Raw genomic sequence first — 56716 nt, 5'->3', positions numbered from 1 at the left:
CACCACCATCTACGGCCTGGACGACCGCTACCGCGGCATCAAGGGCGGCCGCCGCGTCGTCCTCGTCCACCCCGACGACGCCACCGCCGCCGGCCTCGCCGACGGCGAGTACACCGACCTCGTCAGCGAGTGGACCGACGGCAGCGAACGCCGCGCCGACGGCTTCCGCGTCGTGCACTACCCCACACCCCGCGGCTGCGCGGCCGCGTACTATCCCGAGACGAACGTGCTGGTCCCGCTCGACCACACGGCCGACACCAGCAACACCCCCGCGTCGAAGTCCGTGGTGGTCCGGCTCGAACCACACCGGTCCGACCGGCCCTGAACCGCCAACGCCGAGACCCGCCACCACCGAAGAACGGAGCCGACCCGCATGGGCGAGCGCACCACCACCCAGTTCCCCCCGGAGATCGTGGAGCAGTACGCCGGACTCGGCATCGACCTGCCCGCCCTGTTCTCCGCCGGGCACCTCGGCGAGCGGATGGGCATCCGGATCACCGAGGCAGCGGCCGACAAGGTGGTGGGCACCATGCCCGTCGAGGGCAACACGCAGCCGTACGGTCTGCTGCACGGCGGCGCGTCCGCGGTCCTCGCCGAGACGCTCGGGTCGGTCGGCGCGATGCTGCACGGCGGGCCGAGCAAGATCGCGGTCGGGGTCGACCTCAACGCCACCCACCACCGCAGCGTGCGCTCCGGCACCGTCACCGGCACCGCCACACCCGTGCACCGCGGGCGCTCCTCCGCGAGCTACGAGATCGTCATCACCGACGACGCCACCGGCAAGCGCGTCTGCACCGCCCGCCTCACCTGCATGCTCCGCCCCGCCACTCCCCCGGCCCCCGCCACCACCTGAACACCCCTGCGCGGCTCAGTGCTTGCCCCCGATGTGCCGATCCATCAACGCCACCCCCTCCCGCCGCGCCACGGAGACGTTGTACGGCCGGTCACCGCGCCGAGTCACCCGCCACTCCACGCCCACCTTGTCGAGGGTGTCGCAGTAGAGCCGCCTGATGTCGTCGGAGACGTTGGTGAACAGGTAACGGGGGTACTCGTAGCGCTTGCGCTCACCGGCAACCGTACGGACGGTCCAGTTCGTGATCCGGCACCCGTCGGAATGGATCAGCCCACGGAGGAACTCCCAGGGATACGCGTCCACGATCTCCTGCTGCCAAGGCTCGAGCGCGATCGTGCGCTCGTGCTTCTTGCCGGGGCCGTGCTGGGGGAAGAAGCACTCCAGGTGGTTCGAGCACACCCGCACGTCGGAGCAGCCGGTCCGGGGCACCCGGCTCGTCCTGTTGTGCGGGAAGACCGCCTGCATCGCGGCTTCGGCGGCGTCCATCAGGCCCGGCCAGCTCTCCGTGCAGGTGATCGAGAGCCGGCACACCCGGTAGCGCTCCTGCAGCACGATGTGACCGTCGCCCAGGTAGAGACCGAGAAGGTAGCTGTAGGCGGCGCGATCGAGCGGGGACCCGTCGCATCGCGCGCAGGGCCGCTGCCTGCCCGGGAGTTGCCCGCGCCGGTCGCGATCCATGTGCAGCCAGTAGCCGACGGTTCCCGCCGGCACACCGAGTCGGGAAGCGATCTCCGCGTTTCGTACTCCGGAGCGACCGAGGTCGACGGCTCGGCGGCGAATTTGTGGATCACGCATGGAACGAGCTTGGTGCACGCACCGCGATCCAGAGAGGAAACCGCACGCACATTCATCACGTGCAGTGATCTTGCTAAAGGTCTCTAAAGGTGCCGGGTGCGGGATTCGAACCCGCACGCCCTCTCGGACAGAGACTTTTGAGGCCTCCGTGTCTACCCTTCCACCAACCCGGCGAGACCGTTCGGCACATCGTACCGTGTGGATGCGAGCCGTCGCAGCTAGGTAGGCTCATGGGTGTACCACACGCCATGACCCGAGGAGCACCGTGAGCGCCCCCGACGAGCCCACCCCCGCGCAGGACGACGCCTCCACGCATGTGCCGCCCGTGACCACGCGTGTCGTCATCGCCGAGGACGAGGCGCTGATCCGGCTCGATCTCAAGGAAATGCTGGAAGAAGAGGGCTACTCCGTCGTCGGGGAGGCCGGCGACGGCGAGGTCGCCGTGAAACTCGCCGAGGAGCTGCACCCCGACCTGGTGATCCTCGACGTGAAGATGCCCGTGCTGGACGGCATCAGCGCGGCGGAGCGGATCGCCGGGGAGAAGCTGGCGCCGGTGCTGATGCTGACCGCCTTCTCGCAGCGCGAGTTGGTGGAGCGCGCCCGCGACGCGGGCGCGATGGCGTACCTGGTGAAGCCGTTCACGAAGAGCGACCTGGTGCCGGCGATCGAGATGGCGGTGAGCCGTTTCCAGGAGTTGCGCGCGCTGGAGGCGGAGATCGCCGACCTGTCGCTGCGGCTGGAGACGCGGAAGCTGGTGGACCGGGCGAAGAGCGTGCTGCAGACGAAGTACGGGCTCAGCGAGCCCGCCGCGTTCCGGTGGATCCAGAAGACCTCGATGGACCGGCGGATGTCGATGCAGGCGGTGGCGCAGGCGGTCATCGACGAGGTCACGGACAAGGAGTAGCCGCTGCCGGCGGATACGGCACGGGTAAGGCCCGCACTCTTTGGAGTGCGGGCCTTACCCGTGGGCACCCTTGCGCGCTCCCCAGGGGGCGCGGCGGGGTCAGTCCTCGCCGAGGTAGGTCTTGCGGACGCCTTCGTCGTGCAGCAGGTCCTGGCCGGTGCCGGAGAGCTTGATGGTGCCGATCTCCATGACGTGGGCGTGGTCGGCCAGCGAGAGGGCGGCCTGGGCGTTCTGCTCTACGAGCAGGATGGTGGTGCCCTGGGACCGCAGTTCGACGATGGTGGACATGATCTTCTGCATCATGATCGGCGAGAGGCCCATGGAGGGTTCGTCGAGCATGAGCAGTTTGGGCTGGGACATCAGGGCGCGGCCCATGGCGAGCATCTGCTGCTCGCCGCCGGACAGGGTGCCCGCGGCCTGCTTGCGGCGCTCGCCGAGGATCGGGAAGAGCTCGTAGGCGCGTTCGACGTCCCGGGTGATGCCGGCGCTGTCCCTGCGGAGGAAGGCACCGAGCAGCAGGTTCTGCTCGATGGTGAGCCGGGGGAAGATGTGCCGGCCTTCCGGGGAGTGGGCCAGGCCGAGGGAGACGATCTTGTGCGGGGGGATGCGGCTGAGCACCTTGCCGTCGAAGGTGACCCGGCCGCCGATCGGCTTGAGCAGGCCGCTGAGGGTGCGCAGGGTGGTGGTCTTGCCGGCGCCGTTGGTGCCGATGAGGGTGACGACCTGGCCGGCCTCGACCGAGAAGGAGATGCCCTTGACGGCTTCGATCTTGCCGTAGGCGACCCGGAGGTCTTCCACTTCGAGCAGTGCGGTCATCGGTCGTTCTCCTGCTCCTGCGTGCCGGGCCCGGCCTCGGGGTCGGGGTCGGCCGGTGTCGGTTCCGGGTGGCTTTCGGCGGCCGGTTCCGGGTCGCGCCCCTCCTCCGGTTCCGCGACGGTCTCCGCGGCCGGTTCCGCGGCCCCCTCCTCGGCAGGTTCCCCGGCCGGTTCTGCGGCAGCTTCCTCCGCGGATTCCTCCGCGGATTCCTCAGCAGCCTCCGGGGCCGGTTCCGCGGCGGGCCCGCTGCCGGCCGTGGCCGGCGCCGCCTCGGGCTCGAAGGGTTCGCCGAGGTAGGCCGCGACGACGCGCTCGTCGTTCTGGACGACCTCGGAGGTGCCCTCGACCAGCTTCTCGCCCTGGACGAGGACGGCCACGCGGTCGCAGAGGTTGAAGATGAACCGCATGTCGTGCTCGATGACGAGGACGGCGATGCCCTGGTCCCGGATGGCGAAGACCAGTTCCTCGGTGGCGCGGGTCTCCTGCGGGTTCATGCCGGCGGTGGGCTCGTCGAGCAGGAGCAGTCCGGGCTCGCTGGCCAGGGCGCGGGCGATCTCCAGCTTGCGCTGCTCGCCGTAGGGAAGGTTGCGGGCGAGGTGGTCGGCCTTCGCCGCGAGGCCGGTGAACTCCAGGAGTTCCATGGCGCGTTCGCGGGAGCGGGCTTCGGCCCGGTGGTAGCCCGGTCCGCGGATGAGGGCGGAGATCAGGCCCTCGCGGGTGCGGGTGTGCCGGCCGACGAGGACGTTCTCCAGGACGGTCATGTTGGCGAACAGCCGGATGTTCTGGAAGGTGCGGGCGACGCCGGCCTTGGTGACGAGGTGGGGCTTGGGCGGCAGGACGGTGCCCTTGTAGGTGACCGAGCCCTCGGTGGGGATGTACAGCCCGGTGAGGCAGTTGAAGAAGGTGGTCTTGCCGGCGCCGTTGGGGCCGATCAGGCCGACGATCTCGCCGCTGTTGACGGTGAGGCTGACGTCGCGGACGGCGGTGAGGCCGCCGAAGCGCATGATGACGCCGCTGGCCTCGAGCAGCGGGGTGCCGTCCGGGGTGCGGGCGGGTTCGGTGGTGGTGCTGGTCGTGGTGGTCATGGTGTCCTTCACGCCCCTGCCTTGCCGAGGGCGGCGGTGCCGTCGCCGAGCGCCTGTTGGGCGGGCAGCAGGGCTTCGTCCTGATGGAACTCGAGTTTGCGGCGGCGGTTGGGGATGATGCCCTCAGGCCGGAAGCGCATGATCAGGATGAGGGTGACGCCGAAGGCGAAGAGTTCGTAGCGCTGGAGGAAGCCCAGCTTCTCGGGGACGATGTAGAGCAGCGCGGCGCCCAGGACCGGTCCGCTGACGGTGCCCATGCCGCCGAGGACGACGGCGGCGAGCAGGAACGCGGAGTTGGGCGGTGCGGCCCCGGAGAACTGGTAGGGGTTGGGCACGACGCTGTAGGTGACGTGGGCGCTGACGGTGCCGGCCAGGCCGGCGAGCGAGGCGCCGAGCGCGAAGGCGATGAGCTTGACCCGGAAGCCGTTGATGCCCATGGCGGTGGCGGCGGTCTCGTCCTCGCGGATGGCGATCCAGGAGCGGCCGATGCGTGAGTCGGAGGCCCGGGTGAAGACGAGCACCACGATCACGGTGATGACCAGCATCAGCAGGTAGTAGTTGGCGAACCGGCCGAGGGTGATGGAGCCGAACTGGTGCGGGTCGCCGAGGTTGTAGCCGAAGACCGACAGGTCGGGGATCTGCGAGATGCCGTTCGGTCCGTTGGTGACCTTGGGGCCGGAGACGCCGTCGAGGTTGTTGACGGCGATCCGGAAGATCTCTCCGAAGCCGAGGGTGACGATGGCCAGGTAGTCGCCGCGCAGCCGCAGGGTGGGGGCGCCGATGAGGACGCCGAAGACCAGCGAGGCGGCCATGCCGGTGAGTGCCGCGGCCCAGAAGGGGAATTCGACGCCGGACCAGATGGAGTACTGGGAGCCGGAGACGAGGGCGGCGGCGTAGGCGCCGACGCCGAGGAAGGCGACGTAGCCGAGGTCGAGCAGGCCGGTGAGGCCGACGACGATGTTCAGGCCGAGCGCGACGGTGCCGAAGATGAGGATGTTGACGCCGAGGTTCGCCCAGTGCTCGTTGTTCTGCACGAACGGGTAGGCGACGGCGGCGACGACGCCCATCAGGGCGGCGAACGGGCGGTGGTCGGCGGTGATCTTGGAGAACTGCCGGGTGAGTCCGGCGGCGATGAAGGCCCAGAGCGTGAAGACGACCAGGATCAGGTAGCCGATGAAGAGTTCGGTGTAGCCGGTGGCCAGTCCGTAGGTGAGGACCTTCACGCCGGCGGCCGCGACCACGACGATGGTGAGGTACTGCACCCACGCGGGTGCCCTCGCGGGGTCGGGGACGGGCAGTTCACCGTGGTTGAGCCGGGCCTGGCGCAGCCAGCGGTAGGTGCCGCGGGCGGGGCCGTTCTCGCTGAGCCGGCCGAGTTCGTAGTACTCGGCGCCGGAGGGGTCCAGGGGCTGGCGGTCGATCGGCAGGCCGAGGGTTCCGACGAGCAGCACGAGGGAGGCGACGGCGGCGACGAAGCCGCCGGGGTTGAGGTTGGCCAGGCCGCCGAGTTCCTGCGCGATGGCGATGACGGCGTACCAGGTGGTGGCGAAGGTGCCGGCGGCCAGCAGCAGGACGGCGTTGGGCGAGCGGTTGGGCACCAGCCAGGTCAGGCCCTTGACGCCGAAGGCCCCGAGGGCGACCAGTCCGGTGAGGATGGCGCCGATGAGGGTGAGGACCTGCAGGCCGCCGGGGTAGCCGTTGACGGTGAGGTCGCCGGGGAACGCGGAGGTGTAGGTCCACGACATGAAGGTGGACACGATGGTGCCGGCGACGCCGACGAGGGTGGCGATGCGGGCGACGCCCGGCGGCAGCGTGACGAAGGAGTCGGAGCGTGCCGCGTCCGGGTGGGTGGTGCCGAGCGGGGTGGGCTGCAGCGGCTCGGTGAGGGGGATGTCGGTCATGCGGATCACGCCCTGTCCGCTACGCGTTCACCCAGCAGGCCCTGTGGTCGTACCAGGAGGACCACGATGAGCAGCACGAACGCCCATACGTTGGCCCAGCCTTGGCCGCCGAGCTGGTGCATGCCGGGGATGTTGGCGATGTAGGCGGTGGCGCACGCCTCGGCGATGCCGAGGACGAGTCCGCCGAGCATGGCGCCGTAGATGTTGCCGATGCCGCCGAGGACGGCGGCGGTGAAGGCTTTCAGGCCGGCCTGGAAGCCCATGTTGTACGTGATCTGACCGTATTTCAGGCCGAAGGCGACGCCGGCGACGGCGGCGAACAGGCCGCCGATGGCGAAGGCGATCACGATGATGCGGTTGGTGTCGATGCCCATCAGCTGCGCGGTGTCCGGGTCCTGCGCGGTGGCCTGCATGGCGCGGCCGGTGCGGCTGGTGCGGACGAAGGCGGCGAGGCCGACCATGCAGACGACGGCGGCGGCGACGAGGAAGATGTCGTTGCGCTGGATGGCGATGGAGCCGAGGTGGTACGGGTGCGTCCCGAGTTGCGGGAAGTCCTTGGCGTTGTCGGCGCCGGGGTACCACACGAAGATCGCCTGCTGGAGGGCGAGGGAGAGGCCGATGGCGGTGATCAGGGGTGCCAGCCTGGGTGCTCCGCGCAGCGGCCGGTAGGCGAAGCGTTCGGCGCCCACCGCGATGAGGACCGAGACGATGGCACCGCCGATGAGCATCAGGGGCAGCGCGGCCCAGATGTTCATGCCGTCGGGTAGGCAGTTCCATACCGTGAGGGCACCGAAGGCGCCGGTCATGAAGATCTCGCCGTGGGCGAAGTTGATGAGCTGGACGATGCCGTACACCATCGTGTAGCCGATGGCGATGAGCCCGTACATCGAGCCGAGGAACAGCCCGTTGGCCAGCTGTTGCGGCAGGGTGTGCACCGCATGGCCTCCATGTCGCTGGGAGCAGGTGGGTCGGGGACGTGTGGGCGCGTTTTCCGGGGCGCCCGGTGGGTGGGGCGGGCGGGTGTGGCGTGGGCAAAACGCGGGCCGCGCGGCCGGGGTGACCGGCCGCGCGGCCCTCGGATGGTGCGGGGTCCGGTCAGCCCGAGTAGACGCCGCTCTTCACAGCGGTCCAGGCGCCGTTCTTGACCTGGTACACGGTCAGCTGCTTGTTGGTGGTGTCGCCGTACTGGTCGAAGGAGACGTGGCCGGCGATGCCGTCGAAGTCGGTCTTCTGCACGGCGTCGACGAGCTTGGCGCGGGCGTCGTTCATGGCCGGCAGCTTGCCGCCGTTGGCGTCCATGACGGTCTTGACGGCGTTGATGATGGCCGTCGCCGCGTCGTAGGAGTAGCCGCCGTAGGTGCCGTAGTCACCGGGGTAGCCCTTGGCCTTGTACGCCTTGATGAAGTTCTGGGCGGCCGGGAGGGTGCTGACGGGGACGCCGACGGAGGTGGCGAGGTCGCCGGTGGCGGCCTTGCCGGCCGTCTTGATGTACGTGTCGGAGTACATGCCGTCGCCGCCCATGAGCGGGATGTTGACGCCGCCGGCCTTGAGCTGCTTGGTGATCAGCTCCGACTCGTCGTACTGGCCGCCGTAGTAGAGCATGTCGGCGTGCGACTGCTTGATCTTGGTGACCAGGGCCGAGTAGTCGGTGTCGCCGGTGTTGACGTGGTCGGTGCCGGCGATCTTGCCGCCGAGGGAGGCGAACTTGCCCTTGAAGATCGCGGCGAGGCCGGCGCCGTACGCCTGCTTGTCGTCGACGACGAAGACGTTCTTCTTCTTCAGGGTGTTGTACGCGTAGTCGGCCGCGAAGCCACCCTGGTTGGCGTCGGTGGTGGCGGTGCGGAAGTAGGTCTTGAAGGGGCGGACCTTCTTGCCCGACGCCCAGTCCTTGCCCTGGGTGAGGTCGGGGTTGGTGTTGGCGGGCGAGATCTCCACCATGTTGGCGGTGGCGAAGACCTGCTGCATCGACTCGGCGACGCCGGAGTTGAGCGGGCCGACGGTGGCGATGACGTTGCTGTCCTGCACCAGGGCGGTGGCGTTCTGCTGGCCGGTGGCGGGCAGCGCCTTGTCGTCCAGCGCCTTGACCTTGAAGGTCACGCCGGGGACGAGCTTCTTGCTGTTGGCGTCGTCCACGGCGATCTGGGTGCCGTACTGCAGGCCGAGACCGGTCGCGGAGTTCTGGCCGGTGAGCGGCGCGTCGACGCCGATGGTGAGGGTGATGTTGCTGCCGGTGCCGCTGCTGCCGTCGTCGCCGCTCTTCTTGCCGTCGTCGCTGCGCGAGCCGCAGGCGGTCAGAGTGAGGGCTCCTGTGGTCAATACGGTGGTGAGCAGCAACAAAGAGCGGTGTCGCACAAGCGGTCCTTTCCCTGGCCCGGCCGGTCCTGATGAACGGCCGAAGTCGCGCGCGAGATCCGAAGTCGCTATTTCGGCGGCGCGGTGACTGGCCGTGACTCTAGGCGCGTCATGGGGTGTCAGGCAGAGGTACGGCGAAGAGTGTGACAGTCTTGTTATGCCCGGCGAGCATTCTTGAGCTTCCTTTGAGGTTGACCGCGATGTTTGGGCGCTTTGCGTCAGGTCCGCATGGTGAGAACCCGCACTTCCGGTGAGCGTGGGGCGGGTGACACCCGGGCCACGCCGTCATTCCGGACAAGATCACCACAACGGGAAAACCCGGCACCGGCAGGGCCGGCCCAGCCGCCGATTGGATATTGCGCCCGTGTAACGCAGCGTTAATGGCGGTCGTTCGACGTTTCGGGTTTCGCCCCGCCCCGCGTGCCCGGTCGAAAGTCGGGGAAACCGAAGGGCCCCGCGGACAATCCGTCCACGGGGCCCTGGCCTGATTTCGACGCGTGGTTCCGGCCGCACCCGCCACGCGTCAGCACCAAAATGCGGGATAAGGCGTTACGCCTTCGGGGAATCGTCCTCCCCGATGTGGTGCACCCGGACCATGTTGGTCGTTCCGGGCATCCCGGGCGGCGAGCCGGCCGTGATCACCACGACGTCGCCCTTCTTGCAGCGGCCGATCCGCAGCAGCTCCTCGTCCACCTGCTGCACCATCTCGTCGGTGGTCTGCACCATCGGGCCGAGGAACGTCTCCACGCCCCAGGTCAGGCTGAGTTGGGAGCGGGTGGCCGGTTCGGGGGTGAAGGCCAGCACCGGGATCGGCGAGCGGTAGCGGGACAGCCGGCGCACCGTGTCCCCGGACTGGGTGAACGCCACCAGGTAGGAGGCGTCCAGGAAGTCGCCCATCTCGGCGGCGGCGCGGGCCACGGCGCCGCCCTGCGTGCGCGGCTTGTTGCTTTCGGTGAGCGGCGGCAGCCCAGCGGCCAGGATGTCCTCCTCGGCGGCGGCCACGATCCGGGACATCACCTTCACCGTCTCGATCGGGTACTTGCCGACGCTGGTCTCGCCGGAGAGCATCACCGCGTCGGTGCCGTCGATCACCGCGTTGGCCACGTCGCTGGCCTCGGCGCGGGTGGGGCGGGAGTTGTCGATCATCGATTCGAGCATCTGGGTGGCGACGATCACCGGTTTGGCGTTGCGCCGGGCGAGTTTGACCGCGCGCTTCTGGACGATCGGCACGTCCTCCAGCGGCATCTCGACGCCCAGGTCGCCGCGGGCGACCATGATCCCGTCGAAGCGGTCGACGATGTCCTCCAGGTTGTCGACCGCCTGCGGCTTCTCGATCTTGGCGATCACCGGGACCCGGCGGCCCTCCTCCGCCATGATCCGCAGCACGTCGTCCATGTCGCGGCCGCTGCGCACGAAGGACAGCGCGATGATGTCGGCGCCGGTGCGCAGCGCCCAGCGCAGGTCGCGGATGTCCTTGTCGGACAGGGCGGGCACGGAGACCGCGACACCGGGCAGGTTGAGGCCCTTGTTGTCGGAGACCATGCCGCCCTCGATGACCATGGTGTGCACCCGCGGGCCCTCGACGTCGGTGACCTCCAGGGTGACCCGGCCGTCGTCCACCAGGATCCGCTCGCCGTGCGCCACGTCGGCGGCCAGTCCCTTGTAGGTGGTGCCGCAGATGAGCTGGTCACCCTCGATGTCATCGACGGTGATGGTGAACTCGTCCCCGCGTTCAAGGAGTACGGGGCCTTCGGCGAAACGGCCGAGCCTGATCTTCGGACCCTGAAGGTCGGCGAGGATGCCGACACTGCGCCCGGTCTCGTCGGACGCCTTGCGGACCCGCCGGTAGCGGTCCTCGTGCTCGGCGTAACCGCCATGGCTCAGGTTCAGTCGGGCGATGTCCATCCCGGCCTCGACCAGTGCTTTGATCTGGTCGTAGGACTCGGTGGCGGGGCCCAGGGTGCAGACAATTTTGGCTCGACGCATGTATCGAGCGTATGACTTACTCGTTGGTAGGGAGCCCGGTGACGGCAACTGCCCAACGACGTTCGGATTAACGGTTGTTGACAAGTATCGAAGTGTGCAGGTACGCGCTCCGATGAGCGCGGCTGTCACCCTCGGTGGCCGCCGGCGCGACTTACCGTTCTCCAGCGGCCCTCCAAGGGGTCCCCACACGGGCGCCGATCAGGCCCGACGCGGATCCGACGCGGGCCCGAAGCCCGCCCGACGCGACTCCGGGGCGGGGCCGCCCGCGTGATCGTGTACGACCTTCGGACCGTTCGTCCCTCCGGGGGTGTTGCCGGAGCCTCTCGTGGTCCAGAATCTACGCGCGTTGCCCTTCTCATCCCTCAGGCCCACGCGCCACCGACCCACGGGAGACCCCAGATGCCGCTGAACCGCCGGGACTTCATCAACCGCTCCGCCGCCACCGGCGCGGGCGTCGCCCTCACCGGGGCGGCCGGGGCGGTGGCTGCGGCACCCGCCGAGGCGGCCGACCGGCAACCCGAGCACGGCCACGGCCACCGCCCCACGACGTACAGCCTGCGCGTCCTGGGCACCACCGACGTGCACGGCCACGCCCTGAACTGGGACTACTTCACCAACGCCGAGTACGACGACGCCACCCACAACGACGTCGGCATGGCCAAGCTCGCCACCCTGATCGAGGCCGCCCGCGCCGAGAAGGGCCACGACCGCACCCTGCTCGTCGACGCCGGCGACATCATCCAGGGCACCCAGCTGTCCTACTACTACGCCCGCGTCGAGCCGATCACCGGCGCCCGGAAGGGCCCCCAGCACCCGATGGCGCTGGCGATGAACCACATGCGGTACGACGCCGCGGCGCTCGGCAACCACGAGTTCAACTACGGCATCCCGCTGCTGCGCGCCTTCCAGGACCAGTGCGACTTTCCGCTGCTGGCCGCCAACGCCGTCGACGCCAAGACGCTGAAGCCCGCGTTCCCGCCCTACCTGGTCAAGGAGCTGCGGGTGCCCGGCGGTCCCGACATCAAGATCGGCATCCTGGGGCTGACCAACCCCGGCATCGCGATCTGGGACAAGGCCAACGTGCAGGGGCAGCTGGCCTTCCCCGGCCTGGTGGAGCAGGCGAGCGTCTACGTCCCGAAGCTGCGCTCGCTCGGCTGCGACGTGGTGTTCTGCACCGACCACTCCGGCCTGGACGGCAGCACCTCTTACGGCGACACCGTGCCCTACCCGGAGAACGCCTCCTCGCTGGTCGCCGCGCAGGTGCCCGGGATCGACGCGATCCTGGTCGGCCACACCCACGTGGAGCGCCCGCAGACGCTGGTGGTCAACGAGCAGACCGGCAGGACCGTCGTGCTGTCCGAGCCGCTGATGTGGGGCATGCGGCTGAGCGTGTTCGACATCGACCTGGAGCTGGAGCACGGCCGCTGGAAGGTCACCTCCGTCACCGCCGGGGTGCGCAACGCCAACACCGTCGACGAGGACCCGGTGGTCGCCAAGCTGGTGCGGGACGAGCACGAGAAGGTCGTCGCGTACGTCAACCAGGTCGTCGGGACCTGCGCGGAGGCGATGTCCGCGGCGGAGTCCACGTACAAGGACACCCCGATCATCGACTTCATCAACAAGGTGCAGTCCGACACCGTCACCACGGCACTGGCCGGCACCGCGTACGCCGACCTGCCGGTGCTCTCCGAGGCGTCGCCGTTCTCCCGGACCGCGTCCATCCCGGCCGGGCAGGTCTCGCTGCGCGACGTCGCCGGCCTGTACGTCTACGAGAACACCCTGGACGCGAAGATCCTCACCGGCGCCCAGGTCAAGGACTACCTGGAATGGTCGGCGGGGTACTTCGTGCAGACCGCGCCGGACGCCCCCGTCGACGTCACGAAGATCACCAACGCGAACAACACCCCCGACTACAGCTACGACGTGCTCAGCGGGGTGTCCTACGACATCGACATCGCGCAGCCGGCCGGCTCCCGGATCGCGAACCTCACGCACGCCGGGGCGCCGATCGACCCGGCCGCGCAGTTCGTGCTCGCGGTGAACAACTACCGCTCGGGCGGCGGCAGCAACTACCCGCACGTGGCCACCGCGCAGTCGGTGTGGTCCAACTCCGACGAGATCCGCAACACGATCATCGCCTGGGTGCAGGCGCACGGCACGATCGACCCGGCGTCCTTCGGCGGCGACGAGTGGCGGCTCACCCGCGCCGGAGCGCCGCTGTTCGGGTAGGCACGTCCCCGGCGGCGGCGCCGTCCAGGCCGAAGGTGGTGAAGGAGGTTCTGACCGGCAGCGGGTAGTGCTCCTCGCCGGTCAGCAGCCCGGTCAGGTCGTTGAGCACCACCGCCGAGCGCCAGGCCGCCAGGCCCAGGTCCGGCGCGCCCACGCCGTGGGTGTGGCGCTCGGCGTTCTGCACGTAGATGCGGCCGGACACGGACCGGTCCAGCCGCATCCGGTGCCGGGCGTCGATCCTCGGCCGTCCTGCCGCGTCCCGCTCGATGTACGGCGCGAGCGGGTCCAGCAGGAGGTCGAGGGACCGTTCCTGGTAGCCGGTGGCCAGCACCACGGCGCTGGTGATCAGCCGGGTGCGGGTGCCCTGGTCGGCGTGCTCCAGGTGCAGTTCGACGCTCTGGGTGCCGATCCGGCCGGCGGTGCGGATGGTCACGCCGGGGGTGAGCACCGCGTCGGGCCAGCCGCCTTCCAGGGTGCGGCGGTACAGCTCGTCGTGGATCGCGGCGATCGTCTCGGTGTCGATGCCCTTGTGCAGCTGCCACTGCCCGGTCACCACCCGGTCGCGGACCGGCTCGGCCAGGCCGTGGAAGTAGCGGGTGTAGTCGGGGGTGAAGTGCTCCAGGCCGAGCTTGCTGTACTCCATGGGCGCGAACGCCGGGGTGCGGGCCAGCCAGGTGATCCGCTCCCGGCCGGGCGGGCGGTTGCGCAGCAGGTCGAGGAAGACCTCGGCGCCGGACTGCCCGGAGCCGACCACCGTGATGTGGTCGGCGGCCAGCAGCCGGGCCCGCTCCCGCAGGTACTGCGAGGAGTGCACCACCGGCACGGTGGGCGACTCCGCCAGCGGCCGCAGCGGTTCGGGGACGTGCGGCTCGGTCCCGACGCCGAGCACCACGTGCCGGGCGTAGGTGCGCGCCAGCGCCTCGGCCTCGCCGTGCGCGTCGACATGGGTGTGGTCCACCTCGAACAGGGCGCGGGCCGGGTTCCAGCGCACGCTGTCGACCTGCTGGCCGAAGTGGGTGGTGGGCAGGGACTCCGCGACCCAGCGGCAGTAGGCGTCGTACTCGGCGCGGTGCACGTGGAAGCGCTCGGCGAAGTAGAAGGGGAACAGCCGCTCACGGCTTTTCAGCCAGTTCAGGAAGGTCCAGCGGTTGCCGGGGTCGGCGAGGGTGACCAGGTCGGCGAGGAAGGGCACTTGGAGGGTGGCGCCGTCGATGAGCAGGCCGGGGTGCCAGCGGAAGTCGGGGCGCTGGTCGTAGAAGGCCGCGCTCAGGCCCGGGATCCCGTCGGCGAGGGCCGCCAGCGAGAGGTTGAACGGGCCGATGCCGATGCCGAGCAGGTCGAACGGGTCGTCCGCGGGCGCGGCGGCGGACGGGTCGAGGGTGCCGGACGGACCGGGGGCGCCGGACGGGTCGGAGGGGTCGGGCGCGCTGGGGACGCCGGAGGGGTCGGGAGTACCGGGGACGCCGTCCGAAGTGGGGTTCATCGTGCCGTGGTGCCTTCCGTGGTGAGCTTCAGCAGCGTGTCGAGGTCGTCGGAGCGCAGGTGCGGGTTGAGCAGGGTCGCCTTCAGCCACAGCCGGCCGCCCGCGCGGGCCCGGCCGAGGACGGCGCGGCCCTCGTACAGCAGCCGGCGGCGCAGTTCGGCGGTCTCCTCGTCACTTGCCGCGGTCGGGCGGAACAGGACGGTGCTGATCGCCGGCGGCGCGTACAGGGTGAGCGCGGGGTGGCGCTCGACGCGGCCGGCCAGGTCGGCGGCGAGGTCGCAGACGGTGTCCACCAGGGCGGCGATGCCCTCGTGGCCGAGTGCGCGCAGGGTGACCGCGATCTTCAGGACGTCCGGGCGGCGGGTGGTGCGCAGCGAGCGTCCGAGCAGGTCGGGCAGGCCGGCCTCGGTGTCGTCGGCGGCGTTGAGGTAGTCGGCCTGGTGGGCGAGCGGGCGCAGGGCGGCGCCGTCGGGCACCGCGAGCAGGCCGGCGGCGACCGGCTGCCAGCCGAGTTTGTGCAGGTCGAGGGTGACCGAGACCGCGGACTGCACGCCGTCGAGTTTGGCGGCCTCGCGGCTGCTGAAGAGCAGCGGCCCGCCGTAGGCGGCGTCGACGTGGAGTTCGGCGCCGTGCCGGCCGGTGACCTGCGCGATGGCGGGCAGCGGGTCGATGGCGCCGCTGTCGGTGGTGCCGGCGGTGGCCACCACCATGGGGCGGCCGGGCAGTTGGTCGAGCGCGGTGTCCACGGCGCCGGGGTCGAGGATGCCGGCGGGGGTGTCCAGCACGATCGGCCGGGGCAGGCCGAGCAGCCAGGCGGCGCGCTGCACGCTGTGGTGGGCGTTCGCGCCGCACACGACCTGGACCCGGGGGCCGCCGGCGGCGCGCTCGCGTGCCAGCAGCAGCGCGAGCTGGTTGGACTCGGTGCCGCCGGTGGTCACCAGGGCGTCGGGGGCGGGCAGGTTGGGGTAGACCACGGCGGCGAGCGCGGCGGCCACCCGCGCTTCGAGGGCGCTGGCGGCGGGGGCCTGGTCCCAGGAGTCCATGGACGGGTTGAGCGCGGAGGCGGCCAGGTCCGCGGCGGCGGCGACGGCCAGCGGCGGGCAGTGCAGGTGCGCGGCGCACAGCGCCTCGGCGGGATCGGCGGCGCCGAGGGCCATCAGGTGCACCACGGTGGCCAGGGCCTCGTGCTCGCCGGTGCCGCTGCGCGGCAGCACGTCCGGCAGGGCCTGCTCGATCTGCCGGGCCACCTCGTCGGGGCCGCCGCGCGGCACCGGCCCGCCGCGGTCCCGCGCCCCCTCCCCCAGCGCGCCGCAGACGGTGTCCACCAGCGGCCGCAACACCTCGGCGGCTCCGCGTCCACCGGCAAGTCCGGGCATCGGCATGGGCGTTCCTCACTCAGCGGCGCGGCGGGGCGCGCGGCGGCGCCCGGCGGCGCGCACGACAAGGGCGCCCTGCTCAACGACGACTGGACCGAATGGGTACGTTCCGGCCGACGTCACGGCGGTGATCGCAAAGGAGGTGGGGGCGGTGGTCGTCGCGAGGGTGGCGGCGTCGGTCCCGACCGACGTGCCCGGGCCGTCCCCGGGTCGTGCCGGGGTACCGGAACGGACTCCCCGCACTTGTAGGGATCTCGTGCAGCAACGGGCCGGTGGTACGGGTTCCGAAGGATCGGCGCCGTCGCCCGGTTACGGTCGTCGGGCCCGCGCCCGAGGGGGTGCGGTCGTTCAGCGCCCGTGGGGGGAGCCGCACATGTGGGGTATCCGGAAGACCGTGGCCAGTGCCGGAGCGGTCGTGGTGTGCGCGGCGGCCCTCGCCGCCTGCAACGACGACACGACGGCGTCCCCGTCGCCGAGCTCGTCGGCGACTTCGGCGAGTGCGTCGGGATCGGCGGCGCCGTCCTCCGCACCCGCCGCGCCGTCCTCGCCGGCCACGTCCGCGCCGGGCGCGGTGCCGGGCTCCGCGCAGTTGAAGGCGCTGCTGCCCACCGCGTCGACGGCGCCGTCGGGTTGGAAGGTCGAGGCGGACGAGGAGAGCGACAGCGACGGCGCCGCCCAGGACCCCGGTGACCCGGAACTGCCCACCGACGACTGCAACGACGCCATGACCGGCGGCCAGCCGCAGGACCTCACCTCGGACTACAGCGCCGCCTTCGCGTCGATCCCGCTCACCGACCCGCAACTCGGCGAGTCCTACGTGGTGTTCAACAGCTACCAGCCCGGGGACGCCGTCAAGCAGATGGCCGACGTGCGCGCCGTCGCCCGCCGGTGCGCGAGCTACACGGGCAAGGCCGGCAGCGGCAAGGGCATCAAGATCACCGCATCCGTGACCACGGTGCCCGGACTCGGCGACGACGCCTTCGAGTTGAAGGTCACGCCCAAGGGCGACTACGTCGGCAACGACACCATCCTGGTCCGCTCCGGCGACACCGTCATGGCCCTCGACGAGGACCTGGCCACCGGCCAGCCCTTCCCGCTGGCGCCGATCGCGAAGCACCTCGCCGCGCCGCTGCTGAAGTCCTGAACGAGGCTCCGCACAAGGGCGTGCGACGCGCCGGCGCCGGGCCGCACGCCGCACGCGCGCGCCCCGGACGGCACGGCCCGCCCGCCGCTACCCGCCGAAGACCTGCCGCACCCGCAGCGCCCGGCCGAGGTCGTCCAGCCGGTCCCCGAGGGCGCGGCGCAACGCCGGGGTGGCGCCCGGGCCTTCGAGCGCCGCCCGGCCGAGGGCCAGCGCGTCCGCGGTGACCGCGGTGGACGGGAAGCCGATGCGGGCGACCGTCTCGGCCACGACCGGGCCGCGCCGGGCCGCGACCGCGATCGCGTCCGGGTAGTAGCGGGCGGGATAGCCGTCCAGCAGGACCCGTTGCTCGGGCTGCCAGAAGCCCTGCGCGGTCGCGGTGAGCAGGTAGGAGGACCGCGCGTCGTCGTGGAACATCGCCTGCCACGCGACGGACTTGGCGTCCGCGTCGGGCAGGGCCGCCCGGCAGCGCGCGGCACCCTCCCGGCCGGTGGCAGTGGGGTCGCGCTCCTCCTCCGCCGCGATGTCGGCCGCGCCGGCCGCGCCCAGGACGGTCAGCCGCAGCAGCAACTGCCAGCGCAGGTCCGCGTCGAGGACGCTGCCGCCCGGGATGACACCCCGCTCGTACCAGGTGCGCAGCTCGGCCGCGTCGGCGGCGGTGAGCGCGGCGTCGACCAGGGCGCGGGTGGCGGTGAGCCGGTTGACGTCGTGCTCCTGGGCGAGCAGCGCCCGGGCGGTGTCGGCCAGTCCGGCGAGCGCGTCGGGCCGCAGCGCCGGGTCGAGGTAGCCGTCGGCGACGGTGGTACGGGCGAAGGTGAGCACGCCGTGCACGATCGACGGTTCGGGCTCGGCGGCCAGGTGCCGTCGGACCAGCGCGAGGTAGTCGGCGGGGGCGACCCGGGCGTCACGGACGAGATCGCGTGCCGCGTTCCAGGCGACGGAGCGGGCCAGCGGGTCCGGGATGGAGCCGAGGGCGTCGCGCACCGCCTCCCAGGAGCGCTCGTCGAAGCGGACCTTCACGAAGCTGAGGTCGCCGTCGTTGAGCAGCACCAGGTCGGGCCGGGGGCCGCCGAACTCGCGGCGCTCGACCGCGGAGGTGGCGGTGATGTCCACGGTGGCGCGCTCGCGCAGCACCAGCCGGGCCGGGTCGGCGGTGTCCCGGTCGTACAGGCCGACGTCGACGCGGTGCGGGCGGCTGCCGTGGTGGCCGATCTCCAGCCGCCAGCCGCCGGGCGCGGGCGACGCGGACGGGGTGAGGGTGTCGACGCCGGTGGTGCGCAGCCACGCCTCGGCCCAGGCCGGCACGTCGCGGCCGGTGGCGGAGGCGAGCGAGTCGATGAGGTCGGCGAGCCGGGCGTTGCCGAAGCGGTGCCGGGCGAAGTGCTCGTTGACGCCGGCGAGGAAGTCCTCGCGGCCCATCCAGGTGACGAGCTGGCGCAGCGCCGAACCGCCCTTGGCGTAGGAGATCCCGTCGATGTTGGTGAGCGCGGAGGCGGTGTCGGGGACGTCGTCGGGCAGCGGGGCGACCGGGTGGGTGGAGGGGCGCTGGTCGCTGTCGGAGCCCTTGAACTTGCGGTTGGCGCCGTAGTCGGTCCACGCGCCGGGGAAGCCGGGGTCCTCCGAGACGATCTGGTAGCCCATGTACTCGGCGAACGACTCGTTCAGCCAGATGTCGTCCCACCAGCGCAGGGTGACCAGGTCGCCGAACCACATGTGGGCCATCTCGTGCGCCATGACCACGGCCCGGTTGAGGAGTTCGGTGGGGCTGGCGGCGGAGCGGAAGACGTATTCGTCGCGGAAGAGGACCAGCCCGGGGTTCTCCATCGCGCCGAAGTTGAACTCGGGCATGAACGCCTGGTCGTAGGAGTCGAACGCGTAGGGCTCGTCGAACATCTCGTGGTAGCGGTCGAAGGCGCGCCGGGTGAAGGCGAGCAGTTCGGGCGCGGCCCGGTCCAGGTGCGGGGCGAGCGAGCGGCGGCAGTGCAGGCCGAAGGGCAGGCCGGCGTGCTCGGTGCGCACCGAGTGGTACGGCCCGGCGGCGACCGCGACGACGTAGGTGGACAGCGGCGGGGTGGTGGACATCTGCCAGCGGCCGGGCGCGGTGCGGGTCGCGACGCCGTTGCCGAGCACCGTCCAGTGCTCGGGCGCGGTGACGGCCACGTCGAAGCGGGCCTTCAGGTCGGGCTGGTCGAAGGCGGCGAACACCCGGCGCACGTCGTCGAGGAAGAGCTGGGTGTAGAGGTAGGTCTCGCCGTCGGCGGGGTCGGTGAAGCGGTGCATGCCCTCGCCGGTGCGCGAGTAGCGCATGTCGGCCTCGACCCGCAGTTCGTGCTCGCCCGCGGTCAGGCCGGTCAGCGGCAGCCGGCCGTCGTCGAGCAGCGCGGGATCGAGGGGCCGGCCGTCCAGCAGGACGCGGTGCAGCGCCGCCGGCTCGATCTCGGCGAAGGTGTCGCAGTCGCGCAGCGCCGCGAAGCGGATGACGGTGGTCGATCCGAAGCCGGCCTCGCCCCGGGTCAGGTCGAGGTCGATCGCGTAGTGCGTGACGTCCAGGTCGCGGGCGCGGGTCTCGGCCTCGGCGCGGGTGAGAGCAGGCATGCCGTTCATGCTGCCCCAAGGTCGGCGCTGGTGGAACGCATTTGCGATCATGACTGCGGTGGTGGTTCACACATTCGGTTCGTCGAGGGCCGCGCGCGGGGTGGTGCCCGCGTCGCCGGTCAGCGGCTCGCCGTGCCTCATCGACCTGGTCCGGCACGTCCGGGTCCGCCTGGTCGCTCCTGGTGGCCGCCTGCTGCTCAGCGTCTACCGGTCGGCCGGCGGGACCGGCCCGGACGCGCCCACGCGTCTGGCGGCGGCCGGAGTGCGGGTCGACGGCTCGTCCGGCGCGGGGGGAGCGCTGTGGACGGCCACGACGGCGTGGGCGGACGTGCCTTAGGCTCGCAGGGGCGGGGAGGTGGGCATGGGCGACGTGGCCGAGGACGGCGAGGAGATCGCCGGAGGTCCGATCGAGCACGGGTTTCCGCATCTGGAGACCGTGCGGCGGGCGCTGACCGCGATCCACCGGCGGCTCTCCGCGGACGGGGTGGCCCGCTTCGCCACCAGCGTGCGCCCGGAACTCGTGGACTTCCCCGACGACGAGGACCCGTACCTGGGCGCGCAGCGGGTGGCCCGGGTGATGGTGCAGCACTTCCGGCTGCCGGACGCCCGGATGGTGGTGGGCTTCCGCGACATGGTGCACGCCGGGAACGTCGAACTGGCCGCGGGTCCCGAGTACTTCGTGGAACTGCACTCCCGGTTCAAGACCGACCGGCGGGACGTGGGGGCCGCGCTCGCCCACGAGGTGATGCATGTCTACTTGCACCGGCTCGGGCTGTCCTTCCCCGGCACCAGGGACAACGAGATCCTCACGGACACCGCGACCGCGTATCTGGGCGCGGGCTGGCTGCTGCTGGACGCCTACCGCGAGGAGCCGTCGATGCGCGGCGACCGGATGACCATGTCGGCGTACAAGCTCGGCTACCTGACGCCCGAGGAGTTCGGGTACGTCCTGGCGAAGCGGGCGCTCGCCCTCGGCGACGACATCGAGCCGTGGTTCCGCAGCCCCCAGGCCCGCGACGCCTACCGCGTGGGCCTCACCCGTGCCCGCCAGGACCTGCGCCGTCCTCCGCTGGCCGCCGCGTCCTGGGCGGCCCGCCGGCTGTACGCGAAGAACCGCCGGGCCGGCGCCACCCCCGCCCCGGCCGACTACACCTTCACCGGAACCCCCGCCGACCTGCGCGTGTCCTTCCCCTGCCCCACCTGCTACCAGCGCATCCGGCTGCCGTGCCGGGGGCGCCTGCGTGCCCGGTGCGCCCTGTGCAGGTCGGAGCTGGACTGCGACACGTGACCTGCACAGGGCGGCCGGGCGGATCCGCAGGCGGGGCGGCGGGGGGAACGGACCGGTGGGTCAGCCCAGTTCGGTGCGCGCGGTCACGCCGGTCGGCTGCAGGGGTTCGTAGCCCTGCGCGAGCAGTTCCGCGGTCAGGGTGACCGGCCCGTGCCGCGGCCCGTCGAAGGTGACGGTGAACGGCGTGCTGAACGTCCCGCCGGGGGCGAGGTCCACCTCGGGGTCGGGGGCGACCACCGCGGTGAGGGTGCCGTCGGGGCCTTCGGTCAGCGTGACCGGGGCACCGTTCGCGGTGACGGTGACGCTTTCGGGGGTGAGCCCGGGCCCGGACAGGACCAGCCGGGTGCCGACCGCGCGGTAGTCGGGGCCGTCGGCGGGGCTGGTGAAGGTGACGACGCCGTCGTCCTCGACGCAGGTGTCCTCACCCTGGTCGTCACCGGAGCCGTAGCCACCACCGGAGCCCGAGCCGTAGCCGCCGGTGCCGTCTCCCGTACCGCTGCCGCCGCTCTGGACGCTGATGCGCCCCTGCGCGGTCCGCCCGGTCGCGAAGTCGTAGACCGTGCCGTCCACGGTGATGTTGTCGACGTAGGTGTCGAGGGCGGCGCCCGGGTCGCCGAGCCGGCCGACGTTCGCGATCACGCCGATCGCGCCGTCGCCCGGCGCGTCGCACGCGCTGACGTAGTCGCTCAGCGGGTGGTCGCTCTGCGCGGCGAACGGGCCCACCGCGCGGGAGGTGCGCCACATGGCCGAGCCGCCGGTGTCGAAGTGCCGCCAGGCATCGGTGACCGCACCCGTGCGGCCCTGCGCGTCGGTGGCGAGTTGCGGCTGGAAGCTGAGCGTGGCGAACAGCCCCTGGCAGAGCACCGGGAGTTGGAGGTTCGCGCCGACGGCCTCGGCCTCGTCGCTGGACGAGCTCTTGACGTACAGGTCGTACGACAGGGGGGAGGCGTCGATGACGGACAGCGGGACGGCGGCGGTGAAGTAGTGCGCGGCCTGGGCCTGTTGGGCGGCATCATCGCGTGCGACGGCCAGGTGCAGGCTGCCGTTGAAGTGCACCGGGTCGGCGAAGGGCGCGATCTCCTGCACGCCGAGCGGTCGGCCGTCGTAGTCCGAGCTGTCCCCTAGGCGCAGCCAGGGGCCTGCCGGGCCCAGCTCGCCGGGGGTGACGCGCTGGACGACCGCGGCAGCCCGGCCGCCGGGCGCACCGGCGGCAGGAGCGGCGGAGGCGGCGGTCGAAGCGCCCGGGCCGGTGGTGGCCGCGTGTGCCGGTGCCGTGAGCACGGTGGCGGGGAGTGCGGCGAGGACCGCGGCGGTGACGGACACGCCGAGGGGCGCTCTGAGACGGGACATACAGGTGTGCTCCGATCGCGGAGGCAGTGGGGGCCGGTCGGTGATGCGCGCAGATAGGTCCCCTTGCACCGCGCGTTCGAAGCCTGGTACCCCCGTTGTCACCCGTACGGTCGGGCGGCTGCCTGGGGCTGCGGCCGGTGATCGGAGCGGGACATGGCGCAGCGCCCGCCTCCTTGGTCGGGGAGTGGCGAGCGCTGCGGGTGTTACTGCGTTCCGCACACCGTTGTGCGGGACGTTCTCGGGGCCGTCAGACGGTGAGCGGCCGGTCGGTGGGGCGGATCGGGGCGTGCAGGGCGGACGGCACCCCCGTGAGGAAGGCGTCGACGGACTTCGCCGCGGAGCGCCCCTCGGCGATGGCCCAGACGATCAGGGACTGGCCGCGGCCGGCGTCACCGGCGACGAACACCCCTTCGACGTTGGTCGCGTAGGAGCCGTCCCGGGCGATGTTGCCGCGCGCGTCCAGTTCCAGGCCGATCTGCTCGATGAGGCCGTTCTTCTGGTCGGTGCCGGTGAAGCCCATCGCGAGGGTGACCAGGTCGGCCTTGATGACCCGCTCGGTGCCCTCCTGCGGCACGAACGTGCCGTCCTGGAAGACCACCTCGACCAGGTGGAGTTCCCGGACGTGCCCGTCGGCGTCGCCGGTGAACTTCACGGTGTTGACGGCGTAGACGCGCTCGCCGCCCTCCTCGTGCGCGGAGGTCACCTTGTAGACCATCGGCATCGTCGGCCACGGCTGGTGCGCGGGCCGCTCGTCGGAGGGGCGCGGCATGATCTCCAGCTGGGTGACGGACAGCGCGCCCTGCCGGTGCGCGGTGCCGACGCAGTCCGCGCCGGTGTCGCCGCCGCCGATGACCACGACGTGCTTGCCCTCGGCGGTGATCGGGGGCGCCACGAAGTCGCCCTCCTGCACCTTGTTCGACAGCGGCAGGTACTCCATCGCCTGGTACACGCCGGTCAGTTCGCGGCCCTCGACCGGCAGGTCCCGCCACTGGGTGGCGCCGGCCGCGATGACCACGGCGTCGTACCGGCGGGCGAGCTTCGCGGCGTCCAGGTCGGTGCCGATCTGCACGCCGGTGCGGAACTTGGTGCCCTCCGCGCGCATCTGCTCGATGCGGCGGTTGATGTGCCGCTTCTCCATCTTGAACTCGGGGATGCCGTACCGCAGCAGCCCGCCGATCCGGTCGGCCCGCTCGTAGACGGCCACGGTGTGGCCGGCCCGGGTGAGCTGCTGGGCGGCGGCGAGGCCGGCCGGGCCGGAGCCGATGACGGCGACGGTCTTGCCGGACAGCCGCTCCGGGGGCTGCGGGCGGACGTCCCCGTTGTCCCACGCCTGGTCGATGATGCTGACTTCGACGTTCTTGATGGTCACCGGCGGCTGGTTGATGCCGAGCACGCAGGCGGACTCGCACGGCGCCGGGCACAACCGCCCGGTGAACTCCGGGAAGTTGTTGGTGGCGTGCAGCCGCTCGGACGCGGCGGTCCAGTCCTCGCGGTAGGCGTAGTCGTTCCACTCCGGGATGAGGTTGCCCAGCGGGCAGCCCTGGTGGCAGAACGGGATGCCGCAGTCCATGCAGCGGCCGGCCTGCTTGCTGACGATCGGCAGCAGCCCGCCGGGAACGTAGACCTCGCTCCAGTCCTGCCGGCGCTCCTCGACCGCGCGGGTCGGGTTGTTCTCACGCGGGGTGGTGAGGAAGCCCTTGGGGTCAGCCATTTGCCGCCTCCATCATCTTCGCGGTGGTCTCGGACTCCGAGAGTCCGGCCTGCTCGGCGGCGTTCTTGGCGGCGAGCACTGCCTTGTAGTCCCTCGGCATGACCTTGCCGAAGCGGGTGAGGGCGCTGCCCCAGTCGGCGAGCAGCCGCTCGGCGACGGTGGAGCCGGTCTCCTCCAGGTGGCGCCGCACCACGTCGTGCAGCCAGGTGATGTCGTCGGCCGTCAGCTGCTCGACCTCGACCATCCCGGGGTTGACGCAGTCCGGGTCGAGGTCCAGCAGGTAGGCGATGCCGCCGGACATGCCGGCCGCGAAGTTCCGGCCGGTGCTGCCGAGCACCACGGCCCGGCCGCCGGTCATGTACTCGCAGCCGTGGTCGCCGACGCCCTCGGCGACGACGGTCGCGCCGGAGTTGCGCACGCAGAACCGCTCGCCGGTGCGGCCGCGCAGGAACAGCTCGCCGCCGGTCGCGCCGTAGGCGATGGTGTTGCCCGCGATGGTCGACTCCTCGGCGAGGTGGTCCGCGCCGCGGTCCGGGCGGACGATCACGCGGCCGCCGGACAGGCCCTTGCCGACGTAGTCGTTGGCGTCGCCCTCCAGCCGCAGGGTGATGCCCTGGGGCAGGAACGCGCCGAAGGACTGGCCCGCGGAGCCGGTGAAGGTGATGTCGATGGTGTCCTGCGGCAGGCCCGCGCCGCCGTACTTCTTCGTCACCTCGTGGCCGAGCATGGTGCCGACGGTGCGGTTGACGTTGCGGATCGGCACCTGGGCGCGGACCGGGGCGCCGGACTCCAGCGCCTCGGCGGCGAGCCGGATCAGCTCGTTGTCGAGCGCGCGGTCCAGCCCGTGGTCCTGGGCGGTGGTGCGGTGCAGTGCCGCGCCCTCGGGCAGTTCCGGCACGTACAGCAGCGGCGCCAGGTCCAGGCCCTCCGCCTTCCAGTGGTCCACCGCGCGCCCGGCGTCGATGAGTTCGGCGTGGCCGACGGCCTCCTCGATCGAGCGGAAGCCCAGCTCGGCGAGGAGCTCGCGGACCTCCTCGGCGATGAACTCGAAGAAGTTCACCACGAACTCCGGCTTGCCGGAGAAGCGGTCGCGCAGCACCGGGTTCTGGGTGGCGACGCCGACCGGGCAGGTGTCCAGGTGGCAGACGCGCATCATGATGCAGCCGGAGACGACCAGCGGCGCGGTGGCGAAGCCGAACTCCTCGGCGCCGAGCAGCGCCGCGATGACCACGTCCCGGCCGGTCTTGAGCTGGCCGTCGGTCTGCACGACGATCCGGTCCCGCAGCCCGTTGAGCAGCAGGGTCTGCTGCGTCTCGGCCAGTCCCAGCTCCCAGGGGCCGCCCGCGTGCTTGAGCGAGGTGAGCGGCGAGGCGCCTGTGCCGCCGTCGTGGCCGGAGATCAGCACCACGTCGGCGTGCGCCTTGGACACGCCTGCCGCGACCGTGCCGACGCCGACCTCGGAGACCAGCTTGACGTGCACGCGGGCCCGGGGGTTGGCGTTCTTCAGGTCGTGGATGAGCTGGGCGAGGTCCTCGATGGAGTAGATGTCGTGGTGCGGCGGCGGCGAGATCAGGCCGACGCCCGCGGTGGAGTGCCGGGTGCCGGCGATCCACGGGTAGACCTTGTGGCCGGGCAGCTGGCCGCCCTCGCCGGGCTTGGCGCCCTGGGCCATCTTGATCTGGATGTCGTCCGCGTTGACCAGGTACTCCGAGGTGACCCCGAAGCGGCCGGAGGCGACCTGCTTGATGGCGCTGCGCCGGGCCGGGTCGTACAGCCGGTCCGGGTCCTCGCCGCCCTCGCCGGTGTTGGACTTGCCGCCGAGCTGGTTCATCGCGATGGCGAGCGTCTCGTGCGCCTCGCGGGAGATCGAGCCGTACGACATCGCGCCGGTGGAGAACCGCCGGACGATCTCGCTGACCGGCTCGACCTCGTCGATCGGGACGGCCGGACGCTCGTGCTTCAGGCCGAACAGGCCGCGCAGCGTCATCAGCCGCTCGGACTGCTCGTTCACGCGGGAGGTGTACTGCTGGAAGATGTCGTAGCGCCGGGTGCGGGTGGCGTGCTGGAGCCGGAAGACCGTGTCCGGGTCGAACAGGTGCGGCTCGCCCTCGCGGCGCCACTGGTACTCGCCGCCGATCTCCAGCCGCCGGTGCGCGGCGGGGATGCCGGAGACCGGGTACGCCTTGACGTGCCGGGCGGCGACCTCCCGCGCGACGACGTCGATGCCCGCCCCGCCGATCTTCGTGTCGGTGAGGTGGAAGTAGGTGTCGACGAAGTCGGCGTCCAGGCCGACCGCCTCGAAGACCTGCGCGCCGCGGTAGGAGGCGACGGTGGAGATGCCCATCTTCGACATGACCTTCAGGACGCCCTTGCCGAGCGCCTTGATCAGGTTGCGCATCGCGGTCTCGGCGTCGACGCCGGGCAGGAAGGTACCGGCCCGCACCAGGTCCTCGACGGACTCCATCGCCAGGTACGGGTTGACCGCCGCCGCGCCGTAGCCGATCAGCAGGGCGACGTGGTGCACCTCGCGGACGTCGCCGGCCTCGACGATCAGGCCGACCTGGGTGCGCTGCTTGGTGCGGATCAGGTGGTGGTGGACCGCGGAGGTGAGCAGCAGAGACGGGATCGGGGCGTGCTCGGCGTCGGAGTGCCGGTCGGACAGCACGATCAGCCGGGCACCGTCCTCTATGGCGGCGTCGGCCTCGGCGCACATCTCGGCCAGTCGCGCGGCGAGTGCCTCGCCGCCGCCGCTGACCCGGTACAGGCCGGACAGCGTGGCGCTCTTCAGCCCGGGCAGGTCGCCGTCGGCGTTGACGTGGATGAGCTTGGCCAGCTCGTCGTTGTCGATCACCGGGAAGGGCAGGGTGATGTTGCGGCACGACGCGGGGCTGGGCTCCAGCAGGTTCCCGGAGGGGCCGATCGTGGAGATCAGCGAGGTGACCAGTTCCTCGCGGATGGCGTCCAGCGGCGGGTTGGTGACCTGCGCGAAGAGCTGGGTGAAGTAGTCGAACAGCAGCCGCGGCCGGTCCGACAGCGCCGCGATCGGCGAGTCGGTGCCCATCGAGCCGATCGGCTCGGCGCCGGTGCGGGCCATCGGCGCGAGCAGGACCCGCAGCTCCTCCTCGGTGTAGCCGAAGGTCTGCTGGCGGCGGGTGACCGAGGCGTGGGTGTGCACGATGTGCTCGCGCTCGGGCAGGTCGGGCAGGTTGATCAGCCCGGCGGCCAGCCAGTCCGTGTACGGGTTCTGCGCGGCGATCTCGGCCTTGATCTCGTCGTCCTCGACGACGCGGTGCGAGGCGGTGTCGACCAGGAACATCCGGCCCGGCTGGAGGCGGCCCTTGCGGATCACCTTCTCCGGCGCGATGTCGTGCAGCACCCCGGACTCGGAGGCGAGCACGACCAGGCCGTCGTCGGTGACCCAGTAGCGGCCGGGGCGCAGCCCGTTGCGGTCCAGCACGGCGCCGACGAGGGTGCCGTCGGTGAAGGTGACGCAGGCCGGGCCGTCCCACGGCTCCATGAGCGTGGAGTGGTAGCGGTAGAAGGCACGGCGGGCGGGGTCCATCGAGGTGTGGTTCTCCCACGCCTCGGGGATCATCATCAGCACGCTGTGCGGCAGCGAGCGGCCGCCGAGGTGCAGCAGCTCCAGCACCTCGTCGAAGGACGCCGTGTCGGACGCGCCGGGCGTGCAGATCGGGAAGATCCGGTCCAGGGCGCCCCGCTCCTCCGCGGCGCTCCCGTCGGTGCCGCGCACCGGGCCGAACAGCTCGCTGGCCAGCTGCGACTCGCGGGCGCGCATCCAGTTGCGGTTGCCCTTGACGGTGTTGATCTCGCCGTTGTGCGCGACGAACCGGTAGGGGTGGGCGAGCGGCCAGCTCGGGAAGGTGTTGGTGGAGAAGCGGGAGTGGACCAGCGCGATGGCGGTGGCGAACCGCTCGTCGGACAGGTCGGGGAAGAACGGCTCCAGCTGGCCGGTGGTGAGCATGCCCTTGTAGACGATGGTCCGCGCGGACAGCGACGGGAAGTACACGTCGGCCTCGCGCTCGGCGCGCTTGCGCAGCACGAAGGCGGGCCGGTCCAGGTCGATGCCCGCCCGGCGGCCCTCCGCGCCGCGGGAGTCGTCACCGTCGGCGACGAAGAGCTGCGTGAAGTACGGCATGGTGGAGCGGGCGGTCGCGCCGAGCAGGTCGGGATCGGTCGGCATCCGGCGCCAGCCGAGGACGGCCAGGCCCTCTTCCGCGGCGATCCGCTCGATGGCGTCGACGGCCTTGGAGCGGTCGTCGTGCTCGTGCGGGAGGAAGGCGAGCCCGACGGCGTACTGGCCCGCGGCGGGCAGCTCGAAGTCGACGGACTCGCGAAGGAAAGCGTCCGGGATCTGGAGCAGGATGCCCGCGCCGTCGCCGGAATCCGGCTCGGCGCCGGTGGCACCGCGGTGCTCCAGGTTGCGCAGGACGGTGAGCGCCTGCTGGACGAGCGCGTGGCTCGCCTCGCCGCTGAGAGTGGCGACAAAACCGACACCGCAGGCGTCGTGCTCGTTGCGGGGATCGTACATCCCCTGCGGGGCGGGGCGCCCGTCCATGAACGCGGAACGCGAACGCATGGCTCTCCCGTCGTCGTCATTGGCTGATATGCATCGCCCGTTCCCCGGGCATGCGCAACAGGGACGACGTTGGCCCTCTGCGATTTCGTGCAGGTTACATGATGGACGAATGTTCGAGAAGTGGATATTCGATTCCAGCATGTGGACGTGCGAGGTGGTGATCGGAAGGTGGAACAGCTACTTCTGGCCAGCGTCGCGCCGCGGGTTGTACGGACGGTCCCGGCACTGCGTGCGAGGGTGCCCGCGCACAGCTCGACGAGCCTCGGGGGAAAGCTCAGCCGGTTGGGTTACCGACTGATGCCCCGTGCGGCCGATGCTGAAACGAGGGGGAAACAGAACCTTCTGGCGAGTTGCCGGTACCACCCGCGATTCCGATGGTACGGCCGTTCAGCGCCGGACCGCGGGAGGCGGGCCAGGGGCGGCCCGGCCGGGCCCTGGGACGGCTCCCACCAGGGCCGGGAGCGGCGGCGTCAGCCCACCGCCGAGCCGATCAGGCTGCCCAGCGCGAACGTGACGCCGCCCGCTGCGGCACCCAGCACGAGCTGCCGCAGCCCGCTGTACCACCAGGAGCGCGCGGTGACCCGGGCCACCGCCGCACCGCAGCCGAAGAGCCCGGCCAGCGCCAGCGCCACCGCCGGCCACAGCACGGTCGCACCCAGCAGGTACGGGAGCACCGGCAGCAGCGCGCCCAGCGCGAAGCACACGAACGAGGAGGCCGCCGCGACCAGCGGCGAGGGCAGGTCGGTCGGGTCGACGCCCAGCTCCTCGCGGGCGTGGATCTCCAGCGCCTGCTCGGGGTCGGCGGACAGCTGCCGGGCCACCTCGTGGGCGAGCTCCGGCTCCACCCCGCGCGAGACGTACAGCGCGGCCAGCTCCCGCAGCTCTGCCTCGGGGTTGCGGTCCAGCTCGATCCGCTCCACCGCCAGCTCCGCCTCGACCAGCTCGCGCTGCGAGGCGACCGAGGTGTACTCGCCGGCCGCCATGGAGAACGCCCCGGCGGCCAGCCCGGCCAGGCCCGTGACCACCACGGTCCGCGCGCCCACGTCACCGCCGGCGACCCCGGTCATCAGCGCGAAGTTCGACACCAGCCCGTCCATCGCGCCGAACACCGCCGGCCGCAGCCACCCGCCGCTGACGTCACGGTGCGAGTGCTGGGGTACGTGGTACGGAGCGGCCGCACCGGCCGGCTCCACGGTGGCCGTCGTCATGTCCCTGCCCCTCCCCCGGGCACCCGTGCGGCCCGCGTCCGTCTGCGCAACGCTTCGACCGTACGTGGCATTCCGAGCCGCCGCCAGCAAGGGAAGGCTGCCCTGAGCTGCGGTTTCTCGCCACGGCGAGCGGGTCGGACGGAAGGGGAGGGTGCTCGGGACGAGGTCAGGAGGACTGCGAGTGCGGCTCGGACGCCGCCGTCGCGGACGCGGCACCCACGTCACCGGCGTCGGAGTCCGGCGCCGCCGCGGGCTCGTCGGTGGTGCCGGAGGCGTCGGAGCCCTCGGAACCTTCCGCACCCTTCGCGGCCTTGGTCAGTACGGGAGTGCCGGCCTCGGCGTTCTCGCCTGCCTCGGACGGCGCCTCCGCGTCGCCCGCAACCGCCACCGCGGTGTCCGGCTCGACCACGGTCTCCCGGCCGGGCCGCATCCGGGCCGACAGCACCAGGTAGAGCACCGCGGCGAGGAAGACGATGATCGCCGTCCAGTCGTTGAGACGCAGGCCCAGGATGTGGTGGGCGTAGTCGGACCGAAGGTGCTCGATCCAGCCGCGGCCCACGCAGTAGGCCGCCACGTACAGCGCGAAGGCGCGGCCGTGCCCGAGCCGGAAGCGCCGGTCGGCCCAGATCACCAGGAAGCCGACGCCGATGCACCAGAGGCACTCGTACAGGAACGTCGGCTGGTAGACACCGGGGATCCGGTCACCCGCGGTGCTGGTGATCTTCAGGCCCCACGGCAGGGTGGTGTGGTTGCCGTACAGCTCCTGGTTGAACCAGTTGCCCCAGCGGCCGATGGCCTGCGCGAAGGCGATGCCCGGGGCGATCGCGTCGGCGTAGGCGGGGAGCGCGATGCCGCGCCGGCGGCAGCCGATCCACGCGCCGAGCGCACCCAGGGCGATCGCGCCCCAGATGCCCAGCCCGCCGTCCCAGACCTTGAAGGCGTTCACCCAGTCGTTGCCGTTGGTGAAGTACAGCTCGTAGTCGGTGATCACGTGGTAGAGGCGACCGCCGACCAGGCCGAACGGCACCGCCCACACCGCGATGTCCGCGACGGTCTCCCGCTTGCCGCCGCGGGCGATCCACCGCTTGTTCCCGAGCCAGATGGCAACGAAGACACCGATGATGATGCAGAACGCGTAGCCCCGCAGCGGGATGGGTCCGAGATGGACGACCCCGTGGGAGGGACTGGGAATGTATGCAAGCTTCATGGCAATGCCGACCGTACCGTGCCGGGCGGGTGGTAGGGCAAGCCGCCCGGCTACGTATGGATAACGTCACGGCCGAGGACGGGGTCGGGGAACGGGTCGGGAGCGGGGTCAGGACGGGCTGGGCGTGGCGGTGACGGTGCCGGGCTTCTTGCCCTTGTTCGCCGCCTCGACCATCGTCTTCAGCAGCGCGGGGGTCAGCGCCGCGTTGCTGTAGATGTTCTTGCCGTTGAGCAGCACGGTCGGGGTGGAATTGAAGCCGGCGGTGTTGAACGCGTCGTTGGACTTCTTCACCCACGCGTTGTGGGTGCCGTTGTCCACGCAGGCGGTGAAGGCGGCGGTCCGCAGCCCGGGAACCTTGCCCGCGAGGGTGAGCAGGTTCTTCTTGTCGCCGAACTTGTCGTCCTGCTCGTCCGGCTGGTTGGCGTAGAGCACGTCGTGGTAGGCGCGGAACTTGCCCGCGTCCTGGGCGCAGGCCGCCGCGTTCGCCGCGTTCAGCGAGCCGTCGCCGCCGAGATTGCCGTCGATGAGGGTGACCAGGTGGTACTCGGTGCGCATCGCGCCGCTGTCCTCCAGGCCGTGGATCGTCGGCGTGAAGCTCTTCTCGAAGGCGTCGCAGGCCGGGCAGCGGAAGTCCTCGTAGATGGTCAGCGTGGACGGCGCGTCGGCGGCGCCGACCGGGATCACCAGGTTGTCCTTCCCGATGGCGCCGCGCGGCGCGGTCACGGTGCCCGCGGAGTCGCTGCCGCTGCTCTTGCCGCTGCCGCTGTTCGCCACGGCGATGGAGATGCCCGCGGCGATCGCGATCACCACGACCACCCCGCCCGCCACGGTCAGCGTCCGCTTCCGCTTGGCCCGGGCCTTGTCCTTCTCGCGCTGCGCCTGCAGCGCCTGCCGCGCGCTGACTTTTCCGTTCCGGTTCTTCTCGCTCACGTCGTTCCAACGCGGGGGCGCTGCGCTCGGCTTGTGCGAGGCGGGAATTTCGCCCGGGCGAGTGAAGGATTGCCCCCGCAAGGGTGAGCGGACCCTCCGGGGTGCCCCGTCCTGTTGTCAGGGGACCTTGCGGTCCGCGGTGGTTGCTCGCGCAGTTCCCCGCGCCCCTTGTACGTGCGGCTCGCACCTGGCTTGCCCAGGAGTACCCGGGCATATCCGGGGGCGCGGGGAACTGCGCGACAAGCCCACCACCGGCGGGTGGTCCCTCGACCAGGAGGACGGGGCGGCTTGGGGGGTCAGGGCGCCCGGCGCACGCCCCGCGCGAGGTCGGCCGCGAGGGACCGTACCGCGGCCAACCCCTCGGAGAGTTCCTCGTGGTCGAGCAGCCGCTGCACGAACGCGGAACCGACGATGACCCCGTCCGCGAAGGAAGCGACCTCCGCGGCCTGCTCGGCGTTGGAGACGCCGAGCCCGACGCACACCGGCAGCTCCGTGGTCGCGCGGGTGCGCGCGACCAGCCCGGCCGCCTGCTCGCCGACGCTCGCCCGGGTCCCGGTGACGCCCATGAGGGACGCCGCGTAGACGAAGCCGCTGCCGGCCGAGGTGATCCGCGCCAGCCGCTCGTCGCGGCTGGAGGGGGCGACGACGAAGACGGTGGCCAGTCCGTGCGCCTGGGCCGCCTTCCGCCACCCCTCGGACTCCTCCACCGGCAGGTCGGGCAGGATGCAGCCCGCGCCGCCCGCGTCGGCCAGTTCCGCGGCGAACCGCTCGGCGCCGTAGCGGTCGACCGGGTTCCAGTACGTCATGACCAGGACCGGCTTGCCGCTGGCGGCGTGCCCCTCGCGCACGGTGCGCAGGACGTCCGCGATGCGGACGTGGTTCTTGTTGAGCGCGATGTCGTCGGCGGTCTGGATGACCGGCCCGTCCAGGACGGGGTCACTGTGCGGCAGCCCCACCTCGACGATGTCGGCGCCGCCCTCGAACGCCGCCTTGACCGCCTCGATGCCGCCCTCGACGGTCGGGAACCCGGCCGGGAGGTAGGCGACGAGCGCGGCGCGCTGCTCGGTCCGGGCGACCGCGAGGGTCCGTTCCAGAAGCGTGATGGTGCCGCTCACTTCGCGTCCCCCTCGTCGTAGAGCCCGAAGTAGCGGGCGGCGGTGTCCATGTCCTTGTCGCCGCGGCCGGACAGGTTCACCAGGACCAGGCCCTCCGGGCCCAGGTCGCGGCCGATCTCCAGCGCCCCGGCCAGCGCGTGCGCGCTCTCGATGGCGGGGATGATGCCCTCGGTGCCGGACAGCAGCCGCAGCGCCTGCATCGCGGCGTCGTCGGTCACGGCGCGGTACTCGGCGCGGCCGGTGTCCTTCAGGAACGAGTGCTCCGGTCCGACGCCGGGGTAGTCCAGCCCGGCCGAGATGGAGTAGGGCTCGGTGATCTGACCCTCGTCGTCCTGCAGGACGTACGAGCGGGAGCCGTGCAGGATGCCGGGCTCGCCGGCGGTGAGGGTCGCGGCGTGCTCGCCGGTGTCCACACCGTGGCCGGCCGGCTCGCACCCGACCAGCCGCACCGAGGTGTCCGGCAGGAAGGCGTGGAACAGGCCCATCGCGTTGGAGCCGCCGCCGACGCACGCCACCGCGGCGTCGGGCAGCCGCCCGGTGCGCTCCAGGAGCTGGCGCCGGGCCTCGACGCCGATCACCCGGTGGAAGTCGCGGACCAGCGCGGGGAACGGGTGCGGGCCCGCGACGGTGCCGAACAGGTAGTGGGTGCGGTCGACGTTGGCCACCCAGTCGCGGAACGCCTCGTTGATGGCGTCCTTCAGGGTGCGGCTGCCCGAGGTCACCGAGACCACCTCGGCGCCGAGCATGCGCATCCGCGCGACGTTCAGCGCCTGGCGGCGCGTGTCGATCTCGCCCATGTAGATCGTGCAGTCGAGGCCGAACAGGGCGCACGCGGTGGCCGTCGCCACGCCGTGCTGGCCCGCGCCGGTCTCCGCGATCACCCGGGTCTTGCCCATGCGCTTGGTGAGCAGGGTCTGGCCCAGCACGTTGTTGATCTTGTGCGAGCCGGTGTGGTTGAGGTCCTCGCGCTTCAGGAAGACCCGCGCGCCGCCGGCGTGCTCGGCGAACCGCCGCACCTCCGTCAACGCGCTGGGCCGGCCCGCGTAGTTGACCATCAGGTCGTTCAGCTCGGCGGCGAAGGCCGGGTCGGTCTTGGCCTTCTCGTACTCCGCGGCGACCTCGTCCACGGCGGCGACCAGCGCCTCCGGGATGAACTTGCCGCCGAACGGGCCGAAGTAGCCCTCCGGGCTCGGCACGGCGCCGTCCGGATCGGGCAGGAAGTAGGTGTTCTCGTCTGGTGTGTCGGACATACGTGTCCCCTGGCGGGTGTGGTGGTCGGGCTGACAGCTGCGGGGCGGCTCAGCCGCGGCGCCATCGCCTGCCGTTCACCTGACCCGGCTCGCACCCGATCACGTATCTCACCCGCCGCCCCAGCACCCTCCGCGCGGGCGCGCGGCAGCCACGGGGTTTGCACCCGGGTGCGAGACGCTGCGCGATGGCCATGCGACGCAGCTTAGCGGACCCCCCGGGGTGCCCCGTCCTGCCTGTTCAGGGACCACCTGCCGGTGGTGGGCTTGTCGCGCAGTTCCCCGCACCCCTGGGTATGTGCGGCTCCCTCCGCGAAAAGAGGGCCACCAACCAAGGGGCGCGTGGGGCCCCTCCCAGCCGCCAGGCTGGGGGAGAACTGCGCGAACAACCACAACCGGACCGCAAGGTCCCGCAACTCACAGGACGGGGCACCCCGGAGGGTCAGGGGCACCCTGGGAATCAGTCGCGCCCGTGCCGGAGGGCCGGATGAGCGCCGGCCGCAACCAGATCGGCGACCGCCGTCCGCGGGTCACGCCCCGTCACGAGCGACTCCCCGACCAGAACGGCATCGGCCCCGTCATGCGCGTAAGCGATCAGATCGTGCGGCCCCCGCACACCCGACTCCGCGACCTTGACAATGTGATCGGGGATCTCGGGGGCGACCCGGGCGAAGGTGTCCCGGTCCACCTGGAGCGTCTTGAGGTTGCGCGCGTTGACCCCGATCACGCGGGCCCCCGCGTCGACCGCGCGCTGGACCTCCTCCTCGTCGTGCACCTCGACGAGCGGGGTGAGCCCGATCGACTCGGCCCGCTCGACGAGCGAGACCAGGGCGGCCTGGTCGAGCGCGGAGACGATCAGCAGGGCCAGGTCGGCCCCGTAGGCGCGCGCCTCCCACAGCTGGTAGGCGGTGACGATGAAGTCCTTGCGCAGCACGGGGGTGTCGACCTTCGCGCGGACCGCTTCCAGGTCGGCCAGCGACCCGCCGAAGCGCCGCTGCTCGGTGAGCACGCTGATCGCCGCGGCGCCGCCCGCCTCGTAGTCGGCCGCGAGTGCCGCGGGATCCGCGATCGCGGCGAGCGCGCCCTTGGAGGGGCTGGACCGCTTGACCTCGCAGATCACCTTGACGCCCTCGCCGCGCAGGGCGGCGACCCCGTCACGGGCGTCCCGCGCCTTGGCCGCGCGCTCCTTGAGGTCGTCAAGGGAGACCCGGGCCTGTCGCTCGGCGAGGTCGGCTCGTACTCCGTCGATGATCTCGTCGAGCACACTCACGCGAGAACTCCCCTTCGGCCGGGCCGAGCAGCGAAATGATCAAGCCAGCGGCGGTTGACCACCAGCACTCCGATGGTATCGGGCGGGGGGCGCGGGACCCGAATCGTGCCCCGCGCGGTCCCACCACCTGGACGTATGCGGTCACGGCGGCCATCTCGGTCAGGGGGCCAGGGCCGCGCCGAAGGGCAGGTTCCGGACAACTGTGAAGAGCAGCGCGAGCACCCCGATCGCCCACCGCCAGCCCGGCCGCAGGTACGGCTCGAAGGGCCGGCCGCGCACCGCGCGCACCGCCCAGACCGTCCAGACCACGGCGAAGACGGCGTAACCGGCCACGGCCAGCGCGTTGCACCCCAGCGCGGTACGGAAGTGGCCGTGCGCGACGGCGTACGCGCTGCGCAGACCGCCGCAGCCGGGGCAGTACACGCCGGTGTAGTGGAGCAGCGGGCAGACCGGGTAGTGCCCGGGCGTGTTGGGGTCGACGCTGCCGACGTAGCAGAAGCCCGCCGCTACGGCGCCGAGCACGCCGAGCGGTACGGCGGCGCGGCGCAGGGCGGCCCGCGGGCCGGGCGGGCGCGGGCCGGGGGCGTCCGTGCGAACGGGGACCTCGGACGTGAGGTGGGTCACAGCGCCGATTGTGCCCCGGGACGCACGAAGGCGCAGCGCGCGGACCGGGGGTCCGGGCGGCTGCGCCTCGGGGTTCGCGCGCGGGGCGCGGGATCAGGCGCCGGCGTGGGCGCGGGACTCCTCGGTGGAGGACGATCCGTTGGTCGAGATCGGCTTGTACGTCTGGCCGAGGCCCATCAGCTTCATCGCTCCGCCGACGACGACGCCGACCGCGATGATCGCCATACCCACCCAGAACCCGGCCGTGTTCGCCGCCACCATGAAGCCGCCGGCCACGCAGAAACCGACGAACGCGATGATCACACCGGTCCAGGCGGCGGGCGTGTGTCCGTGGTCGTGCTGTGCCGCCATGAGTGCTCCCTGCAGAGTCGGGTCGGGGCGTCCTGCGCCTCCCACTTCGTCCCCCATTGTTGCGCGTGCGGGGGGTGGGGCGCGCACCGGGGTGGCCTGGAGCGGAGTGGCGTGCCGGGCACGGCCGCTCGTGCGGGTCCGGCGCCCGTCCGGCCCGGCCGGCCGTCAGTCCGCGGCGCGGTTCCCGGCGCCGTCCTCGGCCGTGCCGCCGGCCGCGTTCTCGGCCACGTCGTCGGTCGCGTTCTCCGTCGGGTCGTCAGTGGGGTCCTCGGTCGGGTCCTCGCCGCGGTCGAGCGCCTTCCACAGGTCCTCGGGGCGGTCGGGGTCGACGGTCACGGGGGCGGGACCGCGGCCGGCCCGTGGGGTACCGGTGCGGCCGGTGGGCCGGTCGTAGCGGCCGGACATCGCCGGCCACCGGGAGCCGTGCCGCAGCGCGATCAGGCCCGCGACGAGCATCAGCAGCCCGCCGGCCGCGGAGACGAACGGCCAGCCGGTGGTGCTGGTGTGCGCGGCGGTGGCGTGGGTGAGGCTGGTCGCGGTGGCGGCGGCGGAGTTCAGGGCGCCGTGGTCGCCGCGGCGGGCAAGGGCGGTGACGGCGGCGCCGAGGCCGCTGAGCGTCAGCAGCGCGGCCACCACGTAGCGCCCGATCCGGCGGACCGCGAAGATCGCCACCAGCGAGGCGAGCCCGACCAGGGCGAGCGCCCCGGGCAGCGCGGTCATCTGGCTGCCGCTCGCGTGCACCGGCATGGCGTGCCCGGCGGACGCGGCGGTGCCGCGGGCCCACGTCTTGCCCGCCGCCAGCAGCACCAGGCTCGCCCCGAGGACGCCGCAGCCCAGTGCCACCGCGAGGGCACGGTAGGCGGCGCGGCGGTCGGGGTCGGCGCGCCGCTGCACTCCGGGTGCGGCGGGTTCCGCCGAGAGGTCCGCCGGCGCGGGCGCGGTGGACGTCGCGGTGTGTTCAGGCGCGGCCGAGGACGTGTTCACCCCTCCACTATCCCCTGCCCGCGCGGGACCCCCTCGGCGGGGGGCGGTGCAAGGGCGCCCCGCTCGCGTCGCGGGGGGATCGCGGGTGGGTCATGCGGAGCCCGCGCAGCCGCCAGGTGAAGGTAAAGCGGAGATCGCCGCCCGATTCTTGTTGACGTGTGCCGGTCAGTCATAGCGTGCGCCAGTCCCACTGTTCCCAAAAGGGCGCAGAAACCTCTGTGTTCACCCTCGCTCCTCGGTTCCCCCCACCACAGGAGGCAGTCGCTTGCGCTTCACTCTCGGCACCTTCAACCCCCTCTCCCTCCGTACCGGCCTCGCCCTCACCGCAGCGGCGGGGCTCGCCGCGTCCGGGCTCGCGCTCGCCTCCTCCGCGCAGGCCGCCCCGGCCGTGCACGGCCTGCGGACCGCCCACTCGTGTGCGGTGGCCACGAAGGCCGGCCAGATGGCCTGCCAGGCCGTCAAGGTCACCAGCGGGGCGAGCACGCTGGCGCGGTCCAGCGGTGCGGTCCACCCGTCCGCGGCGCCCTCCGGCTTCGGCCCTGACGACCTGCACTCCGCCTACAACCTGCCCACCACCGGCGGCTCCGGCGCGACCGTGGCGATCGTCGACGCGTACGACGACCCCAACGCCGAGGCGGACCTGGCCACTTACCGGTCCACCTACGGGCTGCCCGAGTGCTCCACCGACAACGGCTGCTTCAGCAAGGTCGGCCAGAGCGGCAGCGCCTCCTCGCTGCCCACTCCCGACGCCGGCTGGGCCGAGGAGATATCGCTCGACGTCGACATGGTCAGCGCGACCTGCCCGCAGTGCCACATCCTCCTGGTGGAGGCGGACAGTTCGTCGATGGCCGACCTCGGCGCCTCGGTGAACACCGCGGTGTCGCTGGGCGCGAAGTACGTCTCCAACAGCTACGGCGGCGGCGAGTCCTCGGCCGACTCGTCGTACGACAGCACGTACTTCGACCACCCGGGCGTGGCCATCACGGTCAGCGCGGGCGACTCGGGGTACGGCGTCGAGTACCCGGCCGGCTCGCAGTACGTCACCGCGGTCGGCGGCACCTCGCTGACCGCCGACTCCTCCGCCCGCGGCTGGAGCGAGTCCGCGTGGAGCGGTTCGGGCTCGGGCTGCTCGCAGTACGACCCGAAGCCGAGCTGGCAGACCGACAGCGGCTGCGCGAAGCGGTCGGTGGCCGACGTCTCGGCGGTGGCCGACCCGAGCACCGGTGTCGCGGTCAACGACACCTACGGCGGCGACGGCGGCTGGGAGGTGTTCGGCGGCACGAGCGTGTCCTCGCCGATCATCGCCTCGGTCTACGCGCTCGCCGGCACGCCGTCGGACGGCTCCACGCCGTCGTCCTTCCCCTACGCCCACACGTCGGACCTCAACGACGTGACCGGCGGGTCGAACGGCAGCTGCGGCGGTTCCTACCTCTGCAGCGGCGCCTCGGGCTACGACGGCCCGACCGGGCTCGGCACGCCCAACGGCACGGCGGCCTTCACCGGCTGACCGGCCGGACCGCTCGCCGCGCAGTTCCCCGCGCCCCTGAGGGCGCGGGGAACTGCGCTGTCCGGGCCGCCCGGGGGGTCAGCCGTGCAGGCGGTTGGCCGTGTTCACGGCCCGGAGGACGGCCGCGGCCTTGTTGCGGCACTCCGTGTCCTCGGAGACCGGGTCGGAGTCGGCCACGATGCCGGCGCCCGCCTGCACGTAGGCCGTGCCGTCCCGGACCAGGGCGGTACGGATGGCGATCGCGGTGTCGGAGTCGCCGGCGAAGTCGAGGTAGCCGACGCAGCCCCCGTACAACCCCCGGCGGGTGGGCTCCAGTTCCTCGATGATCTGCATCGCGCGCGGCTTGGGGGCGCCGGACAGGGTGCCCGCGGGGAAGCAGGCGGTGAGCACGTCGAAGGCGCTGTGGCCCGGCGCGACCCGGCCGGTGACGGTCGAGACGATGTGCATCACGTGCGAGTAGCGCTCGACCGACATGAAGTCGACCACCTCGACGCTGCCGGGCTCGCACACCCGGCCCAGGTCGTTGCGGCCGAGGTCGACCAGCATCAGGTGCTCGGCCCGCTCCTTGGGGTCGGCCAGCAGTTCCTCGGCGAGCGCCGCGTCCTCCTGCGGGGTGGCGCCGCGCGGCCGGGTGCCCGCGATCGGGTGCACCATGGCCCGCCCGTCCTCGACCTTGACCAGCGCCTCGGGGCTGGACCCGACCACGTCGAAACCGCCCTCGGCGCCCCCGTCCTCACCCGGGAAGCGCAGCAGGTACATGTACGGGCTCGGGTTGGTGGCGCGCAGCACCCGGTAGACGTCCAGCGCGGTCGCCGAGCACGGCGTCTCGAACCGCTGCGAGGGCACCACCTGGAACGCCTCGCCCGCCCGGATCCGCTCCTTGACGTCCTCGACCGCGTCGCGGAAGTCCTGACCGCCCCACCGCGTGGTGTACTCCGGCAGTTCGGACTGCGGCAGCGCGACCGGCGGGTACTCGGCGGGGCGGCCCAGGTCGGCCTCCATCGCGTCCAGCCGGGCCACCGCGTCCGCGTACGCCTCCTCCACGCCGGTGTCCCGGTCGTTGTGGTTGATGGCGTTGGCGATCAGCAGCACGCTGCCGTCCCAGTGGTCCAGCACGGCGAGGTCGGAGGTGAGCAGCATCGTCAGCTCGGGCAGCCGGAGTTCGTCGCTCCCGTGCTCGCCGATCCGCTCCAGGCGGCGGACGATGTCGTAGCCGAGGTAGCCGACCATGCCGCCGGTGAACGGGGGCATGCCCGCGGCCAGGTCGCGCGGGGTGTGCAGGGCCTCCACGGTGGCCCGCAGCGCGGCCAGCGGGTCGCCGTCCACCGGGACGCCGACCGGGGGCGTGCCGAGCCAGTGCGCCTGCCCCTGACGGGCGGTCAGCGTCGCGGCCGAGCGGACGCCGACGAAGCTGTAGCGCGACCACGCCTTGCTGTCCTCGGCGGATTCCAGCAGGAACGTGCCGACGCGCTCACCCGCGAGTTTTCTGTACAACCCGACCGGGGTGTCGCCGTCCGCGAGCAGGCGCCTGCTGACCGGGATCACGCGGCGGTCGACGGCGAGTTTGCGGAAGGTAGGGAGGTCCATGGCGGGAGGGTAACCGCCCCGGCGTGCCCCGACCCTCGGGGGTGCCCCTGTCCCGCCGGGGTGCCCCTGTGCGTGGTCGAGGGACCACCTGCCGGTGGCCGGTTGCCCGCGCGGTTCTCCCCCAGCCTGGCGGCTGGGTGGGGGTGCCCCCGGCGAAGCCAGGGGGTGCCCCCACGCGCCCCTGGTCGTGCGGGTCCCCAGGCGAGAAGAGGGTCGCCTAACCCTCCAGGAGGACGTCCTCGTCGAAGCAGGTGCGGGTGCCGGTGTGGCAGGCGGGGCCCACCTGGTCGACGCGGACGAGGAGCGTGTCCCCGTCGCAGTCGAGGGCGACGGACCTGACGTGCTGGACGTGGCCGGAAGTATCCCCCTTGGCCCAGTACTCGCGGCGGCTGCGGCTCCAGTAGGTGCAGCGCCCGGTGGTGAGGGTGCGGTGCAGCGCCTCGGCATCCATCCAGCCGAGCATCAGCACCTCACCGGTGTCGTACTGCTGGGCGATGGCGGGAACCAGCCCGTCCGGGTTGCGCTTGAGACGCGCGGCGATCGCGGGGTCGAGCGAGGTCGATGGCGAGGACATGCCCCCATTCTGCCGCCGATCCGCCGCAACAAGAAAAGCCGCATTAACTGCCAAACGCCACAAGGCGGTTGCCCGCTATCCGGGAGGAGCTCGCAGCTGTCATCCGTATGGGGCATCCTGCCACCATGGGTTTTCCTCCGCCGCCGCAAGATGGTCCACCGCCACCCCCCGAGCAGAGCGGCGGTTTCGGGCCGCCCCAGGGTTTCGGCCCGCCTCCGCCGCCTCCACCGCCGGGCGGCGGCCAGCCGTACGGCTACCCGCAGCAGCCCGAGGGCCAGCCTCCGTACGGCTACCCGCAGCAGCCCGAGGGCCAGCCGGGCGGCCAGCCCTACGGCTACCCGCAGCAGAACCAGCAGGGCGGCTACGGCCCGGCCGGCCAGCCCGGTCCGCCGGCGCCCCCCGGTGACTACGGCTACCCCGGCGGCCAGCCGGGCTTCGGCTACCAGCCGCCGCCCCCGCCGCCGAACAACAACAAGCGCAACGCGTGGATCGCGGTCGGCGCGGTCGTGGTGATCGGCGCGATCATCGGCGGCGTCGCCGTGGCCAGCAGCGGCGGCGACAAGAAGAAGTCGGCGGACGACAAGCCGACCCACACCATCAGCGGGCTGCCGACCAAGATCCCCACCGGGATACCGAGCTTCACGCTGCCGTCGGACACGACGGACCCCTCGGACGACCCGACGCTGGGCCTGCCCACGGACCTGCCCACCGGTGACGACGGCCTGCCGACCGACTCGGCCTCGCCGACCGAGAAGCTGGTGCCGTACGTGTCACTGAAGCCGGGTACCTGCTTCGACGCCCCGTCGCTGTCGCCGTCGGTCTCGACGGTGACGACCCGTTCGTGCAGTTCCGCGCACGACGCGCAGGTGATCGCGAACGAGACGCTGAGCGGCACCTTCGACACCGACGCGGACATCCAGACCAAGGCGCTGTCGCTGTGCCAGTCCGACGCGCACGCGCACCTGCCGCACGACGGCCGCGAGTACTACCCGTACGCGCTGTTCCCGAAGCTCATCACGTACGAGCTGCAGGGCAAGAAGACGGTCACCTGCTCGCTGACCCGCAGCAACGGCACGAACGGCACGAAGATGTACAGCAAGTTCTGAGTTCCATGGCACGCACTGATCGGGGGACGGGCGCGGCGGGCGGAACGCGACGGCGCGCCCGGCGCCCGGTCCGGCGGCGACCCGGGTGATCCGGGCGCACGGCACCGGATTTTTCGGCCGCCGGGTGGATAGCCTTCCGGTATGACGACCCATGCGCAGCGTGAACGTCTGCTCTTCGCCGATCTGCTGGAGCGTTCGGGCCCCGACGCCCCGACGCTCTGTGCGGGCTGGACCACCAAGGACCTGGCCGCCCACGTCGTGGTCCGCGAGCGACGCGGTGACGCGGCCGTCGGGATGGTGGTCCCGCAGCTCGCCGACCGCCTGGCGCGGGTCCGCAAGGAGTACGCGGAGAAGCCGTACGCCGAACTCCTCCACCTGATCAGGACCGGCCCGCCGCGGCTGTCCCCCTTCTCGCTCAAGCAGCTCGACGAGGCGTCGAACACGCTGGAGTTCTACGTCCACACCGAGGACGTGCGGCGTGCGGCGCCCGAGTGGACCCCGCGCACGATCGACCCGGTCTTCGCCGACGCGCTCTGGGCGCGGCTGGAGCGGGCCGCCCGGCTGTTCGGGCGGCGCAGCCCGGTCGGCATCGTGCTGCGGGTGCCCGACGGGCGGACCGTGGTCGCCCACAAGGGCGCGCCCGTGGTGACCGTCACCGGCGAGCCGTCCGAGCTGACGATGTTCGCGTTCGGCCGGCAGGCCGCGGCGAAGGTCGACGCGGACGGCCCGGAGGACGCGGTGGCGCAGGCGTACGGAGCGAAGCTCGGGGTCTGACGGAGCGGCGTCTGCCTTCGGCCCGGGGATGCGGAGGTCCGCCCGCGCAGGCCCGCCCGCCCGCGCAGGGCCAACCCCGCGAGGGCCCACGCGCCGAACCGGGGAGCGGGGGCCCCGGACGCACCGGCCCGAGCCCGCGAAGGCCCGCCCGCGTCGGCCCGGACAGGCGAAGGCCCGCACGCGCCCGCCCGGAGCCCGCGAAGGTTCGCACGCCGACCCGGAGAGGCAGCCGCCCGCCCGCGAAGGCCGCACGCGCCTGCCCGGGGAGGCGGAGGCCCCGCACGCGCCGGCCCGAGCCCGCGAAGGCCCGCCCGCGTCCTCCAGCCCGTCCGCTTCCGCGCGGGCCGAGCCGCTTCCGCCCGGGCATCCCGGGTCGCCCGGGTCAGTGCGGCGCCTTCGCGGTGGCGAGCGGCCCGCTCGCGCGGCGCACGGCCGAGGAGGCGAGGCCGACGGCGCCGCCCAGCATCCCGACGGCCGCGCTGGTGAGGAAGACGGCCGTCGGCCCGAACGCGGCGACGGCGACCCCGAAGACGGGGTAGACGAGCGGGGCGAGGCCGAAGCCGGTGAGGCTCATGACCGACGTGACGCGGCCGAGGTAGCCGGGATCGCACGCGGACTGGATCATGGCGACCGCCAGGCCGCCGCAGACCCCGCAGATGAGCCCGGCGAGCAGCGCCAGCGCGACCGCGGCCCCGAGCACGGGGGCGGCGCCGATCAGCCCGATCGCCGCGGAGCCGACGAAGAGCGTGACGATCTGCACGACGCCCGCCCGCCGCACCCCGCCGCGCAGGGCCAGCAGCAGCGCGCTGGTCGCCGCTCCGGCGCCGAACGCGGCGATGATCCAGCCGTACCCGGACGAGCCCCAGCCGCGCTGCCGGGCGAGCAGCACCATGCCGACGTTGAGCGGGCCGGCCAGGCCGAGTTCGCTGAGCGCGCCGGACAGCACGAGCGGGCCGACCAGGCGGTGGCGGCGGATGTAGCGCAGCCCGCCGCGCAGTTCGGCCCAGGCACTGGTGCCGGTGCTGTCCTCCGCCCCGGCCGCGGGGGCGGGGGCAGGGGCGGGCGTGTGGCCCGCCTTCATCGCGCCGATGCGGGTGGTGACCAGGAGCGGCACGGACACCGCGAACAGCCCGCCGGCCAGGGCGAAGGCGGCGCTCGCGCCGCCCAGCCCCATCGCGAGGCCGCCCAGCGGCGGGCCGGCGATGTCGCCGGTGCGGACGGCGAGCGCGCGCATCCCCTGGAACCGGACGAGCTGGTCGCGCGGGACCAGGCGGGGCGGCAGCGCGCCGACCGCGGGCATGAACAGCGCGTCCACGACGCCGAAGACGGCGGCGACGCACACCAGCAGCCACAGCCCGGGGGAGGCCAGTGCGAGCACCACGGCCGCGCCGAGGATCAGCACGCTGCGCGCGGCGTCGCTGCCGATCACCACCCTGCGCGGGCCGAAGCGGTCGGCGACCACTCCCCCGCCGAGCAGGAACAGGGCCCGCGGCACCGCGCCGACCGCCATGACCATTCCCACCCCCGCGGGCGAGGCCGTCCTCGCCGCGGCGAAGCCGAGCGCGAGGAAGTAGATGCTGTCGCCGAGCAGGGACGCGGTGTACGCGGTCAGCCAGCGCAGCACGTTCGGGTCGCGGTGGGCGGCGAGGACGGTGCCGGTGCCGTCCTTGGGCGGTGCGTCGGGGTGCCTGGTGCCGAGCATGACGGGCCTTCCTGAGAGGTGGGCGACGACGCGGGCGGCACGACAGCAACGGAGGGGCCCGCATCAGGGCGTGCGGAGTCCACCCGTGGACCCGGTAAGGGGAGGGCATCAGGGTGTGCGGGCCTTACCCGTGGACCCGGTAAGGCGCAGGCATCAGGGCGTGCGGGCCTTACCGGCGGGCTGACGTGGGTGCGCTGCGCCGGAGGTGGGTGGGTGAATCGGTGGGTCGGGGTCGGCGGGGCGGAGGGGACCGCAGGCGCTAACCGCGGTGCGGAAAGCCGTACATCTGGACGGAGACGTGCTCGCGGCCCTCGGTGTCGCCGGCCGCCACGGCGTCGTTGCCCCGCCGGGACCAGCGCCGCATGAGCGCGCCGATGTCCTCGGCCATCTCCTGGAGTTCGGCGGCCGTCAGGCGCGGCATGAACTCCGAGGAGAAGGCCGCCTCCGTCCACTCCTTGGGCCAGGACTCCTGCTCGTTGAGGTACCGCTCGTAGCGCTCCCCGCGGGTCGCCAGCAGCTGCCGGGTGACCTGGCTGAGCACCGCCACGCCTTCGGGTCTGTCGTCGAAGTCGGAGTTGCGGAAGTTGAAGCCGTGCTCGGAGGACAGCTTCCACCAGCGCTCGCGGCCGTCGCCGTCATGTCCCGGCGCCTCGACGATGAAGCCGTGCGCCGCGAGCTTGCGCAGGTGGTAACTGACCAGCGACACCGCCTCGTCGACCTGGTCGGCCAGGTGCGACGCGGTGGCCTCGCCGCTGGTGAACAGCACGCGGTAGAGCCGGATGCGCAGCGGATGCGTGAACACCTTCAGCGCTTCCAGATCGGTGATGCGCGGTTCGAACGCCGGTACGACCTGATCGTCTTCCACCCTCACCACGGTAGATACGAAAGAGAAGTTGCACAACCTTATTTGCGCAACTTCTCTTTCCTATCTTCTCCCGGCGGTCTCCCCCCGATCCCGCCGATCTCCCGGCGTGCGGCGCGCGCCCCCGGCAGGATGGCGGCCATGTCCCTCGACGGCACCCGTGCCCACCTCACCGGCCCCGGCGACCTCCCACCCCTGGTCGAACGCGCCGCGCGGACCGCCCGCCACCTCGGCTTCCCCTACTCGTGCCGGCCCGAGCAGGGCCGGCTGCTGCACGCCCTGGCCGCCGGTGCGGGGCGGATCGGCGAGACGGGGACCGGCTGCGGGGTGGGCCTGGCCTGGCTCGTCTCCGGGATGCGGCCCGGCGCCACGGCGGTCAGCGTCGAACGCGACCCCGTACGCGCGGAGACCGCCGCCGCCCTCTTCGAGCCGTACGCGCCCGACGTGACCGTCACGTGCGCCCAGTGGGCCGCGATCGCCGCGCACGGGCCGTTCGACCTGCTCGTGCTGGACGGCGGCGGGCAGGGCAAGGACCCGGACCGCGATCCCCCGGCCGATCCCGCCGCCCTCCTGGCCCCCGGCGGCCTCCTGGTCATCGACGACTTCACGCCCTCCGGCGGCCGGCCGCCCACCTACCAGGGCCGCCCGGACACCGCCCGCCTGCACTGGCTGGAGCACCCCGCCCTCGACACCATCGAGGTCCCCCTCGCCCCGGACCTGGCGGTGCTGCTCTGCACACGGCGCCCCTGACCTCCAAGGACCCCTTACCGGACGGGGTGACCCGCCTCCCGCAGCGCGGACTTGACCTCGCCGATGCGCAGGTCGCCGAAGTGGAAGACGGACGCGGCGAGGACCGCGTCGGCGCCCGAGGCGACGGCGGGTGCGAAGTCCTCGACCCGGCCGGCGCCGCCGGAGGCGATCACCGGGACGGTGACGTGCGTGCGGACCGCGGCGATCATCTCGGTGTCGTAGCCGTCCTTCGTGCCGTCGGCGTCCATCGAGTTGAGCAGGATCTCGCCGGCCCCGAGGTCGGCGGCGCGGTGCGCCCACTCGATCGCGTCGATGCCGGTGCCGCGCCGCCCGCCGTGCGTGGTGACCTCGAACGACCCGGACGGGGTGCGGCGGGCGTCCACGGACAGCACCAGCACCTGGCTGCCGAACCGCTCGGCGATCTCCCGGATCAGCTCGGGCCGGGCGATGGCCGCGGTGTTCACCCCGACCTTGTCCGCGCCCGCCCGCAGCAACCTGTCGACATCGTCGGCGCTGCGCACACCGCCGCCCACGGTGAGCGGGATGAAGACCTGCTCGGCGGTGCGCCGCACCACGTCGTAGGTGGTCTCCCGGTCGCCGGAGGACGCGGTGATGTCGAGGAAGGTCAACTCGTCGGCGCCCTCGGCGTCGTAGAGCTTCGCCATCTCGACCGGATCGCCGGCGTCCCGCAGGTTCCGGAAGTTGACTCCCTTGACGACCCGCCCGGCGTCCACGTCCAGGCAGGGGATGACTCGGACCGCGAGGCTCATGCGCCGCTTCCGCCTTCCGCCTCTTCTTCTGCTGCTTCCGCTCCGCGTCCTCGGTCCGCCGCCTGCTCGTCCCGGTCCGCGCCGGAGTCCTCCCGGACACCTCGCGCGTCGCCGCGGTACGCCTCGATCTCGACCTCGACCAGGACCCGGGAGTCCGCGAATCCCGCCACCACGACCATGGTCGCGGCCGGCCGCACCTCCGCGAACAGTTCCCGGTGCGCCCGGCCGACCTCGTCGACGTCGCGGGCGTGGCTGAGGTACATCCGGGTCCGGATCACAGCGGAGGCGTCCAGGTCGAACGGCTCCAACGCGGACAGCGCGCTGCGGAAGGCGCTGAGGGTCTGCTCGTACGGCTCGGTGTCGCCGGGCACGGAGCCGGCCGCCGGGTCGGGCATGATCCCGGCGACGATCACCCGGTCACCGGCGGCCACCGCCCGGGAGGAGCCGATCGCCTCCTCCCAGGAACTGTCCTCGGAGCGGATCCGGTGCACCTGCGGGGAATCGGTGGAATCGGTCATCGGGAAACAGCCTCCAGGGCCTCTTGGAGCGTGAACGCCTCCGCGTACAGCGCCTTCCCGACGATCGCGCCTTCCACGCCCCGCGGCACCAGCGAGGCGATCGCCCGCAGGTCGTCGAGGCTGGACACCCCGCCGGAGGCGACCACCGGCTTGTCCGTGGCCGCGCACACGTTCTCCAGCAGTTCCAGGTTGGGGCCCTGGAGGGTGCCGTCCTTGGCGATGTCGGTCACGACGTACCGCGCGCAGCCCTCCGAGTCCAGCCGGGCGAGTGTCTCGTAGAGGTCGCCGCCGTCCCGGGTCCAGCCGCGGCCGCGCAGCGTGGTGCCGCGCACGTCGAGGCCGACCGCGATCCGGTCGCCGAACTCGGCGATGACCTTCGCCACCCACTCCGGGCTCTCCAGCGCGGCGGTGCCCAGGTTGACCCGGGTGCAGCCGGTGGCGAGGGCGGCGGCGAGGCTGTCGTCGTCGCGGATGCCGCCGGACAGTTCGACCTTGATGTCCATGGTGCGGGCCACCCCGGCGATCAGGTCCCGGTTGTCGCCGGTGCCGAACGCCGCGTCGAGGTCGACCAGATGCAGCCACTCCGCGCCCGCCTGCTGCCAGGCCAGCGCGGCCGCGAGCGGGTCGCCGTAGGACGTCTCGGAGCCGGACTCGCCGTGCACCAGGCGGACGGCCTGGCCGTCACGGACGTCGACGGCGGGGAGGAGTTCGAGCGTGCTCATCGGTTGCGGTCCTCGCGGGGATCGGTGGGTGCCGGGCGGGCGGCCGGATGGAGGTCGGTCACGCGCCGGCGGGGACGGTCGGTGGGAGGGGGGTCGGTCGAGGGGCCGGCCGCGGGGCCGACGGACGCTCGGCCGGACCCGGCGGCGTCAGAGGGTGTCGATCCAGTTCTGCAGCAGCCGCGCGCCCGCGTCGCCGGACTTCTCCGGATGGAACTGGGTGGCCCACAGCGCGCCGTTCTCCACCGCGGCGACGAACGGCTCGCCGTGGGTGGTCCAGGCGACCTTGGGCGGGCGGATGGCGCCGCCGCCGGCCGGCTCCATCTCCCAGGCGCGCACCGCGTAGGAGTGCACGAAGTAGAACCGCGCGTCCGCGTCCAGCCCGGCGAACTGCTGCGAGTCCTCCGGTGCCTTGACGGTGTTCCAGCCCATGTGCGGGACGACCGGCGCGCGCAGCGGGGCGACGGTGCCGGGCCACTCGTCCAGCCCGTCGGTCTCCACACCGTGCTCGATACCGCGGGCGAAGAGCACCTGCATGCCGACGCAGATGCCCAGCACCGGCCGGCCGCCGGCCAGCCGGCGCTCCACGATCCAGTCGCCGCGGACCTTCCTGATGCCCTCCATGCAGGCCGCGTACGCGCCGACGCCCGGCACGAGCAGCCCGTCGGCGGCCATCGCCCGGTCGTAGTCGGCGGTGATCTCCACCTCGGCACCGGCCTTGGCCAGCGCCCGCTCGGCGGACCGCACGTTGCCGAAGCCGTAGTCGAGTACGACGACGCTCTTGCCGGTGGTGTTCGTCATGTGGGCACGCCCCTCAGAGCTGGGTCAGCCCGGTGATGAGCGCCATCACCGAGCCGACGGCGAGCAACGCGATCACGCTCTTGGGCAGCTTCTGCTTCCAGAACGAGTAGACCCCGCCGGCCAGGAACAGTCCAAGGAGGATAAAAAGGGAGGAGCCCTTCACAGTGCGCCCTTCGTCGACGGCAGGATGCCGGCGGCGCGCGGATCGCGCTCGCTGGCGTAGCGCAGGGCCCGTGCCAGCGCCTTGAACTGGCACTCCACGATGTGGTGCGCGTTGCGCCCGTAGGGCACGTGGACGTGCAGGGCGATCTGCGCCTGCGCGACGAAGGACTCCAGGATGTGCCGGGTCATCGTGGTGTCGTAGGAGCCGATCATCGGCGCCATGTTCTCGGGTTCGGTGTGCACCAGGTACGGGCGGCCGGACAGGTCGACGGTCACCTGGGCGAGCGACTCGTCCAGCGGCACCGTGCAGTTGCCGAACCGGTAGATGCCGACCTTGTCGCCGAGCGCCTGCTTGAACGCGGCACCGAGCGCGAGCGCGGTGTCCTCGATCGTGTGGTGCGTGTCGATGTGCAGGTCGCCCTCGGTCTTCACGGTGAGGTCGAACAGGCCGTGCCGGCCCAGCTGGTCGAGCATGTGGTCGTAGAACCCCACACCGGTCGAGACGGAGACCTGCCCGCTGCCGTCGAGGTCGATCTCGACGACGGTGGACGTCTCCTTGGTGGTGCGCTCCACGCGGCCCACGCGGGTCATGCGGACTCCTCCGGTGTGTGCTGCTCTTCGGTCGTGTGCGTCGCGAACACGGCCTTCGCCGCGGCCAGGAACGCGCTGTTCTCCTCCGGCGTGCCGGTCGAGACCCGCAGCCGGCCGGGCACGCCGTTGTCCCGGATCAGGACGCCGTGGTCGAGGATCGCCTGCCAGGCGGCGTGGCTGTCGGCGAACCGGCCGAACTGGACGAAGTTCGCGTCCGATGCGGTGACCTGGTAGCCGATGGCCCGCAACTCGGCGACGAGCCGGTCGCGTTCGACCTTGAGCTGCTCGACGTAGCCGAGCAGCGTGTCGGTGTACTCCAGCGCGGCCAGCGCGGTGGCCTGGGTGACCGACGACAGGTGGTACGGCAGCCGGACCAGCTGGAGGGCGTCCACCACCGCCGGGTCGGCCGCGAGGTAGCCCAGCCGCAGGCCCGCCGCGCCGAACGCCTTCGACATGGTGCGGGTCAGCACCAGGTTCGGGCGGCCCTCGATCAGCGGCAGCAGCGACGCCTGGTGGGAGAACTCGCCGTACGCCTCGTCGACCACCACCAGCGAGGGCTTCGCGGCCTGCGCGGCGTCGTACAGCGCCAGCACGGCCTCGGCGTCGGTCGCGGTGCCGGTCGGGTTGTTCGGGGAGCAGATGAAGACCACGTCGGGCCGCAGCTCGGCGATCTCCCGGCGGGCGGCGGCGACGTCGATGGTGAAGTCGGCGTGCCGGGGCCCGGACACCCAGCCGGTGCCGGTGCCGCGGGAGATGAGCGCGTGCATGGAGTACGACGGCTCGAAGCCGATCGCGGTGCGGCCGGGCCCGCCGAACGCCTGCAGCAGCTGCTGGATGACCTCGTTGGAGCCGTTGGCGGCCCAGACCTGGTCGCCGCCGACCTGGTGGCCGGCGGTGCGGCTGAGGTAGGCGGCGAGTTCGGTGCGCAGCTCGACCGCGTCCCGGTCCGGGTAGCGGTTGAGCCCGCGGGCGGCCTCGGCGACCCGCTCGGCGATCCGCGCGACCAGTGGCTCGGGCAGCGGGTACGGGTTCTCGTTGGTGTTCAGCCGCACCGACACGTCGAGTTGCGGCGCGCCGTACGCGGACTGGCCGCGCAGCTCGTCCCGCAGCGGCAGGTCGTCGAGGCTCGTCACGCCGCACCCCCGCCGCGCTGGGCCGCGCCGGCGCCGCCGAACCTGGCGGTGACCGCGGAGCCGTGGGCGGGCAGGTCCTCGGCGTTGGCGAGCGCGACCACGTGGTGGGCGACCTCGGCCAGCGCCTCGCGGGAGTAGTCCACGACGTGGATGCCGCGCAGGAAGGACTGCACGGACAGCCCCGAGGAGTGGCAGGCGCAGCCGCCGGTGGGCAGCACGTGGTTGGAGCCGGCGCAGTAGTCGCCGAGCGAGACCGGGGCGTGCGGGCCGACGAAGACCGCGCCCGCGTTGCGCACCCGGGCGGCGACGGCGGCGGCGTCCTGGGTCTGGATCTCCAGGTGCTCGGCGGCGTAGGCGTCGACGACCTCCAGGCCCTGCTCCAGGGTGTCGACCAGGACCGTCGCGGACTGGCGGCCGGACAGCGCGGCGGTGATCCGCTCGCGGTGCCTGGCCGCGGCGACCTGGACCTCGAGTTCCTTGTCGACGGCGTCGGCCAGCTCGGCGGAGGTGGTGACCAGCACGGCGGCCGCGAGCGTGTCGTGCTCGGCCTGGCTGACCAGGTCGGCGGCGACGAAACCGGGCTCGGCGGAGGCGTCGGCGAGCACCGCGATCTCGGTCGGGCCGGCCTCGGCGTCGATCCCGATCCGGCCCTTGAGCAGGCGCTTGGCGGAGGCCACGTAGATGTTGCCGGGGCCGGTGACGAGGTTCACCGCGCGGCACTCGTCGGTGCCGTAGGCGAACATGGCGATGGCCTGGGCGCCGCCGGCGGCGTAGACCTCGTCGACGCCGAGCAGGGCGCAGGCGGCCAGCACGGGGGCGGCGGGCAGGCCGCCGTCGTCCTTCTGCGGCGGGGAGGACACCGCGATGCCCTCGACGCCCGCCTCCTGCGCGGGCACCACGTTCATCACCACGGAGGAGGCGTACGCGGCCAGGCCGCCCGGGACGTACAGTCCGACCCGCTGGACCGGCACCCACCGCTCGGTGACGGTGCCGCCGGGCACGACCTGGGTGGTGGTGTCGGTACGGCGCTGGTCCCGGTGGACGACGCGGGCCCGGCGGATGGACTCCTCCAGCGCGGCGCGGACCTCCGGGTCGAGCCGCGCGAGGGCGTCGGCGAGGGCCTGCGCGGGTACCCGCAGCCGCTCCAGCCGCACTCCGTCGAACCGCTCTCCGTAGTCGATCACCGCCGCGGTGCCACGATGGCGGACGTCCTCGCAGATCGGCCGCACTGCGTCGAGCGCGGCCTCCACGTCGAACTCGGCCCGGGGCAGCAGGTCGCGGTCGATCCCGCCCTCGGGGAAGGCGGCACCGCGCAGATCGATTCGGGAGATCACCCTGCCAAGTGTAGAGACCTGCTCACGGGCCCCGTGCCGCGGTTCCACTCCGTGATACGGTCCACGGTCGCCGAGGGGCACAGGCGTCGAGCGGGACCACGGGGACGGGGGCGGCACGCATGTCGGAGCAGGGGCCCGGGGCGGAGGGCGGCGATCCGGCCGCGGGCGGCGCGCAGCGCGGCCCCGTCCAGGGCGGCGCGCCGGGCGCGCAGGCCGTGCGGAGCGTGCCGGCGGCGGAGGGCGCGCAGGCCGCGGAGGAACCGCGGGGGGACGGCGGGCCGCCGTCGGACTGGTCGGCGGTCGAGGCGCGGATGTGGCGGGCCTTCCGGACCGGAGGCGTCTGCGACCTGCGGCCGCGGCGCGGCGGCGGGGCCGGGCCCGAGAGCCCCGGGAGCCCGGGGAGCGGGGACGAGCCGGTCGAGGGCGGGCCGCGCTGGCCGGCCGCCCGCACCGTACGCGCGCAGGCGGTCGCCGAGCTGCTGCTGAACCCGCCGCCGCCCGAGCGGGGCCGGGTCGGCGCGCTGCGGCTGGCCGGGGCGCGGGTCAGCGGCTCGCTGATGCTGGCCGGCGGCACCGTCGTGCCGTACGTGCAGTTCGACGACTGCCGCTTCGACGAGGAGCTGGTGATGCCGGAGTGCAGCGCGGGCAGCATGCGCTTCGTCCGCTGCCTGATACCGCGGCTGGAGGCCGCGAGGCTCCAGGTCGCCGGGGACCTGCACCTGCCGCAGTGCGTGATCCCGGGCGGCATCCGGCTCAGCGACGCGAACATCGGCAGCGACCTGCTGATCAACCAGCTCACCGTGCGCGACGAGCGGGCCCGCCGGGCGGTGGCCGCCGACGGCCTCACCGTGGGTCAGGACGTCGAGGCCGAACTGATGGACGTCACCGGCGAGTTGAGCCTGCGCAGCGCCCGGATAGGCGGCCGGCTGAGCCTGCGCGGCGCGGCCCTGCGCAACCCGCGCGGCGCGTTCGCGCTCAACGCGGCCCGGATCTCGGTCGAGCACACCCTCTACCTGAGCGCGGCCGTACGTCCGGCCGACCGTGCCGGTGCCGGCGGGCGCGGGGCCACGGCCGGCGCCGCGGCCCGCTCGCGGGACTTCGTCTGCGACGGCGCCCTGCGGCTGGACGACGGCAGGTTCGGCAACGCCATCGTGGTGCACCGGGCCCGCCTCACCCCGCACGACCAGCAGCAGGTCTCGCTGCGCCGGGTGCAGGCGCAGGAGCTGTGCTTCACCCCTCAGCAACCGCCGACCGGCCGGGTGGTGCTGACCGGCGCCCGGCTCGGCGGGCTGGTGGACAACCCGCGCAGCTGGCCGCCCGGCCGGCTGTCACTGACCGGCCTCACCTACGACACGATCTCCGCGCGCGCCGACTTCCCGCTGGCCGAGCGGCTGGCGTGGCTGCGCGCCGCCACGCCCGAGTACGCCCCCGAGGCGTACGAGCGGCTGGCCGCGGCCCTGCGCACCGGCGGCGAGGACGCCGACGCCCGCGAGGTGCTGTTCGCCAAGCAGCGGCGGCGCCGCGAGTCCCTGCCGCTCGCCGGCCGGATGTGGGGCTGGCTCCAGGACGTCACGGTCGGATACGGCTACCGGCCCGGCCGCGCCGCGGTCTGGATGGCGGTGCTGTGGGCGCTGGGCGCGGTCTACTTCACGCTGCACGGCACCCCGCACCCGGCCGACGACGGCTACCGCCCGCACTGGAGCCCGGCGCTGTACGCCCTGGACCTGCTGCTGCCGGTGATCGACCTCGGCCAGGACAACGCCTGGCGGATGGCCGGCGCCGCGCAGTGGGTGACCTCCGCGATGACGCTGCTCGGCTGGGTGCTCGCCACGACCGCCGCCGCGGGCGCCTCGCGCCTGTTGCGCCGCGGCTCGTAGGGCCACGGCTCGTCGGGCCGCGGCTCGCGGGCCGGCAGGCGTGAGGCACCCGCCCCGCTCCCGTCGCAGGTGGGACGCGGGAGCGGCGCCGGGGGCACGCCGGGAGGAGGTCGCGGGGACACCGGAGCGACGCTGGTGGCGGGAAGGGTGACGAACGGGGCCATGCTGCCCGTACCCTGGCCGCTGTGACCGATCGCCTTCCGCTGTTCCCGCTCAGTTCGCCGCTGTTCCCGGGGCTGGTCCTGCCGCTGAACGTCTTCGAGGAGCGCTACCGCGCCCTGGTACGCGACCTGCGGGACCGGCCGGAGAACGAGCGGCGGTTCGGCGTGGTGGCGATCAGGAACGGCCAGGAGATCGCGCCCACCGGGCAGGAGGGCCGGGCCGAGGGGCCGGCCGCGGGCCTGGGCGACGACCCGCTCGCGGCGCTGTACGGCTACGGCTGCGTGGCCGACGTCGCCGACATCACCGAGAGCGGCGACGGCGGCTTCAAGTTGCACGCGACCGGCATCCTGCGGTTCCGGCTGCTGTCGGTGGACGCGTCCGGCGCGTACCTGACCGGCGAGGTCGAGGAGTTGACGGAGGAGGCGGGCAGCGGGGCCACCGCGCTCGCCCCCGAGGTGACCCGGGCGTTCCGCACCTACCAGAAGCGGCTGGCCGGATCGCGCGAACGCAGCCTGGCCTCACAGGAGTTCACCGACAACCCGACGGTGCTGTCGTACCTGGTGGCGGCCACCATGATCACCTACACCCCGGCGAAGCAGCGGCTGCTGGAGGCACCGGACGCGGCCGCGCGGCTGGCCGAGGAGCTGCGGCTGCTGCGCCGGGAGAGCTCGGTGATCGAGAAGCTGCCGTCGCTGCCCGCGGTGGAGCTGACCCAGCAGCCCGTCTGCGCGAACTGACCCGGCAGGCTGGTGCCCATGGCGAAGAAGTCCCGTACCGGCGGCGGCACTCCGGCGACCGTCGCGCTCGACAAGGCCGGCGTGCCGTACACCCTGCACAGCTACGTGCACGATCCGTCCTCGCAGCTGTCCTACGGCGAGGAGGCCGCGGCCGCGCTCGGCACGGACCCGGGCCGGGTGTTCAAGACGCTCGTCGCCGAGGTCGACGGCGCCCTGACGGTGGCGGTGGTGCCGGTGTCCGGCTCGCTGGACCTCAAGGCGCTGGCGGCCGCGGCCGGCGGCAAGCGCGCGGCGATGGCGGACCCGGCGGCGGCCGAGCGGACCACCGGCTACGTGCGCGGCGGCATCTCCCCGCTCGGCCAGCGCAAGGCGCTGCCCACGGTGGTGGACGCCACCGCGCTGTCCCATCCGACGGTCTTCGTCTCGGCCGGCCGGCGCGGCCTGGAGGTGGAGCTGGCGCCCACCGCGCTGCTGGCGCTCACCGCGGCCGCCACCGCGCCGCTACTCCGTCCAGTGACCCGTGTGTGACTCGTCACGGGGGCCGAAGGCGTAGGTCAGCGCGCTGTGCACCAGCATCGCGGCGGCCGGCCACACCACGATCGCGACCTTGGCGCGCAGTTCCAGCGGGCCGTCGAAGACGACCTTGGGCCCGACCTGCTTGGCGTGCGCGACGATGTCGGTGGTCGGGCCGAGCCACACGCCCAGCCGCCAGCCGATGACGGAGGCGACCGCGCCGCCGATCGCCAGTCCCAGCACGACCCCGACGCCGCCGCGGCGGCAGCGCCAGAACACCGCGGCCGCGGTGAGCGCGCCCAGCACCAGCGAGATCAGCGCGAACGTGCCGTCGCCGCCGATCGCCTCCTCGCCCTCGGTGTCCTTGAGGTAGACCGCCTGCCCGTCGGAGACCATCGGCACCCGCGGCGACAGCCACAGCCAGAACAGCCCGAGGATGATCCCGCAGATCGCGACGAGCGCCGCGACGATCAGCCCGTTCCTGAGCGCGGTGCCCACGGTGTCGCGGTCGGATTCGACCTCGTAGGGCGCGAGCGTCGCGCCGGCGCCGTCCTTGACGACGTACGGCGTGTTCCGCGGGCCGTACGGATCCTGCGGGTCCTGACCTTGGGGGTCCTGGGGGTCCTGCGGTCCCCCGGCCTTCGTGAGATCGGGCCGCGGGTGCCCGGAGTGCGGAGGCTCGGGAGGTGTCAGAGGAGCGGTCACCAGCCCATCGTGCCAGGTGTTCCTGGCAACCGCGTCACCGCCCGGTCAGCGGCAGGCGGCCCGGCGGTACGCCCAGGTCGCCACGGCCAGCGAGGCGACCCCCACGGCACCGCACACGGCCAGGTCCCCGGCCACCGCCCCCCAGTCGGTCCCCCCGGCGCCGAAGGTGCGGGCGAACGCCTCCACCCCGTACGTGGACGGCAGCAGGTCGCGGGCCCAGCCGATCGGGGCGGGCATGTGCGAGGCGGGCAGCACGCCGAGCAGCAGCGCGGCCGACATGCCGAGCTGGCCGAGCAGCGTGGCGATCTCCGGACGCGGCGCGAGCAGCCCGAAGGCCGCGCCGAGCCCGGACATGGCGGCACCCGCCAGCGGCACGACCAGCACCAGCACCCACAGCCCGGCCAGGCTGAGGTGGAACAGCAGGCAGCCGGTGA

50 protein-coding genes, 1 tRNA gene and 1 pseudogene (2 of these 52 cut by a window edge) are annotated in these 56716 nt (G+C 72.6%); 14 read left to right on the top strand and 38 right to left on the bottom strand.

The genetic code is table 11. The annotated features are described in order from the left end of the window. Positions 1 to 325: the final stretch of an FdhF/YdeP family oxidoreductase gene (locus tag C4U44_RS03090; protein WP_103883979.1), read on the top strand. 1961 nt of this gene lie to the left of the window's left edge; 325 of the gene's 2286 nt are visible here — the last part of the coding sequence; the start codon falls outside the window, past its left edge; its stop codon occupies positions 323 to 325. A 48-nt stretch (positions 326 to 373) separates the two neighbouring features. After that, positions 374 to 853: a PaaI family thioesterase gene (locus tag C4U44_RS03085; RefSeq protein WP_103883978.1), complete on the top strand. Its 480-nt coding sequence runs from the start codon at positions 374 to 376 to the stop codon at positions 851 to 853. 15 nt (positions 854 to 868) lie between these two features. On the opposite strand, the gene C4U44_RS03080 is transcribed toward C4U44_RS03085, so the two are convergent. Then, positions 869 to 1564: a hypothetical protein gene (locus C4U44_RS03080; protein ID WP_103883977.1), complete on the bottom strand. Its 696-nt coding sequence runs from the start codon at positions 1562 to 1564 to the stop codon at positions 869 to 871. Between the two features lie 174 nt (positions 1565 to 1738). Further along, positions 1739 to 1821: transfer RNA gene (locus C4U44_RS03075), tRNA-Leu, on the bottom strand. Positions 1822 to 1913: 92 nt separating this feature from the next. Between C4U44_RS03075 and C4U44_RS03070 the strand changes: the two genes are divergently transcribed. Next, positions 1914 to 2552 carry an ANTAR domain-containing response regulator gene (locus C4U44_RS03070; RefSeq protein ID WP_103883976.1) on the top strand — a complete coding sequence of 213 codons (639 nt, stop codon included), beginning with the start codon at positions 1914 to 1916 and terminating at the stop codon, positions 2550 to 2552. A 99-nt stretch (positions 2553 to 2651) separates the two neighbouring features. Here the strand turns inward: C4U44_RS03070 and C4U44_RS03065 are convergent, their stop codons facing one another. From C4U44_RS03065 to pyk, 6 genes are all read right to left on the bottom strand, one after another. After that, positions 2652 to 3368, bottom strand: coding sequence for an ABC transporter ATP-binding protein (locus tag C4U44_RS03065; RefSeq protein WP_103883975.1), 717 nt, complete (start codon positions 3366 to 3368; stop codon positions 2652 to 2654). Beyond that, positions 3365 to 4453, bottom strand: coding sequence for an ABC transporter ATP-binding protein (locus C4U44_RS03060; RefSeq protein ID WP_103884183.1), 1089 nt, complete (start codon positions 4451 to 4453; stop codon positions 3365 to 3367). Before C4U44_RS03060 ends, C4U44_RS03065 begins: the two co-directional genes overlap by 4 nt. Positions 4454 to 4461: 8 nt before the next feature. Beyond that, a complete protein-coding gene (locus C4U44_RS03055; protein ID WP_103884182.1) occupies positions 4462 to 6354 on the bottom strand; it encodes a branched-chain amino acid ABC transporter permease in 1893 nt (630 codons plus the stop codon). A gap of 5 nt (positions 6355 to 6359) precedes the next feature. After that, a complete protein-coding gene (locus tag C4U44_RS03050) occupies positions 6360 to 7289 on the bottom strand; it encodes a branched-chain amino acid ABC transporter permease (protein ID WP_103883974.1) in 930 nt (309 codons plus the stop codon). A gap of 160 nt (positions 7290 to 7449) precedes the next feature. Then, complete coding sequence (locus tag C4U44_RS03045) at positions 7450 to 8706, bottom strand: branched-chain amino acid ABC transporter substrate-binding protein (RefSeq protein ID WP_235031753.1); 1257 nt, start codon at positions 8704 to 8706, stop codon at positions 7450 to 7452. A 549-nt stretch (positions 8707 to 9255) separates the two neighbouring features. Beyond that, positions 9256 to 10692: a pyruvate kinase gene (pyk, locus tag C4U44_RS03040; protein ID WP_103883972.1), complete on the bottom strand. Its 1437-nt coding sequence runs from the start codon at positions 10690 to 10692 to the stop codon at positions 9256 to 9258. Between the two features lie 399 nt (positions 10693 to 11091). On the opposite strand from pyk, the gene C4U44_RS03035 reads away from it, so the two are divergent. Next, entirely contained in the window at positions 11092 to 12921 is a 1830-nt protein-coding gene (locus tag C4U44_RS03035) for a bifunctional metallophosphatase/5'-nucleotidase (RefSeq protein WP_103883971.1), read from the top strand. On the opposite strand, the gene C4U44_RS03030 is transcribed toward C4U44_RS03035, so the two are convergent. Together C4U44_RS03030 and C4U44_RS03025 are read right to left on the bottom strand one after the other, a co-directional pair. After that, on the bottom strand, positions 12890 to 14404 hold the full coding sequence (locus tag C4U44_RS03030) for a lysine N(6)-hydroxylase/L-ornithine N(5)-oxygenase family protein (protein ID WP_103883970.1): 1515 nt from the start codon (positions 14402 to 14404) through the stop codon (positions 12890 to 12892). The two genes, C4U44_RS03035 and C4U44_RS03030, sit on opposite strands and share 32 nt — an antisense overlap. Next, positions 14401 to 15786, bottom strand: coding sequence for a pyridoxal phosphate-dependent decarboxylase family protein (locus C4U44_RS03025; RefSeq protein ID WP_103883969.1), 1386 nt, complete (start codon positions 15784 to 15786; stop codon positions 14401 to 14403). Before C4U44_RS03025 ends, C4U44_RS03030 begins: the two co-directional genes overlap by 4 nt. A gap of 367 nt (positions 15787 to 16153) precedes the next feature. Between C4U44_RS03025 and C4U44_RS03015 the strand changes: the two genes are divergently transcribed. After that, entirely contained in the window at positions 16154 to 16924 is a 771-nt protein-coding gene (locus tag C4U44_RS03015; protein ID WP_160144970.1) for a hypothetical protein, read from the top strand. Positions 16925 to 17011: 87 nt separating this feature from the next. On the opposite strand, the gene pepN is transcribed toward C4U44_RS03015, so the two are convergent. Continuing rightward, positions 17012 to 19525 carry an aminopeptidase N gene (pepN, locus tag C4U44_RS03010; protein WP_103883966.1) on the bottom strand — a complete coding sequence of 838 codons (2514 nt, stop codon included), beginning with the start codon at positions 19523 to 19525 and terminating at the stop codon, positions 17012 to 17014. A 49-nt stretch (positions 19526 to 19574) separates the two neighbouring features. On the opposite strand from pepN, the gene C4U44_RS03005 reads away from it, so the two are divergent. Beyond that, positions 19575 to 19853 carry a hypothetical protein gene (locus C4U44_RS03005; protein WP_146088186.1) on the top strand — a complete coding sequence of 93 codons (279 nt, stop codon included), beginning with the start codon at positions 19575 to 19577 and terminating at the stop codon, positions 19851 to 19853. A 24-nt stretch (positions 19854 to 19877) separates the two neighbouring features. Beyond that, complete coding sequence (locus tag C4U44_RS03000; protein ID WP_103883964.1) at positions 19878 to 20804, top strand: hypothetical protein; 927 nt, start codon at positions 19878 to 19880, stop codon at positions 20802 to 20804. A 60-nt stretch (positions 20805 to 20864) separates the two neighbouring features. Here C4U44_RS03000 and C4U44_RS41415 read toward each other — a convergent pair whose 3' ends face one another. The 13 genes from C4U44_RS41415 to C4U44_RS02940 form a co-directional block, all read right to left on the bottom strand. Next, on the bottom strand, positions 20865 to 22154 hold the full coding sequence (locus C4U44_RS41415; RefSeq protein ID WP_160144969.1) for a hypothetical protein: 1290 nt from the start codon (positions 22152 to 22154) through the stop codon (positions 20865 to 20867). A 247-nt stretch (positions 22155 to 22401) separates the two neighbouring features. Continuing rightward, complete coding sequence (locus tag C4U44_RS02990; protein ID WP_103883963.1) at positions 22402 to 23865, bottom strand: glutamate synthase subunit beta; 1464 nt, start codon at positions 23863 to 23865, stop codon at positions 22402 to 22404. Further along, the gene (gltB, locus tag C4U44_RS02985; protein ID WP_407642770.1) at positions 23858 to 28441 is read right to left on the bottom strand and encodes a glutamate synthase large subunit; all 4584 of its coding nucleotides are present in this window, start codon (positions 28439 to 28441) and stop codon (positions 23858 to 23860) included. Before gltB ends, C4U44_RS02990 begins: the two co-directional genes overlap by 8 nt. 491 nt (positions 28442 to 28932) lie before the next feature. Next, entirely contained in the window at positions 28933 to 29670 is a 738-nt protein-coding gene (locus C4U44_RS02980; RefSeq protein WP_103883961.1) for a VIT1/CCC1 transporter family protein, read from the bottom strand. A 166-nt stretch (positions 29671 to 29836) separates the two neighbouring features. Then, a complete protein-coding gene (lgt, locus tag C4U44_RS02975; protein ID WP_103883960.1) occupies positions 29837 to 30877 on the bottom strand; it encodes a prolipoprotein diacylglyceryl transferase in 1041 nt (346 codons plus the stop codon). A gap of 108 nt (positions 30878 to 30985) precedes the next feature. Next, positions 30986 to 31807 carry a DsbA family protein gene (locus tag C4U44_RS02970; protein ID WP_103883959.1) on the bottom strand — a complete coding sequence of 274 codons (822 nt, stop codon included), beginning with the start codon at positions 31805 to 31807 and terminating at the stop codon, positions 30986 to 30988. 296 nt (positions 31808 to 32103) lie between these two features. Beyond that, a complete protein-coding gene (gene trpA, locus C4U44_RS02965) occupies positions 32104 to 32922 on the bottom strand; it encodes a tryptophan synthase subunit alpha (RefSeq protein ID WP_103883958.1) in 819 nt (272 codons plus the stop codon). Then, complete coding sequence (gene trpB, locus C4U44_RS02960; RefSeq protein WP_103883957.1) at positions 32919 to 34172, bottom strand: tryptophan synthase subunit beta; 1254 nt, start codon at positions 34170 to 34172, stop codon at positions 32919 to 32921. The genes trpA and trpB overlap by 4 nt, the downstream gene beginning before the upstream one ends. A gap of 49 nt (positions 34173 to 34221) precedes the next feature. Further along, positions 34222 to 34365, bottom strand: a complete 144-nt coding sequence (trpM, locus tag C4U44_RS43565) for a tryptophan biosynthesis modulator TrpM (RefSeq protein WP_402445462.1) — start codon at positions 34363 to 34365, stop codon at positions 34222 to 34224. Positions 34366 to 34629: 264 nt separating this feature from the next. Further along, on the bottom strand, positions 34630 to 35439 hold the full coding sequence (trpC, locus tag C4U44_RS02955) for an indole-3-glycerol phosphate synthase TrpC (RefSeq protein ID WP_103883956.1): 810 nt from the start codon (positions 35437 to 35439) through the stop codon (positions 34630 to 34632). 159 nt (positions 35440 to 35598) lie between these two features. Beyond that, complete coding sequence (locus C4U44_RS02950) at positions 35599 to 36063, bottom strand: DUF2752 domain-containing protein (RefSeq protein WP_103883955.1); 465 nt, start codon at positions 36061 to 36063, stop codon at positions 35599 to 35601. Between the two features lie 93 nt (positions 36064 to 36156). Beyond that, on the bottom strand, positions 36157 to 36414 hold the full coding sequence (locus C4U44_RS02945) for an HGxxPAAW family protein (RefSeq protein WP_103883954.1): 258 nt from the start codon (positions 36412 to 36414) through the stop codon (positions 36157 to 36159). A 165-nt stretch (positions 36415 to 36579) separates the two neighbouring features. After that, complete coding sequence (locus C4U44_RS02940; protein ID WP_103883953.1) at positions 36580 to 37398, bottom strand: TIGR02234 family membrane protein; 819 nt, start codon at positions 37396 to 37398, stop codon at positions 36580 to 36582. 265 nt (positions 37399 to 37663) lie between these two features. On the opposite strand from C4U44_RS02940, the gene C4U44_RS02935 reads away from it, so the two are divergent. Then, positions 37664 to 38905, top strand: coding sequence for a S53 family peptidase (locus C4U44_RS02935; RefSeq protein WP_103883952.1), 1242 nt, complete (start codon positions 37664 to 37666; stop codon positions 38903 to 38905). A gap of 78 nt (positions 38906 to 38983) precedes the next feature. Here the strand turns inward: C4U44_RS02935 and C4U44_RS02930 are convergent, their stop codons facing one another. Continuing rightward, a complete protein-coding gene (locus tag C4U44_RS02930) occupies positions 38984 to 40492 on the bottom strand; it encodes an anthranilate synthase component I (protein WP_103883951.1) in 1509 nt (502 codons plus the stop codon). A gap of 217 nt (positions 40493 to 40709) precedes the next feature. Continuing rightward, on the bottom strand, positions 40710 to 41066 hold the full coding sequence (hisI, locus tag C4U44_RS02925; RefSeq protein ID WP_103883950.1) for a phosphoribosyl-AMP cyclohydrolase: 357 nt from the start codon (positions 41064 to 41066) through the stop codon (positions 40710 to 40712). 125 nt (positions 41067 to 41191) lie between these two features. Between hisI and C4U44_RS41410 the strand changes: the two genes are divergently transcribed. Together C4U44_RS41410 and C4U44_RS02915 are read left to right on the top strand one after the other, a co-directional pair. Next, positions 41192 to 42172: a hypothetical protein gene (locus C4U44_RS41410; RefSeq protein WP_160144968.1), complete on the top strand. Its 981-nt coding sequence runs from the start codon at positions 41192 to 41194 to the stop codon at positions 42170 to 42172. A 141-nt stretch (positions 42173 to 42313) separates the two neighbouring features. Further along, a complete protein-coding gene (locus tag C4U44_RS02915) occupies positions 42314 to 42946 on the top strand; it encodes a TIGR03085 family metal-binding protein (RefSeq protein ID WP_103883949.1) in 633 nt (210 codons plus the stop codon). 382 nt (positions 42947 to 43328) lie between these two features. Here C4U44_RS02915 and C4U44_RS02910 read toward each other — a convergent pair whose 3' ends face one another. Then, positions 43329 to 44648 carry an MFS transporter gene (locus tag C4U44_RS02910; RefSeq protein WP_103883948.1) on the bottom strand — a complete coding sequence of 440 codons (1320 nt, stop codon included), beginning with the start codon at positions 44646 to 44648 and terminating at the stop codon, positions 43329 to 43331. A 259-nt stretch (positions 44649 to 44907) separates the two neighbouring features. Beyond that, complete coding sequence (locus C4U44_RS02905) at positions 44908 to 45513, bottom strand: ArsR/SmtB family transcription factor (protein ID WP_103883947.1); 606 nt, start codon at positions 45511 to 45513, stop codon at positions 44908 to 44910. Between the two features lie 138 nt (positions 45514 to 45651). Here C4U44_RS02905 and C4U44_RS02900 point away from each other — a divergent pair, with 138 nt between their 5' ends. Then, the gene (locus C4U44_RS02900; RefSeq protein WP_103883946.1) at positions 45652 to 46260 is read left to right on the top strand and encodes an O-methyltransferase; all 609 of its coding nucleotides are present in this window, start codon (positions 45652 to 45654) and stop codon (positions 46258 to 46260) included. A 14-nt stretch (positions 46261 to 46274) separates the two neighbouring features. On the opposite strand, the gene hisF is transcribed toward C4U44_RS02900, so the two are convergent. The 8 genes and pseudogenes from hisF to hisD all read right to left on the bottom strand — a co-directional run bounded on the left by hisF (position 46275) and on the right by hisD (position 52288). Beyond that, entirely contained in the window at positions 46275 to 47030 is a 756-nt protein-coding gene (hisF, locus tag C4U44_RS02895) for an imidazole glycerol phosphate synthase subunit HisF (protein WP_103883945.1), read from the bottom strand. 110 nt (positions 47031 to 47140) lie between these two features. Further along, positions 47141 to 47548, bottom strand: a pseudogene (locus C4U44_RS02890) (Rid family hydrolase); the annotation flags it as partial. After that, a complete protein-coding gene (priA, locus tag C4U44_RS02885; protein ID WP_103883943.1) occupies positions 47545 to 48270 on the bottom strand; it encodes a bifunctional 1-(5-phosphoribosyl)-5-((5-phosphoribosylamino)methylideneamino)imidazole-4-carboxamide isomerase/phosphoribosylanthranilate isomerase PriA in 726 nt (241 codons plus the stop codon). The pseudogene C4U44_RS02890 and the gene priA, both read right to left, overlap by 4 nt. A gap of 147 nt (positions 48271 to 48417) precedes the next feature. Next, a complete protein-coding gene (hisH, locus tag C4U44_RS02880) occupies positions 48418 to 49068 on the bottom strand; it encodes an imidazole glycerol phosphate synthase subunit HisH (protein WP_103883942.1) in 651 nt (216 codons plus the stop codon). Between the two features lie 13 nt (positions 49069 to 49081). After that, positions 49082 to 49231 (bottom strand): hypothetical protein, encoded by a 150-nt coding sequence (locus tag C4U44_RS41840; protein WP_200823111.1) that lies wholly within the window; start codon positions 49229 to 49231, stop codon positions 49082 to 49084. Beyond that, positions 49228 to 49821 (bottom strand): imidazoleglycerol-phosphate dehydratase HisB, encoded by a 594-nt coding sequence (gene hisB / locus C4U44_RS02875; protein WP_103883941.1) that lies wholly within the window; start codon positions 49819 to 49821, stop codon positions 49228 to 49230. Before hisB ends, C4U44_RS41840 begins: the two co-directional genes overlap by 4 nt. Continuing rightward, positions 49818 to 50954 carry a histidinol-phosphate transaminase gene (locus C4U44_RS02870; protein ID WP_103883940.1) on the bottom strand — a complete coding sequence of 379 codons (1137 nt, stop codon included), beginning with the start codon at positions 50952 to 50954 and terminating at the stop codon, positions 49818 to 49820. The genes hisB and C4U44_RS02870 overlap by 4 nt, the downstream gene beginning before the upstream one ends. Then, positions 50951 to 52288, bottom strand: a complete 1338-nt coding sequence (gene hisD / locus C4U44_RS02865; RefSeq protein ID WP_103883939.1) for a histidinol dehydrogenase — start codon at positions 52286 to 52288, stop codon at positions 50951 to 50953. The genes C4U44_RS02870 and hisD overlap by 4 nt, the downstream gene beginning before the upstream one ends. Before the next feature lie 311 nt (positions 52289 to 52599). On the opposite strand from hisD, the gene C4U44_RS02860 reads away from it, so the two are divergent. From C4U44_RS02860 to ybaK, 3 genes are all read left to right on the top strand, one after another. Beyond that, complete coding sequence (locus tag C4U44_RS02860; RefSeq protein WP_235031791.1) at positions 52600 to 54165, top strand: oxidoreductase; 1566 nt, start codon at positions 52600 to 52602, stop codon at positions 54163 to 54165. Positions 54166 to 54341: 176 nt separating this feature from the next. Beyond that, on the top strand, positions 54342 to 55064 hold the full coding sequence (locus C4U44_RS02855; protein WP_103883938.1) for an LON peptidase substrate-binding domain-containing protein: 723 nt from the start codon (positions 54342 to 54344) through the stop codon (positions 55062 to 55064). Positions 55065 to 55082: 18 nt separating this feature from the next. Beyond that, entirely contained in the window at positions 55083 to 55592 is a 510-nt protein-coding gene (ybaK, locus tag C4U44_RS02850; RefSeq protein WP_103883937.1) for a Cys-tRNA(Pro) deacylase, read from the top strand. On the opposite strand, the gene C4U44_RS02845 is transcribed toward ybaK, so the two are convergent. Together C4U44_RS02845 and C4U44_RS02840 are read right to left on the bottom strand one after the other, a co-directional pair. After that, positions 55566 to 56282 carry a hypothetical protein gene (locus tag C4U44_RS02845; RefSeq protein WP_235031752.1) on the bottom strand — a complete coding sequence of 239 codons (717 nt, stop codon included), beginning with the start codon at positions 56280 to 56282 and terminating at the stop codon, positions 55566 to 55568. The two genes, ybaK and C4U44_RS02845, sit on opposite strands and share 27 nt — an antisense overlap. A gap of 45 nt (positions 56283 to 56327) precedes the next feature. Further along, positions 56328 to 56716, bottom strand: partial view of an ABC transporter permease gene (locus tag C4U44_RS02840; RefSeq protein ID WP_103883936.1) — the 3' portion only. Its footprint extends 430 nt past the window's final position; 389 of the gene's 819 nt are visible here — the last part of the coding sequence; its start codon lies beyond the right edge, outside the window — the gene reads right to left on this strand; it ends in the stop codon at positions 56328 to 56330.

The organism is Actinacidiphila yanglinensis (genome assembly GCF_900107965.1).
Lineage (GTDB): Bacteria > Actinomycetota > Actinomycetes > Streptomycetales > Streptomycetaceae > Actinacidiphila > Actinacidiphila yanglinensis.
This window is presented reverse-complemented; position numbering and strand designations above follow the sequence as displayed.

What these genes read in the sequence shown, in the direction of transcription:
- C4U44_RS03085 (WP_103883978.1), top strand. Translation starts at nt 374, where the DNA reads ATGGGCGAGCGCACCACCACCCAGTTCCCCCCGGAGATCGTGGAGCAG.
- C4U44_RS03065 (WP_103883975.1), bottom strand. Translation starts at nt 3,368, where the DNA reads ATGACCGCACTGCTCGAAGTGGAAGACCTCCGGGTCGCCTACGGCAAG.
- C4U44_RS03060 (WP_103884183.1), bottom strand. Translation starts at nt 4,453, where the DNA reads ATGACCACCACGACCAGCACCACCACCGAACCCGCCCGCACCCCGGAC.
- C4U44_RS03055 (WP_103884182.1), bottom strand. Translation starts at nt 6,354, where the DNA reads ATGACCGACATCCCCCTCACCGAGCCGCTGCAGCCCACCCCGCTCGGC.
- pyk (WP_103883972.1), bottom strand. Translation starts at nt 10,692, where the DNA reads ATGCGTCGAGCCAAAATTGTCTGCACCCTGGGCCCCGCCACCGAGTCC.
- C4U44_RS03035 (WP_103883971.1), top strand. Translation starts at nt 11,092, where the DNA reads ATGCCGCTGAACCGCCGGGACTTCATCAACCGCTCCGCCGCCACCGGC.
- C4U44_RS03030 (WP_103883970.1), bottom strand. Translation starts at nt 14,404, where the DNA reads ATGAACCCCACTTCGGACGGCGTCCCCGGTACTCCCGACCCCTCCGGC.
- C4U44_RS03025 (WP_103883969.1), bottom strand. Translation starts at nt 15,786, where the DNA reads ATGCCGATGCCCGGACTTGCCGGTGGACGCGGAGCCGCCGAGGTGTTG.
- C4U44_RS03015 (WP_160144970.1), top strand. Translation starts at nt 16,154, where the DNA reads ATGTGGGGTATCCGGAAGACCGTGGCCAGTGCCGGAGCGGTCGTGGTG.
- pepN (WP_103883966.1), bottom strand. Translation starts at nt 19,525, where the DNA reads ATGAACGGCATGCCTGCTCTCACCCGCGCCGAGGCCGAGACCCGCGCC.
- C4U44_RS03000 (WP_103883964.1), top strand. Translation starts at nt 19,878, where the DNA reads ATGGGCGACGTGGCCGAGGACGGCGAGGAGATCGCCGGAGGTCCGATC.
- C4U44_RS41415 (WP_160144969.1), bottom strand. Translation starts at nt 22,154, where the DNA reads ATGTCCCGTCTCAGAGCGCCCCTCGGCGTGTCCGTCACCGCCGCGGTC.
- C4U44_RS02990 (WP_103883963.1), bottom strand. Translation starts at nt 23,865, where the DNA reads ATGGCTGACCCCAAGGGCTTCCTCACCACCCCGCGTGAGAACAACCCG.
- gltB (WP_407642770.1), bottom strand. Translation starts at nt 28,441, where the DNA reads ATGGACGGGCGCCCCGCCCCGCAGGGGATGTACGATCCCCGCAACGAG.
- C4U44_RS02980 (WP_103883961.1), bottom strand. Translation starts at nt 29,670, where the DNA reads ATGACGACGGCCACCGTGGAGCCGGCCGGTGCGGCCGCTCCGTACCAC.
- lgt (WP_103883960.1), bottom strand. Translation starts at nt 30,877, where the DNA reads ATGAAGCTTGCATACATTCCCAGTCCCTCCCACGGGGTCGTCCATCTC.
- trpB (WP_103883957.1), bottom strand. Translation starts at nt 34,172, where the DNA reads ATGTCCGACACACCAGACGAGAACACCTACTTCCTGCCCGATCCGGAC.
- trpM (WP_402445462.1), bottom strand. Translation starts at nt 34,365, where the DNA reads ATGGCCATCGCGCAGCGTCTCGCACCCGGGTGCAAACCCCGTGGCTGC.
- C4U44_RS02945 (WP_103883954.1), bottom strand. Translation starts at nt 36,414, where the DNA reads ATGGCGGCACAGCACGACCACGGACACACGCCCGCCGCCTGGACCGGT.
- C4U44_RS02930 (WP_103883951.1), bottom strand. Translation starts at nt 40,492, where the DNA reads ATGGACCTCCCTACCTTCCGCAAACTCGCCGTCGACCGCCGCGTGATC.
- hisI (WP_103883950.1), bottom strand. Translation starts at nt 41,066, where the DNA reads ATGTCCTCGCCATCGACCTCGCTCGACCCCGCGATCGCCGCGCGTCTC.
- C4U44_RS41410 (WP_160144968.1), top strand. Translation starts at nt 41,192, where the DNA reads ATGGGTTTTCCTCCGCCGCCGCAAGATGGTCCACCGCCACCCCCCGAG.
- C4U44_RS02915 (WP_103883949.1), top strand. Translation starts at nt 42,314, where the DNA reads ATGACGACCCATGCGCAGCGTGAACGTCTGCTCTTCGCCGATCTGCTG.
- C4U44_RS02910 (WP_103883948.1), bottom strand. Translation starts at nt 44,648, where the DNA reads ATGCTCGGCACCAGGCACCCCGACGCACCGCCCAAGGACGGCACCGGC.
- C4U44_RS02900 (WP_103883946.1), top strand. Translation starts at nt 45,652, where the DNA reads ATGTCCCTCGACGGCACCCGTGCCCACCTCACCGGCCCCGGCGACCTC.
- hisF (WP_103883945.1), bottom strand. Translation starts at nt 47,030, where the DNA reads ATGAGCCTCGCGGTCCGAGTCATCCCCTGCCTGGACGTGGACGCCGGG.
- priA (WP_103883943.1), bottom strand. Translation starts at nt 48,270, where the DNA reads ATGAGCACGCTCGAACTCCTCCCCGCCGTCGACGTCCGTGACGGCCAG.
- hisH (WP_103883942.1), bottom strand. Translation starts at nt 49,068, where the DNA reads ATGACGAACACCACCGGCAAGAGCGTCGTCGTACTCGACTACGGCTTC.
- hisB (WP_103883941.1), bottom strand. Translation starts at nt 49,821, where the DNA reads ATGACCCGCGTGGGCCGCGTGGAGCGCACCACCAAGGAGACGTCCACC.
- C4U44_RS02860 (WP_235031791.1), top strand. Translation starts at nt 52,600, where the DNA reads ATGTGGCGGGCCTTCCGGACCGGAGGCGTCTGCGACCTGCGGCCGCGG.
- ybaK (WP_103883937.1), top strand. Translation starts at nt 55,083, where the DNA reads ATGGCGAAGAAGTCCCGTACCGGCGGCGGCACTCCGGCGACCGTCGCG.